We start from the raw sequence: 57671 nt of genomic DNA on the forward strand, positions 1-57671 counted from the left end.
GTGAGCCGCGACCCGGTAACGGATTCCAGCAGATCCAGAATCTGCTCGCGATCGTCAAAAGCGTACAAAAGCGGCGAGAACCCGCCAAGATCAAGCACAAAAGCTCCAAACCAGAGCAGATGGCTTGAAACCCGGTTCAGCTCATTGGTGATGACGCGGATGAATTCGGCGCGTTCCGGCACTTCAATGGAAGCGGCGCGCTCGACCAGGCAGGCATAACCGTGGTTGTAGGCCAGGGCATGCAGGTAATCCATGCGGCCCGTATTGGGCATAAACTGCGCCCAGGTGCGGTTTTCGGCCATTTTTTCGTGCATGCGGTGGATGTAGCCAAGCACAGGCTCGGCCTCCACTATATACTCGCCGTCCATGACCATCTTGACGCGCAAAACGCCGTGCGTAGCCGGATGCTGCGGGCCAAGGTTCAGAACAAACCGCTCGTCTGTGGGACTTTGGGCAAGATAGTTCATGCGCTATAGTCCTTGAGCAAGGGGTGGTATTCCGCGTCTTCGGGCAACAACAGGGGGATGAGGTAGGGGTGCCCGATAAAGACGATGCCAAAGAACTCGTGAATCTCGCGCTCGTGCCAGTGGGCTATGGGATAAATTTCGGCGATGGTGTGGATCTGCGGGTTGGAGCGCGGCGTGCGCACCCGCAAGCATACCCTGTGGCGGGCGGAATAGAGGTTGAAGTCGTATACTACTTCAAGCTCGTCTTCCTGCGGTATGGATTCCTGCACTGGGGTTTCAGGTGGGGCGGCCTGGCTGGTATCCGGGGCGTCCGCTGCACTGACAGCGGCGGCTTCGGCGGCCTTTTTGGCCTTGGCTTCGGCCTCCTTGCGCAGGGCTTCGCATTCGCCAAGCCAGTCAACCCCGGTCATTCCTTCAAGAAAGTACCCCGCTCCGTCCATGATGCCCACGGCGGCAAGCAGGGAGCTTTCCGGCAGCGCCACATCAAGATCATAGCCCACAGAGGCATGATCTGCAGCGCGAACACTGGCTCCGGGCTGGGCCGCCAACTGTGCGCCAAGGGTTTCTGCGTTCATGACGTATGCCCTCCTGCTTCCTTGCCCACCTTGTCATTGCCGACGGTGCCAACGGACGCGCCACCATCACCCGCAGCATCCCCGGCAGGTGCCGGGGGCGCTTGCGCCTCCTCCTGCATTCTGGCCGCCTGCGCCGCCGCAGGGCCGGGAAGCCCCGGGGGCGTCACCACGGGCCAGCGCCGGGTGCCTGTGAGCTTTTCTTCCAGCTTCAAGATGCCTTCAATCAGGGCTTCCGGCCTTGGCGGACAACCGGGAATGAACACATCCACAGGAAAAAGCTTGCCCACGCCCTCCACCACGCCGTACTGCCCTTCGTACACAAAAGGCCCGCCGGAAATGGCGCAATTGCCCATGGCGATGACCCACTTTGGCTCGGGCATCTGGTCGTAAAGAATCTGCACAGCCGGGGCCATCTTCTTGTTGATGGTGCCGGAAACGATCATCACATCGCTCTGCCGGGGCGACGGTCTGAACACCTCGGCCCCAAAGCGCGCCAGATCAAAGCGGGACGCGCCGGTCGCCATCATTTCAATGGCGCAGCAGGCAAGGCCGAATGTCATGGGCCAGAGCGAATTGGCCCGGCACATGTCCAGCAGCGAATCCAGCCGCGAAAAGTGGACTACCGATCCGAATATATTTTCCGTTGCCACTGGAACACTCCCTTTTTCCACGCGTACAGAATGACAAGGGACAAAATGCCCACGAACAGAAAAACTTCCGCGAACGTCAGGAAATCACTGATGGGAGAAGCCTTGTTGTAGATAACCGCAACAGGGAAGAGAAAGAGAATATCAACCGCAAAGGCGAGGAACAGCAGCGAGTACATGTAATATACCGCGCCGAATTTGATCCACGCATCGCCAATGGGGTCAATGCCGCACTCAACAATCTGGCGGGTTTTGCCCACAGTGTTGCGCGTAAGGCGGGGGGCAAGAAAAAAAACAATTACAAATGGCCCCAGAGCAAAGCTCATGCCGCCAAGGCAGAACGCCATTATGTAGACAATGTCAACAAGTTCGCTGCTAGACATAAATTTTTCCTTGTAATAGGAATAAAATTTACGAAAAGATATACTTGATCAATCCACAAACAATTAAATTAACAGTCGTTTGTGAATTTATAAATTAAGTTAAATACTACTCCCCCATAAACTTTGTGTCAATAATTGTTAAAAAAAATACATGCTTCTGTTCAAAAATGTACAATTAAAGGAATTTTTTATTCAATCATATTAGTGTATTAATCATTTATTTGGAATTGCGTACAATCACAAAAAGCGAAAAAAACAATTTTATTTTCATTGCTGGCGGTAATTAGTTCGAACAGCGTTTCTAAACATGCTGAAGTTATTTACTATTTCTATTTCGTGCTATTTTTTTAATAAAAATAGCACGAAAATTCATAAAAATTGCCGCTTGTCGCACAGGGCTAAATGGCGGTCAGGGCGTTGCCGCAGCAAAAAATGAACTCTGTAGGGGCAGTGGCTTGCGACTGCGGGCAACTGAGAAACCAAGGCTCCAGTGCAAATAAAAAATATCCCCCAGCCCAATCGAGGCTACATACAAAAAAAGGCGCATTAGGGTAACTCCAATGCGCCGAAGTCCGTTTAGCCTCCTGCAAAACCTTCAGAAAAACTTATCTCAAAATCGAAAGTCCCGCTGACCGCTTTCAATGGCGGCAAGGTATTCCACAGCCTTGTTGCGAACCTTGTCGCTGGGAATTTTTTTCAGTTCCTGCTCTATCATGGCAAGGCCCATCTGCCGGGTTTGCGGCGAGGCGTAGTCCTGCAAATATTCCTTGAGGGTCAGCAGAGCATTGGGGTGACAGCAGTTCAAAATCTGCTGGCTCTTGCACAGGCTCATAAAGCGGTCGCCGGTGCGGCCCTCGCGGTAACAGGCCGTGCAAAAACTCGGCACATGCCCCTGCTCCATGAGCCAGCGCACCACCTCGTCCAGCGTGCGGCGATCGCTCACATCAAACTGCGCGGAGTTGTCTTCTTCCGGCTCCGGCTCATAGTACCCGCCAACGCTGGTGCGTGAACCACCGCTGATCTGCGAAATGCCCAGCGGCAAAACCTTTTCACGCACGGCCTTGCTCTCGCGCGTGGAAACAATCATGCCAGTGTACGGCACAGACACGCGGATACAGGCGCAGATGCGGGCAAACGTATCGTCGCTGATGCCGTTGTCGAACACATCGGGGTTGATGTCGTCGGCGCGGCGAATGCGCGGCACGCTGATGGTGTGCGGGCCAACGCCCTGCACGGCTTCAAGGTGCTCTGCGTGCATGAGCAAGGCCGCAAATTCGTAGCGGTAGCCCTCAAGGCCAAAAAGAACCCCCAGGCCCACATCGTCAATGCCGCCCTGCATGGCACGGTCCATGGCCTCAGTGTGCCAGGCGTAGTCGTGCTTGGGCCCTGCCGGGTGCAGCTTTTCGTAACTCTGCTTGTGGTAGGTTTCCTGAAACAGAATGTACGTGCCGATGCCAGCATCCTTGAGCATTGCGTATTCTTCCACCGTGGTCGCCGCTATGTTCACATTTACCCGGCGGATGGCCCCGTTCTTGTGCTTGATGCTGTAAATGGTCTTGATGCACTCAAGTATATACTCAATGGGGTTCATGGTGGGGTGTTCGCCCGCCTCAAGCGCAAGACGCTTGTGCCCCATGTCCTGCAAGGCAATGACCTCGCGGGCTACTTCTTCCTGACTGAGTTTTTTGCGGGCGATGTTTTTATTCTGCGAATGATACGGGCAATACACGCAACTGTTGATGCAGTGGTTTGAGAGATACAGCGGCGCAAACATGACAATGCGGTTGCCGTAAAAGTCGTGCTTGATCTGATTGGCAAGCCTGTACACCTGTTCCACTTTCTCCGGCAGCTCGCAGGCAAGCAGCACCGAGGCCTCGCGGTGGGTCAGGCCTTTTTTTTGCGCAGCCTTGGCAATGATGGCGTCAATAAGTTCTGCATCGCGCGCGTGCTCGGTTGCATAGCTCAAGGTATCGAGCACTTCACTGTGGTCAATAAATTCATCTGCGCGCAACGACTGGGGATTGTACATAAAAAAACCTCCGGCAAGACCCATATTCTCAGGCGGTGCGGGCGGGTGACCAGCCATATTGGCATAGAGAACTCGACAGGCAGACTGTGAAAAAACATCCCGTGGGAATTGCTTTTTCGCAAAAAGAGAAAATACAGGCTGCAAACTTGACGTTTTTGCTGGCGGCAGGGCCCGCCACTGGATATCTCACCGAAATCAAATAATTATTTATAGGGCTGTGCACTACGTATGTGAACAGCCTGTGTGCGCTGTGTGCGGGCTACCTGATTGCCTGAATAAATGGCCAGGGGCAGCCCAGCATTCAAACTGGCCGACACGGGGGGCAAACCGTGTCGGCCGTGGGTCTGGCCCGAGGGGTCTTGGGGTCCCTCAGGTGGAAAAGGCCAGGGCTTTATTCGTACGGATAAGCGGTACCCTCAAACTCCTTGTGGCGAGGGTTGGGGTATTCGCCTGAAGCCGTAAGAGCCTTGAGGCCTTTTGATTTATCAAACCACTTGGTGTGGAGGTTTTCTTCTGACTTATGGCTCAGGGGTTTGCCGAGCCAGGAATCGTAAAGCGCTTTTACCTGCGTATTGTCCTGGCTGGCGCGCTTGGGAAAGGCCGAATCGGCACTGTACACGGCGGCAGAGCGGTCGCTCATGTAATCCTTGAAATCCTTGGCGGCGGCATAGGCCTTGTTGGCCATGCGAACCCCAAGCAGCAACCCGCCGGAAAGAATACACGCGCCTTTCAGAAATCCGCGTCTGGTAGTGGCAATGATAGACATGGGCGGCCTCCTCTAGGCTTTGGGCTGGGTGTTGGCAAGACGCTGCTTCAATCCGGCAAACAGGCTTGTGGCCTTGCGTTCCGCGCTTTGCAGCATATTGGGCATGATGGGCTGCCCGCCGCCGCACACGCACCCGCCGGGGCAGGCCATAAATTCAATGAAATGATACGGCGATTTGCCCGCCCGCACTTCATCGCACACCTGGGCAAAGCGTTTTGCGCCATGCACAACCGCCAGATGCAGTTCAATACCGTTGACGGTTACCGTATATTCCTTCAGGCCTTTGAGGCCGCGCACCTGCTTGAAATCCCACGATTCCGGCCGCTTGCCGGTTACGGCCTGATAGGCGTAACGCAAGGCCGCTTCCATAACACCGCCGGACACGCCGAATATGGTCGCGCCGCCGGTGGATTCGCCCATGAGGCTGTCGCGCTGGCCGTCGGGCAGCTTGTTAAAGTCTATGCCCGCCTGACGGATCATGTAGGCCAGTTCGCGCGTGGTCAGGGTGGCGTCGATGTCGCGCAGGTCATTCTGTGCATATTCCTGGCGCAGACCTTCGTACTTTTTGGCTACGCAGGGCATGATGGAAACGGTATACAGGCTCTTGGGGTCGTATTTGGCCTTTTCTGCGCCATAGGTTTTGGCAAGGCGGCCATTCATGGCCACAGGCGATTTACAGGATGAAAAATGCGGCAACAGGTCGGGATAGAAGGTTTCCGCATACTTTTGCCAGCCGGGACAGCAGGAGGTGAATTGCGGCAGATCGCGCTTTGCGCCGAGGCGCTCCACAAATTCCGAGGCTTCTTCCCAGATGGTCACGTCGGCGGCAAATTCCGTATCCCAGCAGTTGGAGAATCCAAGCTGCTTGAGGGCTGCCAGCATTTTGCCCGTGGTCACGCTGCCGGGGGCGAGGCCAAAGGCTTCGCCCAGAGCGTAGCGCACAGAAGGCGCAGGCATGGCAATGCATTTGACGCTTTTATCCTGCAATTTCTTTTGCAGCTCCGGCACCCAGGTCTGCACCTCATAGATGGCCATTTCCGGGCAATGGGTCAGGCACTGGGCGCAATTGATACATGGTTCGGGGTGGGCAATCTTGTGCGTGAGGCCGGTTTCGCCATAAATGGCGCCGCTGGGGCAGTATTCCTGGCAGGAATCGCAGCCGATGCATTTTTCGGGATCAATCTGCACAAAAAACATCTTGTCGCCGTCCGCACCCTGGGGGGGCACATTGAGCTCGTACGCGATGTGTTCCATTTCAATGCGCGGCATTACAGCCTCCTGGCGGGTAACAGGTTGATTTGTTCACAGCGGCGCGTTTGCGTCCGCCTATTGATTCTGCAAGTAAATTCGGGCCTAGGCCGATGCGTGAGGCGCGCCAGAAGTTGCACAGGGCAAAAGGCCAGAAACAACATCCTGTGCCGCTGGCTCCTGCCAGCGAGCAAGGGTGTGGCTGCGCCCCGCCCCTTCAATGGCCTTGCGCGCGCCAAGCATGTCCACACGATTCTTGTTGTCGTAAATGCAGTACTGACTGCCGTAAGCTGACGGCGTAAACGAGGGCATGAGCACATTTCCGCCCGCCAGCAGGCCGTTGCGTTGCCCGCCTTGCGCGTCCACCGTTGCCAGGGCCGTAGTGGCGGGAATGTTGGCCCAGGGCATGACAATGCGCATGACGGCCATCACACGCAGGGCGAGCTGCGCGCTGCCCGCAGGATACGCGCCAAGCGGCGTGTCGTGCTGCGGAATGAACGGCCCGGCCCCGCACATGGAAACCCCAAGCCTTCGGGCCAGAATAATGTCGTCCGCCAGCGTGTTCAGGCTCTGACCGGGCAGGCCCACCATAAAACCGGAGCCGATTTCGTAGCCAAGCCGCTGCAAAACACGCAGGCTGGCAATGCGCTCCGCCAGCACATGCCCAGGGTGCAGGGCCTCGTAGAGCAATGGATCGGCGGTTTCGTGCTTGAGCAGAAAACGCACTGCGCCGGCTTCTTTCCACAAGGCATATGCGGCGCGCTGATGCTCGCCCACGCTCAGGGTCACGGGCACGTTGAGCCCGCCGCGCAGGCAGTCAATCACATCGGCCAGCCACATGGGATCAATGGCGTATTCACCCGATTGCAGCACAATGGTGTCTGCACCCAAGGCAACGGCGCGCGTGGCGGCTGCCATGATCTCCGCCTTGGCAAGCGTGTACCGCCGCAGATTGCCGTTCTGGCAGCGCAAACCGCAGTAGCGGCAGTTGCGCCTGCACGAATTTGAAAATTCTATGAGGCCGCGAACATGCACGTGCGCGCCTTTTTCTTCTTCCAGCACACGGGCGGCACGTTCGCACACCGCCTCAAAGGGCTGTGCAAACAGGAGATCAAGTATTTCTTCGCGGCGCATGCTTTACCATCCAATCCTGTGCCATGAAAACCGCCACTGCCAGCCAAACCAGCACGTGTGCAGCCCGATATGTCCAATGTTCTAAGAAAATGTGTTACAAAATTTAAAAAAGTAACACCAAGCAAGCAAAAAACACCCACAAAAAGATTCCACCCGGCCGTGTTCGCCCACGCAAGCGTTGCCGCTATAGTCATGACAGCACGGCATGTGCGCACAGTGTTTTGAGCAGATTGCTCCCTAGTAACACTTTTGTCAATTACGTAACAACATTTTATTTAGCAAAAAGGAATCATCTTGCTCCACCTGAAATTTAACATTTGTTAATCAAGATAGTTAGCTTGCTTTGCCCACAACAGGATTTCAGACGCACTGCCCGCTCAGGCCTGTGAAACGGCGTCAAAAGCCGTCAGGGCAGCGGGAAAAGGCTCAAGAACCCTGCGCAGCACGCCCTGCACATGCGAGATAGCCAGCCCGTAGTTGGTCATGGGAATCCCCTGCTCATGGGCGCGCCCCAAACGCGCAAGCATGCTCTGCCGATTGAAGGTGCAGGCTCCGCAGTGGATTATGAGCCTGTAGGGGCTGAGATCGTCGGGGAAATCCCGCCCCGCCAGATTATCTACGCGGATGTCGCCCCCGGCGTATTGCCTGAGCCAGCGCGGTATCTTGACCCGCCCGATGTCATCCGCAGAAGGATGATGCCCGCAGGCCTCGGACACCAGCACGGCATCGCCGGGCTGCAACTGGTCTATGGCAGCCGCGCCCCTTGCAAAAGCCGCCAGATCGCCTTTGAATCGGGCCATAAGAATGGAAAATGTGGTCAGCGGGATATCTGGCGGCGTGTCTGCCACAGCCTTGAGCACAATCTGCGAATCGCAGACCACGAGAGCGGGTTTTTTGTTCAGCCGGGCCAGCGCAGAGGCCAGTTCCCGCTCTTTCACCACCATGCAGGAGGCGTCGCTGTCGAGAATATCGCGTATGGCCTGCACCTGCGGCAGTATGAGCCGCCCCTTGGGTGCGCCAAGGTCGATGGGAACCACCAGCACCGCCAACTCGCCCGCTGGCAGCAGGTCGCCCAGCAGGCGCGGCTCTGCAAACCAGTGTTCCGGCGCAAGGGCTGCCAGAGCTTCACGCACCTGCCCCATGCCCCTGCCTGTCATGGCGGATACGCTCATCCAGCGGATACCTTCCTTATCCAGCCCGCCAAGCTGCCCGGCAGAAGGGGCCGCCAGATCGCACTTGCCAAAAACCACACCAAAAGGAATTTTGCGCTCACGCAACTGGCCTACAAAAAAAACTTCATACTCGCCCCACTGCCCCGGCTCTACGGCCAGCAGGGCAACATCCGTGCGCTCAAGGGCCTTGAGCGTGCGCTCCTTGCGCAGCTCGCCCAGCGCGCCCACATCGTCAATGCCCGCAGTGTCAATAAATACCACAGGCCCTAGGGGAGCCAGTTCCAGCGTTTTTTCCACCGGGTCGGTGGTTGTGCCGGGCGTGTCGGAAACAATGGAAACCTGCTGCCCCGCCAGTGCGTTGAGCAGGGAAGACTTGCCAACATTGCGCCGACCATAGATGCCTATGTGCAGGCGCAGACTTTTGGGTGTTTCATTCATGCCAGAAGCTCCGGTTGCGTAAATTACCCGCCTGTCCCCCTACCTGTGTCCAAGCGCGGTTGCGGCCTCTGCACTGAGCAGGTTGTCCACATCCTCCGCCTTCATCAGGCCTCTTTCCAGCACCACGGCGCGCACGCTCTGCCCTGTTTTGTGCGCCTGGGCGGCTATTTCGCCCGCAAGCGCATAGCCAAGCACCGGCACAAGTGCTGTAACCGTGGCAAATGACCTGCCAAGATGCCGGGCGCAGGCGGCTTCGTCAGCCTCAAGGCCCAGCACGCAATTTTCGGCCAGCATGGTATTGGCCTGCGCCAGCAGATGCATGCTGCCAAGCAGGCAATCCGCCAGAAGCGGCATGAATGCGTTGAGCTCCAGTTGGCCCAGAAATGCGGCCTGGGTCACGGCGCTGTCATCGGCCATGACCCGCAGGGCGGCCTGTGATGCGGCCTCGCAGATTACGGGGTTGACCTTGCCCGGCATGATGCTTGACCCAGCCTGCCTTGCTGGCAGTTTAAGCTCGCCTATCCCCGCCGAAGGGCCAGATGAAAGCAAGCGCAAATCTGCGCAAATTTTAAATAAATTTACTGCATGAGCTTTAAGAATGCCGGAAACTTCAACCAGTGGATCAACATTCTGCGTGGCGTCCATCAGATTTTCTGCCCGCGAGAGGCCCAGCCCCGTGACCTCGCGCAGCTTTTCGATCACCAGAAAAATGTATTTGCGGGGGGCGGTTATGCCCGTACCCACCGCCGTGCCGCCAAGGTTGACCACGCGCAGCCGCTCCGCGCACTTGAACACGCGCCAGCGGTCGCGCGAGAGGCACTCCGCCCAGGCAGAACACTCCATGCCAAGAGTTACGGGCACGGCATCCTGCAACTGGGTGCGGCCCACCTTGAGAATATGGCGAAAGGCCAGTTCCTTTTCCTGAAAGGCAGATTGCAGGGCGGCAATGGCCTGTTCCAGATCCTTGAGCAGAAACAGGGCGGCAACCCTCACCGCAGTTGGGTACACATCGTTGGTGGACTGGTGAAGGTTCACATGACGCAGGGGGTCTATGCGGGCGTAAGAGCCAAGGCTGCCCCCAAGCAGTTCTTCGGCCCGGTTGGCGAGTACCTCGTTCATATTCATGTTGGTGGACGTTCCCGCGCCGCCTTGCAGGGCATCCACCACAAAGGCATGAGCCAGACCCCCCTGGGCAACCTCGCGGCAGGCATCGGCAATGGCCTGCGCCTCGGGCTGCGGCAGATAGCTAAGCTCCGCGTTGGCGCGGCAGCAGGCCAGCTTGACGAGAGCCATTGTTCGCACAAGCTCGGGCCTGACGGCCCGGCCCGAAAGTGGGAAATTTGCCAGCGCACGGGCCGTATGTACGCCCCAGTATGCCGACAGTGGGACATCCACTGCGCCCAGTGCGTCCGATTCCTGCCTGTATGAACTGCGCACTAGGCTGTGCAACGCCCGGCTGCACGCCGGAGTTGACGGAGTGTGCCTTGCCACTGCTCATCAGTCACCCCTCCCTGCAACGGGCATTTCCCTCCGCCGCAGCTTCAAACAAAGCCCGCCGGCTGGCTGCTACTTGATCGCCCGCAGGGCAAACATGGGCACAGGATTGTAGGTTTCATCGCGGTGGGCGTAGATGCGCGCGCTCAGGCCGTGGTCGCACCAGCAGTCTGAAAAACCGGAGTTGCGCAGGGTCTGCACGTCCCATACCGGGCGGGATTCGGAACTGAGCGGCAACTGGCGGCGAATGTTTTCGCATTCACGCATCATGTCGTCATTTATGCCCACATGCTGATCCGCCAGATCCAGAAAAGAAACCGAGCCGTAGTCAGCGTCAAAATTCAAGAGCACCCCGCCGGGCCGCAGCACGCGGTTCCACTCCCGGTACGCGGCAGCGGCATCCTGAAGCGTCCAGGTGAGGTTGCGCGAAATCACAGCGTCAAAACTTGCGGATTCAAACTCAAGGCAACAGGCGTCCATGCGCTGAAAGGCCACATCGCACCCGGCTTGCCGGGCAAGGGCCGCGCCTTCGTCCAGCATGGCCTGGGTCATGTCCACGCCGCAGACGCAATGTCCCTGCTCTGCCAGCAGTATGGCGAAAAATCCGGCCCCTGTACCCACATCAAGGATGCGCAATGGCCTTGCCTCTGGCAGATGGGGCATGATTTCCGCCAGCCACAGGGATTTTTTCTCACAGGCAAGCTCATGACGCCGTATTTCGCCATAGCTTTCGGCCCGGCGCGACCAGTAGTTTTCTATGCGGCCCGTGAGCGTCGGGCCGGGGACGGGCAGGGCATCCGAGGTGACGCAGGCTGTATCTGCGGCGTAGCGGTTCATAACTGCTCCTTTACTTTTAACGTCTTGATGCGGCTTATCCATTCCAGGCCGAACGAAACAGAATCGCCGAACTCACCAGTTTTTGCGCATAGGGGTGCGAAACGCCAGCCAGCCCTGTGCCTGCGGCCTGTTCCACAATGCGGCCCTGATGCATAAAAAGAATATCATCGCACAGATAGGTCACGGCCTGGAGGTCGTGCGCTATGAAAAAATAGGTCATATTTCCCTTGAGCTCGCTCAGCAGGTCAAGAATGCGGGTCTGCACCGAAACGTCCAGTGAGCTTATGGCCTCGTCAAAAACCACAAAGCGGGGATCCGTGGCGATGGCGCGGGCAATGCACACCCGCTGCAACTGGCCGCCGCTGACCTCGTGGGGCAAGCGGTCTGCAAGGTTTGCGGCAAGGCCCACGCGGTCCATGAGCGCAAGCACTGCCCTGTCCGACCCAGCACCTCTGCCGCAGGCCAGCAAAGGCTCACGGATGATGCCGCGGATGGTGTAGGCCGGATTGACCGAGGTTGTGTAATCCTGAAAAACCACGCTCATGCGGCCAGGATTGCGCCGCAGCCACTGGCCCACACTCTGCCCTTCTAGCAATACCGTGCCGCTGCTTGGGCGCTCCAGCCCGAGAACAATGCGGCTCAGCGTGCTTTTGCCGCTGCCGCTCTCGCCCACCAGCCCCACGGTCGCGCCCACTGGTATGTGAAAACTCACGTCATGCAGAACAGATTTGGGCTGGGGATTCCACAATCCGCCCTTGCCATAGCTTTTGCAGATATTTCTTACCTCAAGCATGGGCGCGCTCCAGCATGGCTTCAAAACCCCGCGTCAGCGCAAGCCTCGTGCGGATGAGATACTGCGTATATTCGTGCTGCGGCGCGTTAAACACGGTTTCCGCAGGGCCGTATTCCACGCAGCTGCCATCCTTCATCACAAGCACGGCATCTGCCAGACGCTGCACCACGCCCAGATCGTGCGAAACAAAGATCATGGCGGTATTGCACTGTGCCCGCAGTTCCAGAAACCGTTGCACGACCTCAAACTGCGTTTCCGCATCCAGTGCCGTGGTGGGTTCGTCGGCAACGATGACCTGCGGCTCAAGGGCCAATGCCAGAGCAATCATGCAGCGTTGCAGCATGCCGCCCGAAAGCTCGTGCGGGTAGCTGCGCAAAACTTCCTGCGGTGCGTCAAGGCGCACACGTCCGAACATGGTTACGGCCAGATCCTCTGCCTGCCCGGCGGTGTACGCCCCATGCGCAGTCAGGGTTTCCCTAAACTGCGCCCCCATGGTGTACAGGGGGTCAAAGGCTGTCATGGGCTGTTGCAGCACCATGGCAATCTTGCTGCCCCGGAGCTGGCGCATCTGCTCCGCCGGGGCATGCACAAGATCAATACCGTTAAAAACAGCCGTGCCCTCGCCCGCAAGCGTAGGCGGCAACAGGCCCATGATGCTGCGGCAGGTCAGGGTTTTGCCGCTGCCGCTTTCGCCCACAATGCCAAGGCAGGCCCCGGCGGCAAGCGTAAAGTCCACGCCGTGCACAAGCTCCTGCCCGTTTGCGCGCTGCACCACGCGCAGATTGCGCACATCAAGTACATGGGGCACATGGGGCGCGGCGGCGCAGGACTGCTCCTGCTTTTGGCAACCTGTATTGAACGCGCTCACAGGCTCACCCCCTGCAGGGTGGTATGGGCGGGGTCAAGGGCATCGCGCAGGCTGTCGCCCAAAAAGTTGAAGGCCGCCACAACCAGCAGGATTGTCAGCCCTGCGGGCAGCATCTGCTGCGGGTACATGGACATGATGTCCTTGGCGTCGCTGAGCATGGCTCCCCACTCCGCCGTGGGCGGCTGCACGCCGAGGCCCAGAAAGGACAAAGCTGAAACCGACAGGATCACCGCCCCGGTATCGAGCGTTGCCAGCACAATGATTTCGCCCAGCGCGCCGGGCAGCAGGTGCCTGCGGAAGATGTGCAACATGCCGCAGCCCGCCACGCGGGCAAAGCGCACATAGTTGACGTCCGTATACTGCATGACCACAGAGCGAACCATGCGCGTGTACCAGGGCCACTTGGCGATCACGCTGGCAATGACCACATTGCCAAGCCCCGGCCCAAGCATGCCCACAATGGCCAGGATGAGCACCTCGCTGGGAAAGGACATCATCACGTCGCAAAAGCGCATGATGGTTTCGTCAACCTTGCCGCGACAGAAACCGGCCACAATGCCCAATCCGCTGCCAATAACAAGGGTTATGCCCATGGTGAGCAGCGAAAAGCCCAGGGTGGCGCGCCCGCCCCAGATGAGCCGGGACAGCACGTCCCTGCCGAGCTGGTCCGTGCCAAGGGGATGCGCCAGCGACCATGCCGCAAATTTGTTTCTCACATCAATGGCCGTGGGATCCCACGGAGCCGCCAGGGGCGCGCACAGGGCAAGCGCCGCCACGGCAAGCAGAAAACACAGGCAGACCATGCCCACAGGGTCGTTGCGCAGCCGCAGCCATACCCTCATGCCTGCCCCCTTGCCCGCAGGCGCGGATCAATGGCCGCGCACAATATGTCCACCAGCAGGTTGCAGCCCACAAACATCACGGCCATCAGCAGCACATAGGCCTGAATGACGGGGAAATCGCGGTTAAAAATGGCGGTAACGCACAGCCAGCCGAGGCCGGGCCAGGCAAAGATGGTTTCTACCACAAAGGTCCCGGCCATGAGCTTTGGCAACGACATGCCAAGCCCGGTCAGGGTGGATTGCAGGGAATTGCGAAAGATATGCCGCCAGATCATGCCCCGCGTGAGGCCCCTCGCCCGCGCATAGAGCACGGAATTCTTCTGCTTGTTCTGCACCATGCTGTTGCGCAAAAGCCGCGCATAGGTGGAAATGTAGGACAAGGAGAGCGTCACTGCGGGCAGAATGACCGAGCTTGCGCCCTGCATGCCGCTGGTTGGCAACCAGTTGAGCTTGACGGAAAAGAGCCACATGAGCAGCAGCCCGGCCCAGAAACCGGGCGTGGCCGTGCCAAGAAAAATAAAACCGCGCAGCAGGTAATCCACGGTGCGTCCCTCGTACATGGCGCACGCAAAAGCCATAGCCACGCTGCACACCGCCATGAACAGGGTTGCCGTCAGCGCCAGCCACAAGGTGGGGGGCAGCGCCCGGGCCAGTTCCTGCGCAACAGGCTTGTTGTCCACATAGCGCCTGCCCAGATCTCCCTGAGCAACAGCGCACATCCAGTCCGCATAGCGCGTCAGAAAAGGCTTGTTGAGACCAAGCTGCTCACGCGTGAGCGCCAGCACTTCATCCGTGGGCACTATTTCATTGACGCGGACGGCCACCTCGGCCGGATCGCTGGGGCTGAGCTGGATGATGACGAATGAAACAAAGGAAATCCCCAGCAAAAGCGGGATTGTCAGCAAAAGGCGGCGTAGAATGTATGCTTTCATATATGTGGAGCATGGGGCGCGGCCTCACGCTGTGCAAAGCCGCGCCCCTGAACTGTGCCTGCTTGCTAGCGGGCGGATGTGTTCTCGAAATACATTTTTTCAAAAGGGACTTCGTACTGCGACACGCCAAATCCTACGCCCTGCAAGGCTTTGGAATGCACTGCCTTGGTGCGCGAGTACGAAATGGGAATATATACGCCCTCGTCATGCACGTAGGTCAGAATTTCCTTGTACATGGCCTTGCGGGTGGCTTCATTCGGCTCGATCATGAGCTGGGTGATGGTTTTATCCAGCCATTCCTTGCGTTCCATGCCCACCTGCGCCTGATAATCGCCGTGCGCGGGGATGCGCCAGGATGAAAGGTAGGACTGCGGGTCGTAGGGGGTTCCCCACGAAAGCGAGTACTGCAGCTCAAAATCGCCAGTGCGCTGACGGTCAAGAAATGCCTGCTTTTCCTCGCCGATGATCTTCATTTCTATGCCGACCTTTTTCAGATCGCTCTGCACGTATTCGGCAAGGGTGCGCTCCTGCGCGTTCTGCGAATTGTAATACAGGCGCACTATGGCCTTTTGCCCGTCCTTGGCGCGCAGACCATCGGGGCCAAGCTTCCATCCAGCGGCCGCAAGCATGGTTGCGGCTTTGGCCGGATCATAGCCGCGCGCGGGCAGGCCAAGGTCGCAATAGGGCACAGTGGACGAAATAAGCGTGTCGGCCACACTTTCCGTGCCGTTCAGCACACCGTCCACAATGGCCTGCTTGTTGACCGCGTATTGCAGGGCCATACGCACGGCGCGGTCTTTGGTCACGGGTTGGTGCGCGTTGAGCAGGATAGCGCGCGAGGCGATGGGCTTGCTGATAAGGGTGGCGTACTTGCCTTCTTTTTGCAGCGCGTTAAAGGCGTCCATGTTCAGCATGTCGCCGTCTGCGCCAAAAACCAGATCAATTTCTCCCTTTTGCAGGGCGAGCATGATGGTCTGGTGGTCAGGCATGACGCGCCAGCGCACGGCCTGCAGTCTGGGTTGCGCGCCCCAGTAGTTCTTGTTGGCCGTAAACAGCGCGTACTGCTTGTCCTTGTGTTCGGTCAGCACCCAGGGGCCAGTGCCCACATAGCCGGAAACACCGTCCTTGGTCTGACCGTTGATAAAGCAGTTGGGCGAAATCATGCGGAAGGGCCGCACAAGCCCCAGCTCCACCAGGGTGGGATAATATGGATGCTTGAGCACAAGCCTGTAGGTGTGCGTGTCCACAACTTCGTTGCGCTCGATTTCGTTAACCATATCAAGCCATGCGTGGCGCGGCTTGTTGGCAACAATGGCGTCCATGTTCAGCTTGACGGCGGCGGCGTCAAAGGGTGCGCCGTCTGTGAAGGCCACGCCCTTGCGCAAATGGAATGTGTACACGCGTCCATCGGACGAAATTTCCCAGCTTTCGGCAAGACAGGGCTTCACTCCCTCGGGGGTATTCACCACCAGCGGTTCAAACACCATATTCTGGGCGGCCATTTCCCCGGAGTAGAGATGGGGATTGATGATGCGGATGTCCTTGGTGCTGGCGTAGACCATTTCGGTACGCTGCGCCTGGGCAGTGGATTTTTCATCATTCTGGCAGGCGGATATGTTCAGGCAGCAGATCAGGGCCGCCAGTACAAAACCGATTTTTCGCATATCGCGCTCCATGCGGCGAGGCAGATTTAGGGGTTGACAGTAGTAGCACTTTTTCTGCAAAGATAACATCGCCGTTGCAAGCAAATTCAGTAGCACGAACTGACAAAACGTGTCCATATGAATTCTTACGTCACTATCGGGGGAACGATGCGGAAAAAAGTTTTATCGCTTCTGGCTGCCGCAGCCTTGCTGCCTGGCCTTGCCGCCACTGCGCAGGCTGTGGACTTCAAGACCAAGGGCGTCTGGATAATGAATTTTGAATATGGCGGCGGCGGCAATTTTATGGAACGGGGGCGCTCCACCAATGGGACGCAGGGCAACCGCACCACGGGTTGGGGCCGTTATAATGAAGACCAGTTCGAGGCCAAGTCGCGTGTGCGCCTTCAGCTTGACGCCGTGGCATCAGAAGCGCTTTCCGGCACCGTGTATTTTGAGATTGGCCGCCAGTACTGGGGGCAGGCCAGCAACAAGTCCGGCGCGGCTCTGGGGGCAGACGGCAACAACGTCATCAAGATCAAGCACAGCTACCTTGACTGGACCATGCCGCAAACCGACGTAAAGATCCGCATGGGCATACAGCGCATCTTTTTGCCAGACTACGTGACCGAAGCCTCGCAGGCCTTTGACGCCGACACCGCAGGCATAACGGTTTCCGTGCCGGTAAACGAAAACCTCTCGCTCACAGGATTCTGGGCGCGCGCCTACAACGACAACTGGGCCGGAACCGGAAATTCCCCGCAGAGCTATCTGGACAACTTTGATCTTTTCGGCCTTACCGCTCCCCTGCGTTTTGAAGGCGTCAACATCACCCCCTGGGGCCTTGTGGGCGCGTTTGGCAGCAATACCTTTCGCAAGAACAATGATTTTTACGGCAAAAACAACGATGGCGCGGGCGCGCTGGGCGTAGCCCCTGCTACGTATGCCCTCAATGACGGCAAGGTCGGGCGGCAGATCGCCAATGCCTACTCCACCATTTTCTGGGCAGGCCTGACAGGCGAAGCCGTGGCCTGGAATCCCTTCCGGCTGGCGTGGAGCTTCAACTACGGGCAGTCGGACACTGGCGTTGAAACCCTGAACCGCAAGGGCTGGTACGGCTCCCTGCTGGCAGAATACAGTATGGATTGGGGTGTTCCCGGTATCTACGGCTGGTATACGAGCGGCGACGACGGCAACGTGAAAAACGGCTCCGAGCGCATGCCCACCATTGAAGCCAACAACGAAAGCACCAACGGGCTGGACAGTTTCGGCACGCTCGGCACCCTCACCCTTGGGCGCGATACCCTGCTTGGCTCCACCTTTGTGGGAACCTGGGGCGTGGGCGCGCGCGTGAAAGACGTGAGCTTTCTGGACAAGCTCAAGCACACCTTCCACGCCAACCTGCTTGGCGGCACCAACAGCCCCACCATGGCCAAGTACATCAAGGGGCAGAAAGATGTGGACGGGCAAACCCTGTTCCGCCCCGATGTAACCCCCGGCAGCATGGGCGATTTCAACACGGCCAACTACTACGGCCTGTACCTGACCTCGCGCGACTACGCTGCGGAATTTGGCGTCACCTCCACCTACCAGATGTACGACAACTTCAAGATTGTGGTGGAAGCCAACTACATTGCCCTGTGGCTTGACCAGTCCAAGGATGTCTGGGGCGGGTACACCACCACAAGCGGCGCGCGTATGGGCGGCGTCACCACCCAGGACGCCTGGAACGTCAACATGAGCTTTATCTACAAATTCTAAACGCCACGCGCCAAGCAAATTCCCCCGAGTCCGGCGGGGAGGCTGATCTAGCAGCTTCCCTGCCGGGTACAATCCCCCCTCTTTTGCCAGCATACCACACGGGCATTCTTGCAGATATTCATGGTATCACCAGCTTGACTGTATCGCAGACAAACTATAGTTTGTGTTACATTTTTTAAAAAAATAACATAAATCAACAAGCTGGGCGGCATCCTTGCGCCCTCTTGCTGTATTCGTCGCCCGCACGGTAACACTTTTTTATATTACATAACACACTCAAAAGGTTGTGCAGCAATCCCCTGCGAAAAGCCCACGCGCACCCCGCGCGACAGGTATAAGAAGGAGGAAGACGTGTAATGAACAAGGTTTCAGCAATTGTGGCGGCTGCCGTGCTTGCAGGCCACTGTCTTTGCGTTCAGCCGGGCTGGGCGGCAGAGACTCCACCCGAAACAGGAGGGCAGGAGGCCCCTGCCTCAAAGGCAGACCTCACGCAGGGCAGCCTTACAGCGTATGACCTGCCCGCCGTAACCACTTTCGGCGTGGCCGATCAGGCTCCAACTGTTCCAGTGCAGACGCGGTTTGGCACCCAGTACAACGTGGTGACTGAAGAGCAGATCCGCCTACAGAACTCTCTTGATTTTTATGACGCCCTGCGCAACGTGCCGGGCGTCATGTATCAGAAAAAGAACATCATCGGCGGGCAAACCAGCGCGAGCCTTTATGTGCGCGGGCGCGGCGCAAGCCATCCAAGCCCTGACATCAATATCTTTTTTGATGACGTGCCGCGCAGCGGCGTGCTGTACGGGCAGGCCCTGGCCGACGGCATCCCGGTCTACGCCCTCGGCGGTATGGAAATTTACAAATACCCCCAGCCGTCGCGCTTTGGCACCGGTTATGCCATGCTGAACTTTATTCCCAAATACATGACCAAGGAAGGTTATGAGCTGCGCATTGGCGCAGAGGGAGGCAGCTTTGGCACTGTGGCCGAAAACGTTGGCATGGGCGCAAAAAAAGACAATGTGGATATTTATGCCGCGCAAAGCCTTGTCAGCACGCTGGGGCACAAGGATCACACAGCGGCCTACCAGGCGAGCTACTACGGCAACATGGGCATAGGCCTGTCTGACAACTGGTCGTTGCGCATGATGGCCAACCGGGTGGATGCACAGACTCAGGTTCCCAACAATCCCATTACCAATACCCGCACCACAGACCGCTACGATACACAGACAAGCCTTGCCACGTTGAGCCTCATCAACAAGTACAACAACGCCAATGGTTACCTCAAAGGCTATTACAACGACACGCTGTTTTATCTGCGCGGCGAAAATTCCAACACAACCACATCGGTGCAAACCAACAATCTGTACGGATTGCGAGGCCGCGAAACCTATTCCATCTGGGAAGGCAGCGAGATAGTCAACGGCTTTGATCTTGATATCAGCGACCTGCGCAACGACCAGCGGACGTATTCCACAGATTCCACAACATCGTGGGAATTTCCGCAGCACAGGATGTTTTCGCCCTACGCTGCCGTCAGCCAGATGTTTGGCAGCAAGGAAAGCTTTCACGTTACGCCTTCCGCTGGTCTGCGCCTGTACACAAGCAACCTCTTTGAAGACAAAACCGCTCCGCAGGCTGGCCTTGTGCTTGGCTACAACAACACCAATCTTGGCCTCAACTACGCGCGGGGCGTCAACTATCCAAGCCCTGTTATCCTCCAGGGCCTGCTGACCAACAAAACATCATTGCCTTCCGGCCTGGACACCAAGGATATTCGCCCTGAAGTGGTGGACCACTATGAAATGTCGCTCAGCCACACCCAGCCGGGGCTGTTCACGGCAAGCGCCACTGTCTTTCACGATGACGGCCGCGACAGACTGCGCGCCTATATGTACGGGAACGCCAACCCCACCAGCGACTTTTTCACTTCGTCCGCGTCTGAATACAAAATTGACGGGCTTGAACTTGCTGGCAGCGTCACGCCCACAGACAACCTTGAGCTCTTTGTGGGCGCAACCTGGCTGAAAACATGGGCCAAGGGCGACGACGGCGAAACTACAAGCAAAATGCCCTACACGCCTGCCTTTGCCCTGCAAACCGGCTTCAAGTGGAAGTTCTTTGATAACTTCCAGCTCAGCGGCGATTACCAGTACCTCAAGGATGTTTACGCAGCCAACTGGATGCGGACGACAAGCCCCAAAGCGCCTTCCAGCAACGTGACCACGCTGAATGAAAGAAATCGCCTGCCCGACATCAACGTGTTTAACGCAAGGCTGGACTATACTTTCAGTTACGATGACATGCACATTGAAGAAGGCAAGGTTTTTGTGGCGGTAAACAACATCTTCAATACGCCCTATGCTTACAGTATGGAGCTTTCCGGCAACAACCGGGGGCTTTACAACATGCCCGGCACAAGCGTCATGGTTGGTTTTGACCTCAAGTTCTAACCAGTATTGCGCCGCCTTGCGTGCAGGGCGGCGCTTTTTCAGGAGGCAGCATGAGCAAAAACTCTGCACAACACGCTGAAAGAGAAGAATTTTTCAACGCGCACGCCACCGGATGGGAAGCCCGCAACTATCCGCCGGAAAAACTCAGGCAGGTTGACCACTTGGTTCAGGGGCTGCCCCTGGCGCATGCCCGTGTTATTCTGGATGTGGGCTGCGGCGAAGGTGTGCTGCAGCCTTTTTTGCAAAAACATGCCCAGACCGATGCGGCATTCCTGGCGCTCGACCCTTCCGCAGCAATGCTCAAATGTCTTTCCGCGCGCTTTCCTCATGTGCATACATATCAGGCGGCGGCAGAATGCATGCCCCTGCCGGACGCCAGCGTGGACATGGTTATCTGTTTTTCCGCCTTTCCGCACGTGGCGGACAAAAAAGCCGCGGCTCGCGAGTTTTATCGCGTTCTGCGCCCCGCTGGCCGGGCCTATGTGCTGCACATAGATGGCCGTGAAAAACTCAATCAGCTTCATGACAGCCACCATGCCGTTGAGGGCGATCATCTGCCCTGCCCCACGGGCATGCGCATCATCTTTTCCGAGGCTGGCTTTACGAACATTGAGGCCAGTGAAGGGCCAGACCACTTCCACTTTTGCGCTATAAAATAGCTGGGATACGCCATGAAAAAATTTTCCGCCCTTCTGTGGCTTGCCCTGGTTCTCATTCCCCTTTCCGCAACTGCGGCGGAACCGCTGCGCGTTGTGGCCGGAACTTCGCTTATTTCGGATATTGTTGCCGACCTGACAGAAGGTAAAAGCGAAACGCTCACCCTGATCCAGGGTTCAAGTTGCCCTGGTCATGAGAATGCCAGCACCGGGGATTATGTTTTTGCCGCCAAGGCAAAGCTGCTGCTCGTCCACCCGTTTCAGCGCCATCTGCAGCAGGTCGATGCCATGCTCCAGGCTGTGGGCAACCCTCTGCTTGCTATTGTTGAAGTAAGCCCGCGTGGCAGCTGGCTCATACCCGATATACAAAAGCAGGCTGTGCGGGAAATTGCGGCGGCGCTTGAAGGCGCGGCCCCTGAGCTTGCGCCGGTTATCAGGCGGAGGATGCTGCAACGGCTGCAAAAGATTGACGCCATTGCTGCAGAATGCCGCTCGGCGCTTGCTGCCACGCAGGGATTGCCTGTTATCGCAGCATACATGCAGGCAGAATTTGTAAAATGGGCGGGCTTTGACGTGATCCGCTCCTTTGGCAGGGCTGAAGACGTTAATGCGCGCGGGCTGGCTGAAATTTTGAGCGCAGTCAAAGACAGCCCAGTGGCGGGTGTGGTGGATAATTATCAGAGCGGGCCGGACGCGGGGCTACCGCTGGCGCTGGAGCTTGGGGTGACGCATGTGGTGCTTTCCAATTTTCCCGGCTCCAGCAACGACGCGCCGGACTATTTCAGCCTGTTGCGCCGTAACGTGGCGCAATTGCAAACCATAAAGGCAAAGCCGTGACCCCGTGCCTGGCCGAACTGCGCAACGTCAGCGTTCACTACGGCAAGCGATGCATCCTGAACGGCATAAACCTGCGCATCGAAAAGGGTGATTTCTGGACGCTCATCGGCCCTAACGGCGCAGGCAAGTCCACTCTGATGGGCCTTTTTAACGGGCTTACGCCACACAATGGCGGCACCGTGTATTTCAAAGGTAAAAGTGTAAGCCCAGACATGCTGGGCGAGGTACGCCGTCAGGTGGCGCATGTTTTTCAGGCTACCGACCTTGATCCCAAAATGCCGCTTTCTGTCTTCGCCTCCGTGCTCAGCGGCACCTATGGGCGGCTGGGACTTTTTCGCTGGCCGGGAAAGAAAGAAAAAAATCTTGCCATGCAATCACTTGAAGTCGTTGGCCTTGCGCACCTGGCCCAGCGGCCTATCGGGCATCTTTCTGGAGGCGAAAGGCAGCGGGTGGCGCTTGCCCGCGCCCTGGCGCAGGAGCCGGAACTGCTGCTGCTTGACGAACCCACAGCCGCGCTTGACTGGCGCGCGCAGCGGGATATCTGCAATGCTGTTGCCACACTGCGTGAAGCATTCAACCTCACTGTCGTCATGGTTACGCATGACCTCAACGCTGTGTTTGCGCTGGCTCAAAAGGTTGCCATGCTGCGGGCTGGCGGCATGCTCTGGCAGGGCGACGTGCAGGATGCCGTCAATGCTGAGCTCTTGAGCAGACTGTACGATGTGCCCATTCAGGTAGCGCACAGCGGCGAGCGCATGGCGGCCTTGTTTTAATCAGGGCGGCCCGGTACGACAAATTACTGCGGGTGAAATATGGATGACTTTTTTCAGTACGCTTTTTTGCAAAGGGCCTTGCTTATGGCCTTGCTTGGCGGTTCTGTCTGCGGGGCAATGGGCGTCTTTGTGGTGTTGTGGCGCATGAGTCTGGTGGGGATGTGCGTTTCGCACGCCGCCTTTGCCGGGGCGCTGCTTGCCCTATGGCTTGGCGCGCCGCCGCTGGCTGGTGGGCTTGCAGCCAGCCTTGGGGCTGCCTCTGCTGTGGGGCCGCTTGCTGAAAAACCCGGATTCAGCCTTGATACCGCCATGGGTGTTGTCTTTGCGGTGGTGATGAGCCTGGCCATGCTGGCTTTGGGCCTCATGCCCGGCGCACGGACAGAAGGCCTCAGCCTCATATGGGGGAGCCTGCTCACGGTAACACGCTTTGACCTGCAACTCATGGCCGCAACGGCCTTGCTTCTGTTTGGCTTTGTTTTTCTGTTTTTCAAGGAGATCGAGGCAATCATGGGGCAAAGGCATGCGGCGGTAGCTGCGGGGATTCCCGTCAAGGGCATCTACTATGCCTGCCTCATTTTGATGGGGCTGGTGGTGGCTTGTGCCCTCAAGGCCATCGGCGGCTTATTGATCTATGCGCTTATTGTTACACCAGCAGCCACGGCATTGCAGATCACCTATCGCCTGAGCCGCATGTTTCTGCTGGCCGCCCTGTTCGGCGCGGTGGCTTCCGTTGCGGGCCTGTGGCTTTCATTCCATTGGGCTGTGCCGCCGGGGGCCGTTATTGTGCTGGTTTCTTCCGCCATACTTGTTGCAGCCATGATCTTTTCGCCCAAGAAGACATGCCGGAGCGAACAGACATCTCCTGTCGAGAGAGCAATCAGGCCTGATCACTAAAGCCCCTTGAGCACAAAGAGCATGGGAATACGCACCACACAGGGGATAGCTTTACCCTCCCGCTGGGCAGGCTTGAACGATGACGACTGCACACAGGCCAGCGCCGCATCGGCAAAATCTTCATGATCAGCCTGCAACACGCGGGCGCGGAGCAGCTTGCCCTGCATATCAAGATAGGCTTCCACAACCGCCTTTCCTTCAAGGTTACGGCGTTGGGCAGCGCGGGGGTACCGCAATGGAGCCTGCCGTAAAAATCGTGGCCCGCCCTGAGCATTCCAGGGCATAACCTGCGGGTGGGGGGAACCATCCCCCTGCACAGCGCCCGTGGCCTGCTCCAAAGGGCCAGAGCCGCTGCTGGCAGAGCCTTGACCGCCATCACCGCCAGATTGAACTGGCAGGCCGGTTTGGGCAGACTGCCCCGAGGCTGTGGTTACCTGCTGGGGCTTTGGCTGGGCCGATTGCTCCTGCCTGTATTGCGAGGGCTGCGCCTTGTGGTTGCCAGCGGGCCTTTCTGCCTGCTTCGGCTTGACAGAATGCTTTTTTACAGGAACAGCCGCCTCAGCCACCGTTTGCTCGGCTTTTGCTGCTGTTTCTGTCATTGGCGGCGTAACTGAGACATCCTCAGTCATGCCGCCCGCAGCCTGTGCCTGCAGCCCCACCTCTCCTGCCAATGAACTCCCCACACCTGCCAGACTGACCATCACTGCCCCGCCAGACTGAACCGGAAGATACCGGGGCAAGGCGTAGGCCCCTGCAAGCAGGCATGCCGCGAGCACAGCGTGCAGAATGGCGGAATACCCCAACCAGCGGACAAACAAACGTTTGCTGCGCCGAGGCGGCGGGTAATCAAACGGCAACACGGGAACCTCCGGGACAGTACAGGTCAGGAAGATATAAAATTTGACTGCAATTCTGGCCCAAATTGTGAACACGAACTTCTAAATCATAACACGAAGAGTAGTAGTACAAAAAAAATAAATATGCCACTACCACCCCTTGCGCCATACCTCCCAATCCAAACCAGCTCGGGCTATTCGAAAATTATATTTTTTTATACTTAAAAATAAGAGTGTTAATGTATTAAAAATAAATTGATAGCGATAAACACTATATCTTACTTATTATTACCCAGCTATCTACTATCACTAACTGACTAACCAAATGCGAAATAGAAAACTATAACTATTTAAAATATAATAATATATTCAATTTATATTAAATTATTTAATACTAACAGCAACTTGATTGATACTCTCTCAACAACGTTATTGTCTTTTGCTTTAATTATGCTACTACAAACGTTAAATCCTTTGGAAATATCGCAATACAGTTATTACATGCAATTATTAGCTTGCTATATAGATGCCATAGAACGCAAGCGCATCACCCGCAAATTGAGTAAGACAACCGTTTTAAGGAGGAAGCCACCATGCTTGCCGATCTCAAGATTGCCCGAAAACTCAGTCTTCTGCTCGTATTGCCCATGGCGACTTTTCTCTTCGTTGTTTCTGCGGAAAACATTCAACGCTGGAAGACGATAGACCACCTTAAAGCCATAGAACGCTCGCTGGTTGTCAGCCTCTCTGCTGGTGAACTTATCCACGAGCTGCAAAAAGAGCGTGGTTACACGGCTGGATTCCTGGGCAGCAAGGGCAAAAGGTTTTCTTCTGAACTGGCGGAACAGACAGATAAATCCAATTCAGCCTATAAAAACTTTACTGCTGTACTTGCTGGCGCGGATAGTCTGGAAAATGACTCTCTTGCCAGAATATTTGCTGCATCCACCCAAAACTTTACAGACCTTTCTACAACCAGAAGCGCTGCCAGGGACGCCCGCATTGATGCCCTTCAGGCCATTGCAGCGTACAATATCAGTATCAATGAACTGATCGCTGCGATTTCTGAACTGAACGCCCGCGCCGACCTTGCCTTCACATCAATCATTCAGCTTTTGCACGGCAAGGAGATTGCCGGGCAGGAGCGTGCCACGCTCAACGCCGCCTTTTCTGCCGGAACCTTCAGCAAACAGCTCTACCGCGACTGGCTCTACAGGGTCAGCTCACAAAACACCTATCTGAGTTCGTTTGCGGAACTGGGCGGCAAGGCAGCGCTAAACCTGCTGCAAAGCAAAATGCAATCTGTTGATGAAGAAGTGACGCGATTCCGCGATACTGCCTACGCCAACCTTGAAAAATCCAGCCTGGAGGCTGATCCGCAGCAATGGTTTGCAGCGTCCACGCGCCGCATCGACAAGCTGATGGAAGTGGAAAAAGCTTGGGGAGATCAATTGCTTGGAAACGCTCGCGAAGAAGTGCGTCTGGCCCAGAGGAGCCTCTTGATCGCTGTTTCTGCCGCGCTTCTGGTGGCCTTTTTCACCATTCTGCTGGGTTGGAGAATCTGCATCACTATTGGAAGGCCAGTGCGCAGCACCCTGCGCTACGCCCAAGGCATCACGCACGGGGATTTTGATTCGGTTCTGACAGTCAAACAGAATGACGAGATCGGCGGCCTTGCCGATGTGCTGCGCGAAATGGTCACCCGCCTGAAAGAACAGATTCAGACGGCCCAACAACAGCATGCCCTTGCTGATGAACGCGGCAACCTGGCGGAACAGTGCAGAATAACAGCCGAGCAGGCAGAAAAAGAAGCAACTACAAGAGCCAGCACCCTTGCAACGGCTGTAGACAAAATTCACGGCGTTGTGGAATCGCTTAATCTCGCCCTCAACAACCTTGAGGAACAGGTGCGCATTTCTACGCAAGGCGCAACCAGCCAGTCCAACAGGCTTGATACCACAACCAGCGCCATGCAGGAAATGAGCACCACTGTCATTGAAGTTGCAAAAAATGCTGCGGATGCCGCCCAAACGGCAGATAATTCACACACCAAGGCAAGCGAAGGCTCCACAGTTGTTGAAAATGTCATCTCTGCAATCGCTCAGGTGCAAGAGCAGTCCAACAAGATGAAGGTCGATATGGGCCTGCTCGGTCAGCAGGCCGAGGGCATTGGGCAAGTCCTGGATGTCATCAGTGATATTGCCGACCAGACCAACCTTTTGGCGCTCAATGCTGCCATTGAGGCTGCGCGCGCAGGCGATGCAGGCCGGGGTTTTGCCGTGGTTGCGGACGAAGTGCGCAAGCTGGCCGAAAAAACCATGACAGCGACCAAGGAGGTGGGAGAAGCCATCCATGCGGTTCAGGGCGGAACACGCAAACATATCTCGCACGTGGAGCAGTCCGCTGCAACCATTGAGCAGGTCACGGTTCTGGCCCGGCAGTCTGGCGAAGCATTGCAGGCTCTTGTGCAACTGGCAAACGCCTCTACCATTCAGGCCCAATCCATCGCCACAGCTTCCGAAGAACAGTCCGCCTCCAGCGAAACCATCCACAGCAGCCTTGAAGATATCAATCAGCTTGCCCTTAACACCGCAAACGCCATGGATCAGGCGACCTCAGTTCTCAACGAACTGCGCACGCAGACCGACATTCTGGTCGGCGTTATGGCGGATTTAAAAAGTACCGGCATCAAGAAATCTGTTTTGATGTAAGGAGGTCAGCCAGGGTACATTTGAAATCTTGTACTTTCAACAGTATACAGGCGCAAGGAGTACTGATATCTATTAACTGTGTCGTTTATCCATCAACCACCCTGCAACCATGTTCTTCTCGAGGTACTTATGGCTCATCTCGAAACTACTGAACAAGCCTTGCGTAATCGTGGTGTCAGCCGTCGAGATTTCATGAAATTCTGTGCGCTCACAGCCGTTGCCATGGGCCTTGGCCCCGGAGCGGATCTGGCAATCGCACAGGCATTGTCAACCAAACCGCGTGTCCCCGTGCTCTGGATTAACGGTCTTTCCTGTTCCTGCTGCACTGAATCTTTTTTGCGCACAGCCCATCCGCTGGCGACAGATATTGTGCTCTCGATGATCACAATGGACTATCAGGACACCATCATGGCCGCCGCTGGCGATCAGGCCAATGCCGCCTATGAAGAGGCCATCAAGAAGTACAGGGGCCAGTATATTCTTGCTGTTGAAGGCAACGTGCCACTCAACGGTCAGGGCATGTACTGCATTGATGCTGGCAAGCCCTTCTACGAAAAGCTCAAGGAAGGCGTGGAGCATGCCAAGGCCCTTGTGGCCTGGGGAACCTGCGCCTCATGGGGCTGCGTGCAGGCGGCTCACCCCAACCCCACGGGCGCTACCCCGCTGCACAAACTCTTTCCCAACAAACCGCAGATCAAGGTTCCCGGCTGCCCGGCCATCCCTGAGGTCATGAGTTCAATCCTGACCTACATTATCACTTACGACCGCCTTCCCACCCTCGATTCGCAGGGCAGGCCGGAAATGTTTTACGGCAAGCGCGTGCACGACCACTGCTACCGCAGGGCCCATTTTGACGCGGGTGAATATGTGGAATCGTGGGACGATGCGGGCGCGCGCGCTGGCCTGTGCCTGTACAAGATGGGCTGCAAAGGCCCCACCACCTACAACGCCTGCCCTTCCACACGCTGGAACAACGGTGTCTCCTTTCCCATTCAGTCCGGGCATGGCTGCATAGGCTGCTCGGAACAGAACTTCTGGGATCAGGGCTCGTTTTATGACCGCATCACCACCATTCCGCATCTCGGCACCAACGCAACGGCTGAAACCGTGGGCGTTGCCGCTGTGGCGGGCGTGGCTGCGGGTGTTGCCGTGCACGGCGTTGCCAGTATGGTGCGCCACGCAGGTAGCAAGAACACCAAGAACTCCTCCGACACCGACTCCAAAAACTGAGGAAATACCCCATGGCATACGAATACACTACATCTCAGGGTTATGCCGTTAAGGACTCGGGCCGCCGCGTGGTTGTAGACCCCGTTACCCGTATTGAAGGGCACCTGCGTTGCGAGGTGAACCTTGACGACAGCAACGTCATCACCAATGCGGTTTCGTGCGGCACCATTTTCAGAGGTATTGAAATCATCCTCAAAGGCCGCGACCCGCGCGACGCCTGGGCCTTTGTTGAACGCATCTGCGGCGTTTGCACGGGTACGCATGCCCTTTCCTCCGTGCATGCGGTGGAGGATGCGCTTGGTATAGAAATTCCTGACAACGCCAATATTATCCGCAATATCATGCACCTGTGCCTCATGTACCATGACCATCTGGTGCATCTGTACCATCTTGCGGGCCTTGACTGGGTGGACGTTGTGTCTGCCGCCAAGGCTGATCCCAAGGCAACGTCGGAGCTTTCGCACAAGCTCACCCCCTGGCCCAATTCCTCGCCGGGCTACTTCAAATCCATCAAGGATCGCCTCAACCGCGTGATTGAATCGGGCCAACTGGGCATTTTCACCAACGGCTACTGGGGGCACCCTGCCTACAAGCTGCCGCCCGAAGCCAACCTGCTGGTGGTGGCCCATTATCTGGAAGCCCTGGATTTCCAGAAAGACATGGTGCAGATCCACACCATCTTTGGCGGCAAAAATCCGCACCCCAACTGGCTGGTGGGCGGCGTGCCCTGCTCGTTGAACCTCGACGCGCACGGCGCTGCCGACGTTATCAATCAGGAACGTCTGGAACTGGTGTTGCAACTTATTGAGCGTTGCCGTGATTTTGCCCAACAGGTTGTCATACCCGACACCCTTGCGCTGGCGGCCTTCTATAAAGACTGGCTGAACATAGGCGGCGGGCTTTCCAAGCTTTCCGTGCTTGCTTACGGCGCTATCCCCGACATCGCCAATGACTACTCTGAAAAAAGCCTGCTGCTGCCCCCTGGGGCCATCATCAACGGCAACTTCAACGAAGTGCTGCCCGTTGACCTGCGCAATCCTGACGAAATTCAAGAAAGCGTGTCCCACTCCTGGTACAAGCCGTACCCCGGCGGCAAAACCGGTCTGCACCCCTTTGACGGCATGACCGAACCCAACTACGCCCCCGGCCCCAATATCAAGGGCACGCCCACTGACCTCAAGCAGGTGGACGAGCGCGACAGGTATTCGTGGATCAAAACTCCGCTCTGGCGTGGGCATCAGATGGAAGTGGGCCCCCTGGCGCGCCTGCTGGTGGGCTATGCCAGGAAGGACACCGAGATCAAGGGCCTCATTGATGAATTCCTTGGTCAGGCCAAGGCGCCGGTTTCTGTGCTGCAATCCACCCTTGGCCGCATTGCGGCCCGCTCGCTGGAACTGGCATGGTCTGCCGACAAAATGCGCTACTTCTACGACAAGCTTGTGGCCAACCTCAAAAACGGCAACCGCGCAACAGCCAACACCAAGCTGTGGAAGCCTGAAAGCTGGCCCACCGGCACCCTGCGCGGCGTTGGCTTTACGGAAGCTCCGCGCGGCGCTCTCGGGCACTGGGTCACCATCAAGGACAGGAAGATCGAGAACTACCAGTGCGTTGTTCCCACCACCTGGAACGGTGCGCCCCGCAGCCCCGATGGACAGCTCAGCGCCTACGAGGCCTCGCTCATGGGTACCAAGATGGCGGTTCCCAACCAGCCCCTTGAAATCCTGCGCACCCTGCACAGCTTTGACCCCTGCCTGGCCTGCTCCACGCACATCATCGGGCCGGACGGATCAGAGCTCATATCGGTGCGGACAGACAACTGCTTCTAGCGTTCGGGCAATCCGAGACGCGGAATACAAGCCTTCCGCCGGGAGAACGTCATGAGCGAACAACATCTGCTGCCGCAACTGCCTATGGGCAAGAGCATATACGTTTATCAACTGCCCATTCGCATCTGGCATTGGGTTATGGTTGCCTGTGTCATTGTGCTTATTGTCACTGGCTACATTATCGGCAAACCCTGGCTTTCCGTCACTGGTGAGCCGTACGAAACCTTTTACATGGGCTACACCCGTATGGCCCACTTTATTGCGGGCTTTGTGCTGATCATTTCAACAGTGCTGCGTTACATATACGGCCTTGTGTGGGGCAACCGCTATTCGCGCGAGCTTATCATAGTGCCGGTGTGGAGCAAGGACTGGTGGAACGACCTGTGGCAGGACGTGCGCTGGTACCTGTTCCTGAACAAGGAATGCGCCGCGCATGTGGGGCATAATCCGCTGGCGCAGCTGGGCATGGGCACGGGCATGATCTTCATGCTTGTCATCATGCTTACGGGCCTTGGCATGTACGCGCAGGACAGCCACGTGCCGTTTATCCACTTCTTCACCTTTGTGCAGGACTGGATAAACAACTGGTTTGGCGGCAACGGGCAAATGACCCGCAGCTTGCACCGATTGGGCATGCTGCTGCTCATTACCTTTGTGACCGTGCACCTGTACATGGTCATACGCGAAGAAATCATGGGCAAGACCACCCTGGTTTCATCCATGTTTAGCGGATTCCGCGAACGCCGCAAGCCATAACCTGAGGTAGCCTGAGAGTAGCGTGAGGCGGCCCATCCGGGCCGCCAAACAGATATAACAAAACACGCCAGCGTGGTTGCGCCGCCAAAGGCGGCACTACTGCCGCAAAGGTGCACGGAAATCTCATGGAACAGATCGTCATTCTTGGTCTTGGCAATATTCTGTACGGCGATGAAGGCGTTGGCGTACTTTTGGCGCAACGGCTTTACGCCCATTGGGATTTTCCTGAAAACGTGGAAGTTGTGGACGGCGGCACCCAGGGGCAGACCTTGCTGACCTTTGTGGAACGGGCCGACAAACTGCTGGTGCTGGATGCGGTTGATTTTGGGCTGGAACCGGGCGAGCTGGTGCTGCGCGACAACGTGCCGGCATACCTGACAGCGCAAAAGATCGGCCCGCACCAGAACAGCTTTTCGGAAGTGATGGGCCTTGCCGCCCTGCGCGGCACAGCCCCGGAGCACTGCGCCCTCATTGGCGTGCAACCGGCGGCCATGACGCTGGCAGCTCCTCTGTCCACTCCGGTCAGCGAAAGTTTTGAAGCAGCCCAAAGCATGGCGCTGGATGTACTGCGGCAATGGGGCATTGACCCTCAGTTGCGGGCGCAGCCGCGCCACCTTTCCGCAGCGGTGCTCGACAGTCTTGTTCAGGGTTGCGTGTAGGGCACCCAAAAAACAGCAGGTCGAGGGGCAGCGAGCATGCAACAAAAGGCTTGCCTGACTGCAAGGCAAAACGTGCCCTGACAAATCTGTAGCAACCTGTTCTTATCAACCAGAAGACACGCGGGCAAAATTAACGCAAGCCCGCGTGTCTTTTATTTTTTACCTGCAAGGGGTATGGTCTGCGCCATCACAAATGCGGAGGACATATGGCCCGGATCAACATATATACGCAGCAGATCACGGTTGGGCAGGATGATATCGACATGCAGCACCGCGTCAGCAACCTGCGCTATGTGGCCTGGATGCAGGATGTGGCTGTTGCGCATTCCGCCGTTTGCGGCTGGCCTATGGAGAGGTACGACAGCATTGGCCAGGGCTGGGTGGTGCGCCAGCACACCATCACTTACAAGCGCCCGGCCTTTCTGGGTGATGTGATTACAGCCGCCACATGGATTGCATCCTACGCTTCGCGCCGCAGCCTGCGCCGCTATGCCTTCTGGAATGCAAAGGAAAAAGCCCTCCTTGCCGAGGCGGAAACCCAGTGGGTCTTCATTGATATGACCAGCGGCAAACCTGTCAGTGTGCCGGACGAGCTGCAGGATTCTTTTCCCATAGTAGACGAAGACGCGCCGGGCGTTTTCCGGCGCTTGTGCGTGTAGCCTTCCCATAAATACAGCAAAAGGCCGTGGAGTTTCGAACTCCACGGCCTTTTTGTTGAGTCGTAATCAGCTTATTTAAAGAGTTCCTTTTCCTGCACCTTGCGGTCAATGCGGTCTTCAACCTCAACGCCCTTGGGCGCGGTAAAGGTGAAGTCAGATTCCTTCAACGAGGTGTCGGGCTTGAACTGCGTAAAGTGCACGTCGTTGGAATTGCCGTAAAAGTCAATGATGCTGGCCCTGCGGATATAGCCGGTGGAAGGCTCGACCCACAGAAGCGCCTCAACCATCTGCGGGGCTGGTTCCTTGGGGTAAAGGTGCAGCTTGGCGAGGCCGTTTTCCTGCCCGGCTTCCTTGACGTCAAAATCCTTGGTCAGCGCGGCTTGCCCGGTGATGACCTGAATGATGGTGCGCGAATCGCGCACAAGTTCCAGAGGGTAGCGGTAGGCAATTTCTTCATCCGCAAGATAATCCCAAATTTCCTTATGCGTGACCACAAGGGTTTCTTCATGGGGTTTATCTGTCTGCCAGCGGATGAGCAGGGGCTTCTGGAACAGCAGGTTGCCCTGCCGTTTCTCCACCGAGCCGCTTTCCTTGTGGGTCAGCGTTTGCTCAAACGTGGCGGAAAACGTGCGCAGCTTTTCATACCGCGCCTGGATGGTCGCCGCTATATCCGCAGCCTGCGCGGCAGAAGCCACAAGAAGAACAAGCCCGGCTGCCAGGGCCAGCATGCCATTTATGCGCATAACACCTCCACGGCTAAAGCCGCCAGTTGTGCTGTTTGATTTATTTGACCACAGCGCGCGGCTTGCTGCCGTCTGCCGGGCCGATGATACCGTCGTGCTCGAGCTGTTCAACCAGACGCGCGGCGCGGTTAAAACCGATCTTGAAGCGGCGCTGCACCAGCGATATGGATGCGCGCCCCTGCTCGCTCACAAAGGCCTGCACCTCGCCGTACAGGGGATCCTGCGCGGCATCGCCGCCACCGCCGCTACCGCCGCCGCTCACAGAGTCCAGCCCCCACTGGGCAAAGTCCACCTTGTAGGAGGGGCTGAGCTGCCGCTTCCAGTAGGCCACTACGCCCTGCACTTCTTCATCGCTGAGGAAGGGGCCGTGCAGACGCTGCAAGCGCCCCCCGCTGGGCTTGAAGAGCATGTCGCCACGACCAAGCAGATGCTCCGCACCCACCTGGTCAAGGATGGTGCGCGAATCGTGCTTGGACGTAACCTGAAAGGATATGCGGCACGGAAAGTTCGCCTTGATAAGCCCTGTCACCACGTCCACACTGGGGCGCTGGGTGGCAAGGATCATGTGAATACCGGCGGCGCGGGCCAGCTGCGCAAGGCGCACAATGCTGGTTTCCACCTCGCGGGCAGCGGTCATCATGAGGTCTGCCAGTTCGTCAATAACAATGACAAGATAAGGCAGAGGTTCAAGGTCGGCAAAATCCGGGGGCAGATCATTCTTGCAGGCGGCCAGCTTCTGATTGAATCCGGCCACATTGCGCACGCCAAGGCGCGCCATTGCTTCGTAACGGCGATCCATCTCGTGCACGGCCCAGTCAAGGGCGTTCTTGGCCTCATTCATTTCCGTGACCACAGGATGCACCAGATGCGGTTCATCCGCATACACGGCCATTTCAATGCGCTTGGGGTCAACCAGCAGCAACTGCATATCCTTGGGCTGGGTGCGGTACAACAGGCTGATAAGAATGCCGTTAAGGCAGACGCTCTTGCCCGCGCCCGTAGCGCCAGCCACAAGCAGATGCGGCATACGCGTGAGATCGGCCATGATGGGCTTGCCCGAAATGTCCTTGCCAAGAATCATGGTCAGAGGGCCACAACCCTTGCGGAAAGGCTCAGAAGCGGCAAGTTCCCTGAAGTTCACGGTTTCGCGGTTGTCGTTGGGTATTTCAATACCCACCGTGTCCGTACCGGGAATGGGTGCCTGGATGCGCACGGCAACGGCCTTGAGGGCCAGCGCCAGGTCATCGCTGAGGTTGGCGATGCGGCTCACACGGATGCCGGGGGCCGGGCGCACCTCATACATGGTGACCACAGGCCCAGGCGTGACATGCACAAGCTCGCTCTGGATGTCAAAATCCTTGAGGCAGGCAATAAGGGCCTTGCCACGTGCCTCGCGGTCTTCCTTATTGTTGTTGCCCGGCACTTTGACAGGCGGGGCCAACAGTTCAAGCCCCGGCAGCGGAATAGCGGCCTTGCGGCCTGTCATGCCAGAAAGCAGCCCGGTCAGACCGCCCTGCTTTTTGGGGGCTTCGGCAGCAGTGGCGGCAGCACTTGCAGCCTTGCCGCCAGCATTCGGGGCAGAAGCGGCAGGCGAAGCAGCATGCACCGTGTCATCCTGAGCCAAATCATGGGCCGCATCATGCGCAGGATCATGGGCCGGGGCAGTGCCCCCCCTCTCGTCAGCATAGGCCGCGCCAGCAGAAACAGCGGGAGAAATGGGCATGCCGTTGATGTCTACCGCCACGGCAAAGGGATCATCAGCATCCACTTGTGCTGCCGGGCGGGGTGCCGCTGGCTCATTTGCCTGCGGTCGGGCCGCTTTGGTCTTTTGTTCTTCAAAAACATCTGGCAGCGAGTCAGCCGTGGGCTGAATATTGCCAAGGCGGTCGCGCCAGCGCTTCCAGAATTCCATGGACGGCAGGCGCAGATCAAGCAGCGACCAACGCCGCTTGCCGTCTTCGCTTTCCGGTTGGCTTTCTGCAACAACAGGCCCGGTTGCGTTGCCAGCACGGGCGGCAAGCCGCGCCTGCGCCCAGTGCAGCACACGCGCCGCCACATTGAACCATGAGATATTGCCCGCAAGCTGCATGCCCACAAGCGCCACAAATATCCACACCAGGGCAGAACCGCCCGGGCTCAGATATCGGCTGGCATTGAGGTGCAGGGCATTGCCCACCATGCCGCCGCCCCACATGTCGCCAAGGGTGATATCCGAGGCGGAGCCTATGACAAGCAGGCAGACGGTGAGCAAAAAGAAGCCAAGCCAGCGCGACCAGTGCAGACTGTACGAAGGAGAAACGTAGGCCGCCCCCAGCGCACCGAAAACCAGTGGGCAGAGATAGGCGGCCACGCCAAACACATCGTTAAGAAAACCCGCAGTGTACGCGCCGAAAAGACCAGCCTTGTTCTTTACCTTGACAACACCGCTGACCACATGGTTAAGGCTGGGATCGTTGGCGTCAAAACTGAGCAGGCTGAGCAAAAGCAACAGCGCCCAGAAGATAAGAAAAAGGCCAAGAAGCTCGCGGCTGAATTTATGGGCGTCCGTAGGGCTACCCTCCCGAACCGGTCATCATTCCCGGCCCAGGTATTCCTTGGTGCGCGTGTCAACCTTGATGCGATCGCCTTCGTTGACAAAAATGGGCACCTGAACCGAAATACCGGTTTCAAGCTTGGCAGCCTTGGTGACGTTGCTGACAGTGTCACCCTTGGCGCCGGGCTCGGTTTCAACAACCGCAAGCACGAGGCTCAGCGGGATGTCGATATCAAGGGGGCTGCCCTTGTACAGCAGCACGCGGCATTCCTGACCGTCCTTGAGAAAGCCTTCCTTGCCATCAGTGGTGGTGATGTGCATCTGGAGCTGTTCGTAGGTGGTCATATCCATGAAGATAAGGTCGTCGTCCTGACGATACAGAAACTGCATGTCGCGGGTTTCCAGATCGGGCTTGTTGACCTTTTCGCCGGAGCGGAAGGTTATATCCTGCATGCGGCCAGTAAGGATGTTGCGCAGCTTGGTACGAACCATAGCGCCACCCTTGCCGGGCTTGAAATGCTGAAAATCAACGATTTCGTAAGGGGTGCCTTCGACTTCGATCTTCAGACCCTTGCGAAAGTCTGTGGTAGAATACATTTGTCCTCCTAACATGTCGCCGCAAAATGGCGCAAACGGGCGTAAGGCCGATCATTTGCCAACTGCGGCAAGAGCGGCTACCTTAATACGGAAGTTGGCTGAAAATGTCAGCCCTGAATTGAAAATATTTGCTGAAAGATGCTTGCTTGTCAAGACACAAAGTTAAAGTATCACATGAGGTTTACTATGAATCCCGTTCTTACTCTTGAAACTACAGCCTATACTCTTGAGCAGCTCATATCACTGCCCGAGGCGCAGATAGCCCTTGCGGGGCGCTCCAATGTGGGTAAATCGTCGCTTATCAACGCGCTGGCTGGCCGCAAAAAACTGGCAAAAGTCAGCTCCACCCCCGGCAAAACCCGCTCGGTGAATTATTACCGCGTGACACCCCATGACTTTTATCTCGTTGACCTGCCGGGCTACGGCTATGCCCGCGCAAGCCATACAGAACGCGAAAAATGGGCGCGCCTGCTTGAACGGTACCTTGTGGAATGCGCAAGCCTCAAGGCCTTGGCCCTGCTGCTCGACAGCCGCCTTGAACCCCAGAAGCTCGACAAAAATCTGGCTTCCTTTGCCCGTACCAACGGCCTGAATATTGTGCCCGTGCTGACCAAGGCAGACAAGTGCAGCCAGCGTGAGCGCGCTAACCGCCAGAATGAATGGCAGGAGCTGCTCGGCACCCGCCCCATCGTCACGTCTTCCAGCAACCGTTACGGCATTGATAACCTCTGGCGCGCGCTCGTTGAAACAGCGGTTCCCCAGCGCGTTACTCCCGACACGCTCAATGCCGCTGACGCGGAAGCTGAGTCACAGAGCGGCACTACTCCTGAGCAGGAGCCGCAGGAGCAGGCTTAAAGCCAGAATTGGTCACAGCAGGAATATCTGTCGGCTCCGCTTTTTTCAAAGCCCGCGTACAGAGCGGAATCTCCCCAAAAGCAAAAGGATTACGGCGCTGATCACAACAGCGCCGTAATCAGGGCTAATACCGGACCCAGCTGCACTCAAACGGACTGTGCGCAGCGAGTTTTAAATCCGCATGCCGCCAAGTACGCTAAGGCTGTTATGCCGCTGGGGTATTTGACACAACCGCCGGTTCCATGTGGATGCTCAGACGCCCCAGTTGAGGCACAGCGGCACGAATGCGCTTTTCAAGGCGCGTGCAGACGTTGTGCGCCTCTTCCACAGACAGCCCCACACTCACATTACAGTGGAATGAAATGCAGACCCCCTGCTCCGGCAGCACATAGGTAGAAAACTTGTGCGGCATGGCCGCCAGAGGCTCATTTTCCACCGCGGCCTTGATTTCACGCCAGGCCATCTCTGAAAAAGGCACAGAAACCGAAGCGCCCGGCTCCAGCGCAGCGCTTGGGGCCTTGGGTTCCATGTGGCTGACAATTTCAACACCCGGCAAGGCCTCCCGCAGCGTGTCCTCAAAAGCCTTGACCCGCGCGTACGCCCGGTCAAAGGGCATCTGTCCCGGCAGCTCAACGTGCAGCTCAATATGGCAGGTGCTGTCAGCGCTCAAGATATGCACGTCATGAACCGCAAGGCCATGCTCAGATGCGGCAACCTGCACCAGGGCAAAGGGGTTGTTTTCATCAATGCGGCACGATTTGCGGGGTTCAACGTGCACGGTCACGTCCGCACCGGGCAGAACGCCTGCAACGGCTTCCTCAGCCTCATGCGCGAAGCGGTGCCCATCGCTGACCTTCAAGCCCGGCGCTACGCCCACAGTCAAATCCACAAAACTCTGGGGTCCACTGGTGCGCACACGCACCCGCCTGACCTCGGAAATGCCCGCGATCTTTCGCACGGCTACCACAATGGCTTCGCTCGCCTGTGATGAAGCAGAATCCATCAGCATATTCACGGCATCCGAGGCCATATGCATGCTCGCCCGAAAAATAATCGCAGCCACTAGCAGGGCCGCCACCGTATCTGCCTGCGAAAGCACGCGGCTTATGGGCGCAGGCAGTTGCAGGGCCTGCGCAAGCCATACAGCCAGCACGCCCACAAGCACCACGGCAGAAGAAAGAATATCTGTGGAAAAATGCAGGGCATCAGCCTCTAGAGCCTGACTGTTGAAATTTTTGGCCACCCGCCGCAAAACGCGTACCCGGTTGATGTCAACAGCCATGGAAATAGCCATGACGCCAACACCCCAGAGCGAAGGCACAACAGGACTTGAGCCTGAAGCGAGGCGCTGAACGCCCTCATAAACAACCCACGCGCAGGTAGCGAACAAAAGCACCGTCTGTGCAAGAGCCGAGAGGTTTTCGGCCTTGCCATGCCCGTAAGGATGCCGAGAATCAGCAGGCTTGGCTGAAATTCTCACCGCAGCAAGGGTGAGCGCTGCCGCCAGCAGATCAAGCCCGCTGTGCAAGGCTTCAGACAATATGCCAAGGCTGTTGGTATACAAGCCGACCGCAAGCTTGATGCTGGTAAGCCCCAATGCCGCGAGCAGCGACAACATGGCTGCGCGACTTTTTTCGCTGGCGCCGTTATCCATAACGTTCATAGTACGGTTCCTACAGAAGGATTAATATACGGAATTTGAGAGGTTGGCGCGCGAAAGGCGCTGATTGCAAGCGTAGTCAGAAAAGTGCAGGGGGTTATGTGTCACAAACCGGCTGTTTTTTGCAAAACAGCCGGTTTGTATTAATCTGACAACCTTCAGGAATAACAGTTACGGATTGTTACAGCCAAGTAAACCACCGCTTCCAGCTGCCTTCACGCTTTTCGCGAACTTCCTGCGACTGCGCTTCACGGTAATTGTGATAAGCAGCGAGGCTCTTTTCCTTGGCATGATCGGCAACTTCAGGCACATCCTTGAAGTTTTTCATAATGTATTCATAACGATGCCAGGCCGGGCCGTACTTTTTCATGTGCCAGAACACGTCGGCAATATACAGTTCGTGTTCTGCCATGAGCTGACGGCACGTGCGCATGTGTTCTTCCGCGCTCTTGGAATAGGGAGAGTCGGGGAAGGTCTGGCGCAAGCGGTCAAAGTAGTCGTAAGCTTCCTTGAGTTCTGTGGTGGCCCTGTCGATGGAGCGGAACTGCTTCATGAGCGACATGCCTGTCTGGTACAGAACATAGGGAATAGCTTCGTGGCGAGGATGCAGCGACTCGAAATCCTTGTAGGTTTCGGCAGCAAGCTCATATTCCTCGTCAAGGAAGTAGGCATCTGCAAGCGACAGTTCCGCATCAACCGTGTACGGGCTGAAGGGATACGTATCGCGAAGTTTGTTGTACAGCTCCACGGCGCGCACGTAGTTTTTCTCACTCATGGCGTCGTTGGCGGCTTCAAAAACCTCCTGGGCGGTGTCTTCCGCCGGCGGCAGATAGATCATATCAATGATGCCGCAACCGGAAACCGCAAACATGCTTATGACAAGCAAAATGGAGCGAAGCAGTTTTTTATGCATGGAGCTGTTCCAAAAATACAAACGCCGCCTGCGCGGCAGTTGCGCCGTCACCGGCGGCAGTGATTACCTGACGACAAAGTTTGGAGCGAATATCACCGGCGGCAAAAACGCCCGGAATGCTGGTACGCATTTCCGTATCGGTGATAATGAAACCTTGTGCGTCACGTACGACCTCTGCGGGCAAAAAGCCGGTGGAGGGTTCATATCCCACGTAGACGAAAAGCCCGTCTACGGGCAAATGGCGTTCCTCTCCGGTCTTCAGTTCCTTAACCGTCAGACCTGTCAGCTCGTTTTCACCGTGCAAACGGCTCACAACGCTGCTGCGCAGGATCTCGATCTTGTCGCCATAGGCGTCAAGCTTATCCTGATAAATCTTGTGCCCGCGGAATTCATCGCGGCGATGGATAAGATAGAGCTTTCCCACAATCTTTGCAAGATAAAGCGACTCTTCCAACGCCGAATTACCACCGCCTACAACCGCCACGGTCTGATTGCGAAAGAAATTGCCGTCGCAGATGGCGCAATAGGAAACGCCATGGCCGCGCAGCCGATCTTCGCCCTCAAGCCCAAGCGGCTTGTGGTGCGCTCCGGAACAGACAATGACCGTCTTGCCGATGTAATCCACGCCGCCAGCGCGCACAGCAAAACGCCCAGCCGAACCGGTTACGGATTCAACAGAGGCAGCTTTCCGGTCAACATCAAGGCCGGTCAGGTGCGCTTCAAAAAGATCCGCCAGCTCGTAACCCTTGATGCCCTTGGGAAAACCGGGATAGTTTTCCATGGCCTCAGTTTGCAGAATCTGACCCCCCGCTGCCAGTTGCTCGGGCATAAGCACCGAGCAACCGGAGCGGGCCAGATACATTGCTGCCGTAATGCCAGCGGGGCCGCTGCCTATGACTACGGCATCATATTCTTTCATGCCAGAGCCTTTGTATCGATAAGGTCTTTCAGGGCAGCCTTGGTCACAGCACCTGTGATCTGCTCTACCGTTTCACCCTTTTTGAAAAGGACAAGAGTCGGGATAGCGCGGATGCCAAACTTGGTGGGCGTGGCCGGATTTTCGTCCACGTTCATTTTTACGACACGCACCTTGCCGTCATACTCAGTGGCCAGTTCGTCAATGATGGGGCCAACAGCGCGGCAAGGACCGCACCAGGGAGCCCAAAAATCGAGCAGAACCGGAAGATCGGACTTGAGCACAACGCTTTCAAAGGTGGCGTCAGTGACCTGTTCAGCCATAACTATCTCCTTACGTTGCTTTGTATCGCTCCACGGCCACTATTGGCCTGTGACGCGAACAGAAGCGCATTTAAAGTGTATGCTTCTGTATTGACTAAGAGTAGATACCAATGTGCTCTCTGTCAAGACAATCTCTTGTTTTGCAGGGTCTCTTGACACTTTCAGCACAAGCTGCACAACATGTCATCGGGTATGATTTTGCCGCGGGGTATGGTCTCCATACGCAGATCATGGCTGAAACCCCTTGCGCCCAAGAGCCAGCCAGCATGGGCAATCATTGCAGCATTATCGGTACACAACAGGGGGCCGGGAATATAAGCCTGGCCTCCCCTGCCTTGCATGAGCTGTTCAATTCGTTCACGCAGCAGTGAATTGCAGGCAACCCCACCCGCCATCAGCAGTGTTGTAACACCGGGGTTGCGGTCAAGCGCCCGAGCCATCTTGGCGCACAAGGTATCCACAACAGCCAGGTTGAATGAAGCGCAATAATCCTTGAGCGCTTGCGGCGCATGGGCAATGTCTGTAAGCGGACGAGGCCATTCCTGCCCCGCCAACTGATGCGCGGCAAGCCCGGTGGCGGCTGTTTTGAGGCCGCTGAAGCTGAAATCCAGATTGTCATTATCAAGATAAGGCCGGGGAAACATGGCTGGAGTGGCGTGCCCTGCCCTGGCCAGAGCATCCATAAGCTTGCCGCCAGGATAAGCCAGACCCAGAAATTTGCCAACCTTGTCAAACGCTTCACCAGCAGCGTCATCAAGGGTGCGCCCAAGGAGGCGGCAATCCCAGGGCGATTCAAGCCTGTAGATGTGCGTATGCCCGCCCGACACCAGCAGACCAAGGGCCGGAAAATGCAATTCCTGCTCCAGCCCTACTGCCAGAAGGTGCGCATGCAGATGGTTAACCCCAAGAAAGGGTTTGCCAAGACCAAGAGCCAAGCCTTTGGCAAAGGCAACGCCCACCAGCAGACTGCCAAGCAACCCTGGGCCACGCGCCGCTGCCACAAGATCAATATCAGAATTGGTCTTGCCGCTGCGCCGCATCAGTTCGTCAAACAGCGCGCCCACAAAGCGGTAATGCTCGCGCGATGCCAGTTCCGGCACCACACCGCCAAACAGGGCATGCACATCGGCTTGGCTTGCAAGCACGGCATCCACAAGACGCCCGTCTTCAACCAGCGCCAATGCGGTTTCGTCGCAAGAACTTTCAATTCCCAAACACAACATGCGGTTCGCCATTTACGGTCAGAGGCCGGTACAACAAGGCAGCCGCCGCAAACACGCGGGGGCTGCCGCAAAAACTATCTGCCCGCGTGACGGGCGTAGATTTTTTCCACAGCCTCAACATCCAGCTTCGAGCCGATGTACAGGGGGGTGCGCGCATGGAGCTTGTCCGGCACCCTCTCAAGTATGCGGCCATGCCCGTCGCTCGCCTTGCCGCCAGCCTGTTCTGCAAGAAAAGCCAGAGGGTTGGCCTCGCACATCAGACGCAACTTGCCATTGGGCTTGTTGGCATCGGGCGGGTACATGTAGATACCGCCGTTGATGAGCGTGCGGTGAAAGTCAGCCACCAGCGCGCCAACATAACGCGAAGAATAGGGCTTGCCGTCCGAAGTTTCGCAACCGTGGAACCAGTTGACGGCATCACGGGCTGGCGCATCCCATTTCTTCCAGTTGCCTTCGTTGACCGAATAAATATGGCCCTGCTCGGGAATGCGCATATCAGGGTGAGACAGCAAAAATTCGCCCACACCAGGATCAAGAGTAAAACCGTGCACGCCCTGCCCTGTGCTGAGAACCAGCATGGTGGAAGGGCCATACAGAATATACCCAGCGGCTACCTGCTTGATGCCGGGTTGCAGCACTTCATCCAGCGTAACCTCGCCGGCATGGCCTTCGGGCCTGCGCAGAATGGAAAATATGGTGCCGACATTGATGTTCACATCAATATTTGTCGAGCCGTCAAGAGGATCAAATATAAGAATATAGTCTCCGCGCGGAAAATCCTTGCTCACGCGTACAAGTTCAGCTTCTTCTTCCGACCCCATTGCGCAGAGAGCGCCGCAACGCTCCATGCGATACAGCAGGATGCGGTTGGCGATGGAATCCATCTTCTGCACATCTTCACCCTGCACATTCACTTCGCCCGTGCCGCCGAGAATATCAAGCAGGCCAGCCTTGGCGATACGACGGGAAATGCTTTTTCCCGAAAGGATCAGGTCGTACAGAAGACCAGTAAACTGGCCCGTTGCCTGGGGGCTACGCTTTTGATGCAGCAGCAGGTGTTCCGTAACCGTGATGTCAGCCATTGGGGGCTCCTTACAACATCCAGAAAATTGAGAGGAACAATTGAGCCTTTACACCTGAAAAGGAAAAAACGCCAAGTTAGCAAAAAAACTTTACGAATCTTCCGCCGCAACAAAATTGCATGGCAATACTGCTTGCCAGCATGCGGACTTTTCAGGTTGCACATCTTCCAAAATACTTGCGCCGCCTCGGGGCGGCGCAAGTTTAATCCAGAATGCGTCAGTTCCGTGGCCCGAAGGGGCTTGGCCGCCCACCCGGCAGTGCCGCTGGCTCTTCGCCAGCTGGGGCTGCGGAATCAGGCTTGGCTGTTGCCGGGGCAGCAGCTGGCGCCGCAGCCGGGGCGTCGGTCTTGCCGCTGCCTACGCTACCGGTGTCGGCAGGCTTTGCAGCGTCATCGCCGTCCTTGGGGCCAAAGGGGCTGGGACGACCGCCAGGCAAGGTTGCGGCATCTTCATCAGGCGCTATGCCAAGGCCGACAGGCGGCTTTTCCTTGCTCTTGGGTGCAGACGCGCGGGGTGCGCGGTCAACAGAGGCATTTTCACCTGCAAGCTGACGTTCCTGCACCTTGCGGCGTTCGGCATTTTTACGCTTGAGCAGCATGCTGTCCTTGCTGCCGGGCTGAATGTCCGCCCCGCCAGCGGGCTTGGCAGAAGGCTGATCAGCAGTGGCGGTGGCCTGTTCAGGCGTAACGTCCACGTTCAGGCCTTCCTCAAAGCGGTTTTTATTCTTGCGCACTTCGTGAGGCGGCGGGGTAAGTTTGGGGCGATCCTTGGGGAAGAACGCGAGCCCCTGCTCCACACTGCCATTGCCCTGCGGGAAATTGCCCGACTCGGCCACGGCAAAGATCAGAGGCACATTACCCAGGAAGCGCACGTTATAATAGAAGGTGCCGTTCACGTTGGTGCAGGTGCCGGAAGTGCTCTTGGCGGTCACTTCGTCCCAGTTCACGCCAGCAAGCGGGGTCGAGGCGAAATCATACTTTCCGGGCCAGAGCAAAGCCTGGGGCGAAAGAATGACCACGTCCTGCGGCGTCTGGGAGTATTGCATGAGCGAACGCATGTCGAAGTTGGCAACAACAACACCGAGGAATTCCGTTCCGTCATAGAGCGGAGAAGCAAGCAGAACTTCAGGCCCAAAGGACGAATTCTGCACATCGGCGCGCAGGGCGCGCGTGCTCTGTTTTTTGTCTTCATAAAGCAGCGGAATGAAATCCAGCGGCTTCATGGGATTGGCAGGTTCCTGACCCAAAATGGTGCCGTCGTACTTCACCCCGGCAAAACCACTGACCCAGGGAAAGGAGGTAAGGAAGGAAGAAAGCCACTCGCGCGTCGGCGGTTTATCGGCATTGAGCATGGTCCGCTCAAGACGGGTCAGCTCTACGTCAATACCCATCATGCTGTGCGTGAGGGAAAGCGCCTGGGGCGAAAGATTGCCCTTTTCTTCAAAATCCACGGTGGCCGGGGGGCTCACATAGGTGTTCCACAACGACTTTGTGGATTTCCAGACGTTCTTGGTGGGCTGGTATGAACTGCAACCCGTTACAAGAGATGCAGCAAATGCCAGCAAAAAGAAATAACGCACATATGATTTCAACACAGTGTTCTCCCTCATTAACTGTGCGCCCTGGCTTCGACACGTTCAGCCAAAGCTTCAAGCATGCTTATCAGCTTGTCCTTGCCGCTGGCATGTTCTGCCGTTGCAGCGGGTTGGACAGGATCTACCGTCTGGGCGTTGCCCAGTCGCGCAGTCAACGTAGTAATGCGCTGACGCAAATCAGCGCTTTCTTCCGGATGTACCGCTGCGGCAGCAAGCTCATGGTAAATATCAAGTGCGCCCTTGATGTCACCCTGTTCTGCCAGCACTTCGGCCATAGAGCGGGTACGCAGCGAAAAACGCTCCTCCCCTTCATCTGCATCGTCTACAACAACTGCTTCGGACTGCGTGACCGGGGCAGCATATGCGGCATACGCATCTGCTCCGCGAGCCAGCATGGAAGGAGTGCCGTCTTCCAATTCTGCTGGCAGCGCCTCATCGTCCGCCATGGCAAGATCAGGATCAAAATCAATGGGTTCGTGAGCGTCAACGTCATCAATGTGAACATCAGCATCAAGCTGGGCATCCGCGTCATGCGTGGAGGTTGCCAGGACGGGAGCGGCAACGAGTTGCTCAGCCGCTTCTGCCACGGGCGCTGCGTCCCCAGTCACCGCCGGGCGTGCAGGCGTTGAAGCTGCTGCAAATGTCGCCTCATGTACGGACGGGCCAGCAGCAGGGCTAGCGGCCTCGGAACGCGCCTGCGAACTGGCCTCAGCGCCAGCAGCGGCTCCAGCTCCAGACAGGGAGGCCAGCCCCTGGTTGATGACTTCGTGCAATGATACCGGACCCTTTGAAAAATTGAGGGCCAGAAAACGCAGCACGGCAGCAGTATCAGGCGCATCGCCAGCAGCATTGATGCAGGCGGCCCATGCCTGCCAAAAGCCTGCATAGGTAGAAAACATTTTTGTCAGCCTGCCCACCTGCTTTTCGCAGGCTTCGAGCCGATTGGCGGTGTGCAGCAGCTCTATGAGAAAAAGCCTGGCTTCAAGAAATTCCTCGTGCCGGGCAAGCCCCTGCTCCAGAATTTCAACGGCTTCATCCGTACGACCAGCTTCGGAAAGCAGACGTGCCAGAGGAAAAAAGACCTTGGAATTGGGCTCAAGCTCCAGGACTTCTTTATACCATTCAATTTTTTCCGTCATGGTTTCTGCTCCCGCCCCGTTTTCGCCATATCGCCAAAAAGATAGAGCACCTCATTATCGCGAATATAGTGGAGGCGCTGACGAATGACTTTTTCCATATACTGGCTGTCGGACTGCAAAAGGCGAATTTCACGGCTCAGAGAGAGGTTTTCCGCATCAAGGCCTGCAATCTGCTTTTCAAGTTCGGCGTACTGGTGCTTGAGTTCACGGTATTCAATAAGGCCAGTGGGCCCCCAGACCATGCGGGCAAAAAACACCACATTGACCAGGCCCAGCACAACCAGAATGAAGGTACGCCAAAACATTATTGCAGCAGCCGTTGAGGTTGAGAACCGTTACCCGCTGAAAGACGCAGTTCGGCCAAAAAGGTGGCCGTGGCTTTTTCAAGCCGCGTAACGTCTTCTTCCGCAAGGTTCATCTGGTCTACCTGATGCAGATAATCCTTGAGGGTGTTCAGTTCCTGATCAAAGTGACGGCCCCAGACCCCGGCGCGCATGTCGGGCTCCAGCTCCAGAATGGTCTGGATGCAGTTTTTCAGGCGGATCTGCAACGTACTCATGCGTTGTTCCCGTTAGCCTGCCTGTTTACGCGTATTGCGGTAAAAATCATAGCAATAGTTGGCCCCTGAAACAACGGCCAGCACCAGCGCTATATAGAGCAGCACAAGGCCAAGCAACCGCAGATCCATACCCCATAAAGGATAATGCAGGGCAAGGGGCACAATGGCAAAAATCTGGAGCACGGTCTTGGCCTTGCCGAACTTGTCGGCGGCAAGCACGATGCCCTCGTCAATGGCAATGGCGCGCAGGCCTGTGACCACAAGCTCGCGGCATACAATAATGATAACCACCCAGGCGGGCGCCCAGTCCAGCTTCACAAACATGATCAGCACCGAGCAGATCAGTACTTTGTCGGCCAGCGGGTCCAAAAACTTGCCCATGCTGGTAACCATATTGGAGCGGCGGGCAATATAACCGTCAGCCCAGTCGGTAAGGGAGGCAAAAATAAAGGCCAGAGTAGCCAAAATGCAGGTCATCGGGCCTTCAAAATAGAGCAGCAAAACAACCAGAGGGGTCATTAAAATGCGTAACAGTGTAATTTTATTAGCAAGATTAAGCATTCTTCCTCTCAGGCGCTCCGTGCGAATTTTTTAAAGCGTTACCACAAAAGAACACGGGAGAAAAGGAGAAAAAAGCTCCCCCGGCGACCGTGCACCAGCCGCCAGGGAAGCCTGCATTCTATCGGGTCAAGCCCGCAGGGGCGCAACTAGCTGCGCGAGCTGGCAAGGGCTTCCAGGCTGCCGTCAGCGGCAGTGGCAATAGAATCTGCCAGGCTAAGAAAGGCTTCCTTGGCTGCGCTTTCCGCATCAAGGTACACCACAGGAATGCCTTTGTCAGCCGCAACCACGGTTGTGGGATCCAGCGGGACCGCGCCGAGGAACTTGAGCCCGTAGCGCTTGGCCAGATCTTCGCCGCCGCCCTTCTTGAACAGGTCAATTTCCTGATGGCAGTGCGGGCACACAAGGCCGCTCATGTTTTCCACCACGCCAAGCACGTTGGAGTTGGTGTACTGCAAAAAGTTGATGGCCTTGCGCACATCTGCCAGCGAAATTTCCTGCGGAGTGGTCACAACCACGCACAGGGCATCGGGAATGGACTGCATGACGGTCATGTGCTCATCTCCCGTTCCTGGAGGGGAGTCAATGAGCAGAAAGTCCAGGTCGCCCCACTTCACGTCCGCAATAAACTGCCGGATAGCCGAAGTTTTTTTGGGACCGCGCCACAGAATGGCCTGATCCTTGTCTTGCAGGAACGTATCCATTGAAATGACGGAGAGGTTCTCGTCATAGGCCGCAGGAATCATGAGCTGGGTGGCTTCGTCAATCTCAACCGTGCTGGTAAGGCCGAGCAGATTGGGTACACTCGGGCCATGCATGTCCACATCAAGAATGCCGACTTTGAACCCGCGCCGCGCCAGAGCCGCTGCGGTGTTGACGGTCACGGAGCTTTTGCCCACGCCGCCCTTGCCGCTCATGACAAATATTTTGTGGCGTATATGGCCCAAGCGGTCAGCGATTACGCGGTCCTGCTTGGCCATAGGGTCATTGCACTCTCCGTTGCCGCCATTGCTCTTTGCACTGGAGCAAGAGGACGCAGAAGAACAGGATGAACAGGATCCCATGACATCTCCTTCAATTGTGGCGGACGGTTACGGCGGCGTATCTACCAGCCGTGATCGCCCACCAGATCTACAAAAACTACCGGCCCCAGGTCTTCGGAGCTGACGCGCCCCTGTTCTTTGCACACGCGCACAAGGCGCTGCGTGCGGGGCTTTGACCCTACAGGGATAAGCATGATGCCGCCCTCGTCAAGCTGATCAACAAGGGGGCGCGGCACTTCCGGCCCGCCGGCAGTAACGATGATGCGGTCAAATGGCGCGGCTTCGGGCATGCCAAGCGTGCCGTCACGCCGCTGCATGTGGATACCCCTAAGTCCCAGTTGCCGCAAGAGGCCTGAAGTAATCTGATACAGCTCGCGCATGCGCTCAACGGTAAAGACCGTGCAGCCCATGGTGGCAAGCACTGCTGCCTGATAGCCGGAGCCGGTGCCGACCTCAAGCACGCGCATCCCACGCTGCACTTCAAGCAGCTGGGTCATCAGGGCAACAATATAGGGCTGGGAAATGGTCTGCCCGTAGCCGATGGGCAAGGGCGTGTCTTCATAGGCCTGGGCGCGCAGCGCCTCCTGCACAAAAAGATGGCGCGGCACAGCAAACATGGCCCCCAGCACCGCCGGATCGCTGATTCCGCGCGCTTCAAGCTGCTCGCGCACCATCCTGCGCCGCAGACGTTTTGGGTCCACGGACGGAGAAGGCTCGCGGGGCGTGCCCCCAGCCGCAGAATATTTGCTGTACTGCATACTGCGGAAGTGAAAACAGATTTTTCCTGCCAAGTCAATGCGCCAACGGGGGGGCTTGCAGAGATATCAAGACAAGTTCCAGACTTTCCCTTGAAACTTGCCATTCTTTATGCAACCCTTCGGGAAGCGAGAATGAGGAGTCGGCAATGCGTAAAAGAAGTTTGTTTTCATCGGTACTAGGTATTATAGTGGTCGCCATTCTGGTTTTGGGCGGCTACACTTTTTTTAAAGATCTTGACGGCCCTACTGTTGACGTCACGCCAAATACAGGCAGGGTCTCGCCTGCCAGCGTGCTCAAAGTACGCATGAAGGATCCTTCGGGCATCCGTTCCATTTCTGTGGGCGTGCGCAAGAACAACGTCCTCAACGTGATCTACAGCAAGCACTTTGACCAGTACATTCCTGAACGCGAGGTGGAAGTCCCCATGAAGGACGCCAACCTGCGCGAAGGTGCTTTTGAGCTTGAAATCCGCGCTACGGACGGCTCGCTTGCCGGATTCGGCCAAGGCAACACCCGCACGGTTCAACTGCCCATGCGCCTCGATACGCAGCCCCCGCGCATTTCTGTCAAAACCCTGCCCCCCAACGTTCGCAGGGGCGGCACCGCTGTAGTGCGTTACACCATTGATGAAGATGTGAGCAGCAGCGGCGTTCTGGTGGCGGGCTACTTTGTGCCCGGCTACATGCAAAAAGACGGCAGCTACCTCTGCTTTTTCCCTTTCCCGTACACAATGACCGCCAGAGACTACAAGAACAGCGTTGAGATCACGGCCACAGACCTTGCGGGCAACGTCACCAAGAGCCATCTCACGGTCATGTCTTTTGAAAGAACGTTCAAAAGCGACAGCATTGAAGTGACGGACAACTTCCTGATGGCGGTTGAAAGCAAGCTGCGCGATCTGGCCCCCGATGCAGCAAACCCGCTGGAGTGCTACCTGTATATCAACAATCAGGTGCGCGCCGCCAATGTGCAGGCTTTGCGCGAAATTGGACGGGACACTGCCGCGGCCATGCTGTGGAGCGGCGTTTTTGAGCGTTTGCCACGCTCTGCCCCGCGCGCCGGATTTGGCGACCACCGTTTCTTCAACTATCAGGGCAAGCCCGTGGGCGAATCCTATCATCTGGGATTTGACCTTGCCTCGGTGCGCAATGCCGAGGTGCCCGCCGCCAACAGCGGCCGAGTGGTCTTCTGCGGCAACCTTGGCATCTACGGCAACCTCATTGTCATTGACCATGGCCTTGGCCTCATGTCCATTTACTCCCACCTCAACGATCAGGTTGTAAAAGTGGGCGATGTGGTTCAGAGAGGCCAGCTTATTGGCCATACCGGCAGCACAGGCCTTGCCTTTGGCGATCACCTGCACTTTGGCATTCTGGTGGGCGGCGTGGAAGTGACCCCCCTTGAGTGGCTTGACCCCAAGTGGATCAAGGACAACGTCACTGGGCGAATTGATGCCTCCATGACGCAACAGTAGTTGTGCAGCAAAATATAATTTAGCGTTTCAATATCCCTTTTTACTCCCGCTGATAAAATTGCGGCCTGCTGATTTTAAACCATTCCAAGAGTGGATGGTTTAAAATCAGCAGGCCGCAATTTTTTTATAAAAAGGGGCTTGAATTCTTTTCACGTTCAAGTGTAGCGTGAATTCATGAAAGAAAGTAAATAATTTCTGCTTCAGCGTTATGAAGACATCAGGCCCAAATCACATAAACCTGTTTCATGTGAGGACTTGTACGTGTCTCCACCACTCTTTTATCTCGGCCTTGATATTGGCTCCACCACAGTAAAACTGGCGCTGCTGAACGGCGACGGCTCTGTTGCCGAAACCCGCTACAGCCGTCACGGCACGGCAGTTCGCGCCACCATGTCAGCCCTGCTTGCCGAAGTCTCCCGGCTCTACCCCTCAGCCACCGTGCGCTGCGCCATGACCGGCTCCGGCGCTCTTGATCTCAGCAATCAGCTCTCCATCCCCTTTGTTCAGGAACTGCTGGCAACAGCCCGCGCCATTTCCTATACTGCGCCGGATACTTCCGTGGCTGTGGAACTGGGCGGCGAAGACGCCAAGCTGCTCTATCTGGGGCAGGATGTGGAACTGCGCATGAACGAATCGTGCGCGGGCGGCACCGGGGCCTTCATCGACCAGATGGCCCGTCTGCTCAGCACGGATGCGGGCGGCCTCAATGATCTGGCGGCAAGGCATTCCACGCTCTACCCCATCGCCTCACGCTGCGGCGTGTTCGCCAAAACGGATATTGTGCCACTGCTCAACGGCGGCGTCCCGCGTGAAGATATCGCGGCCTCCATTTTTCAGGCGGTGGTGGAGCAAACCATCGGCGGGCTGGCCTGCGGCAGACCCATTACCGGCAAGGTAGCCTTTTTGGGCGGGCCGTTGCACTTTCTGCCCGAACTCAAAAATCTGTTCATCAAAAATCTTGATCTTGCGGAGGCGCACATCGCGCACCTGCCGCATGCCCAGTGCACAGCAGCCATTGGCGCTGCGCGTTGCGCCGTGTCGCTTGAAGAAACTGAAGATACCGCAGAACCGCTCCATCTGGCCGATCTTGCCCGCCGCGCCAGCGGCCTTACGCACACGGGCAAGGTTGCCATGGAAAAGGTTCTTCCCGCCATGTTTGCCGACAGCGCAGAATACGCGCGCTTCTGCCAGCGCCACGCAACAGCCAACGTGCTGCCCTCCGCAGATATCCGGCAGGCCCGGGGGCCACTGTTCCTTGGGCTGGATCTGGGCTCAACCACGGTCAAGGCCGTGCTGGTAGACAGCGAACAGCGCATCCTTGATTCCTGCTACGCCTCCAACGGGGGCAATCCGTTGCAGACCCTGCTCCCCCCTCTGGCAGACATGCTTGAGCGTATCCCTGACGGGGCATGGCTTGCCGCATCCGGGGCTACGGGCTACGGCGCGCATCTGGCGGAATCCGCCCTTGGCGTGGATACCGTGCTGGTGGAAACCCTGGCCCACTTCAAGGCGGCCACGCGCCTTGTGCCGGAGGTCAGCTATGTCATAGACATAGGCGGCCAGGACATGAAATGCCTCAAGGTGGATAACGGCGTTATCAGCGACGTGAGCCTCAACGAGGCATGTTCCGCTGGCTGCGGGGCTTTTCTTGAGAGCTTTGCCCGGGGCCTTGGCCTGAGCATGCAGGAATTTGTGGATATTTCCCTGTACGCCGCGCATCCGGCCGATCTTGGCTCGCGTTGCACGGTTTTTATGAATTCGCGCGTCACGCAGGCCCAGAAAGACGGCTTGCAGATTGCCGACATTGCGGCGGGACTTTGCTATTCTGTTGTGCGCAATGCGCTGGACAAGGTGCTGCGCATCAAGAATGTGGCAGAACTGGGCGAGCATGTGGTTGTGCAGGGCGGCTCCTTCCTCAATGACGCCCTGCTCTGCGCCATGGAGCGCACTCTTGGGCGGCATGTGCACCGCCCTGCGGCTTCCGGCCTTATGGGCGCATACGGGGCGGCCCTTGAATCTCTGGAAAAGGCGGAATGCGTCAGTGTGCGCTCTTCCATCACTGCCCCGCTTATCCGTGGTTTGGCCATGCGTACGCGCAGCTTTCGCTGCCGCGACTGCGGCAACAACTGCCTGCTCACAGAAACGCGCTTTTCCCACGGTTCGCGTCACATCGCGGGCAACAGGTGTGACAGGTTCAGCGAGGCGCACCGTGGCGCAACCGTCACGGCTCCCAACCTTGTGGCCTGGAAAAACCAGCGCCTGTTCCGCTACGAACCGCTGCCCCTTGAATCCGCGCCGCGCGGCAGGTTGGGTATCCCCAGAGTTCTAAACGTCTACGCGCACTATCCCTTCTGGTTCACACTCTTTACCTCGCTGGGCTTCCGGGTTGAAGTGTCGCCGCCGACCAGCCGCGCCCTGTTTGCGGCTGGCCTGTCGTCCGTGCCCTCCCAGAGCGTATGCTACCCGGCCAAGCTGGCGCACGGCCATGTGCTGGCCCTGCTTGAAAGCGGCATCAAGAGCATTTTCTTCCCCTGCATACCGCGCGAGGCGCAGGAATTTGCCGAGATGTGCGATTCCTTCTCCTGCCCGGTGGCCTGCGGCTACCCGCAGGTGGTGCGCGAGAATCTGCCGGAACTCAAGGATGCCGGGGCCGTCATGCACTCGCCCTTTGTAAACCTCACGCACACGGCATCGCTGGTGCGCAACCTCTGCCGCGAATTCAACCTGCCAAGGGGCGAGGTACGCTCCGCAGTGCGGGCGGCGCGGCACGAGCAGGCGTACTACCTGAGAGAGCTGCGCGCCGAGGCGGAACACATCTATGCCGAAACCCTGCGCAACAAGGGAGTTCTGGTGGTTCTGGCTGGCCGTCCCTACCATGCTGACCCGCAGGTGCACCACGGCCTGCCCGACTTCATCGCCTCGCTGGGGGCTGCGGTCATTAGCGAGGACGCCATGCCCCGCAACTGGACAGGGCACCGCATGTCCTTTCCCCTGAGGGCGCGCAATCAATGGACATACGCCGCCCGCCTCTACCGGGCGGGATTGTGGGCCTGCGAGGCAGACCATGGCAACGCGCGGGTGGAACTCGTGCAACTGACTTCCTTTGGCTGCGGCATAGACGCCATCACCGCCGACCAGATGCGCGAACTCATGCGCGCCCACGGCAAGCTGTATACCCTCATCAAGATGGACGAGGGCAATGCCCTGGCCTCTGCACGTATTCGTATCCGCTCGCTGCTGGCAGTGAGCCGCAACAAGGCTGGAAACAGCACCGCAACCGCCGTTTCCCACGCGCCGCCGGTGTTCAGCAAACGTGATGCGGCCACGCATACCATTCTTGTGCCGCAAATGGCCCCGCTGCATTTTCCGCTCATGACCCAGGCCATCGCGGGCAGCGGGCACACCGTCCAGTTGCTGCCCACGGTGAGCACAGAAGCCGTGAGTCTGGGGCAGGCCTATGTAAACAACGATGCCTGCTACCCGGCCATCGTGGCTATCGGTCAGCTATTGCAGGCTCTGCGCGATGGCGGGCTTGATCCACGCCGCACGGCACTGCTGCTTTCGCAGACCTGCGGCCCCTGCCGGGCCAGCAACTATCCGGCCCTGCTGCGCAAGGCGCTTATGGAATACGGCTACGACCCGGTACCCGTGCTCACGCTCAATGCCTCGGGGTCAGAGAGCCAGCCCGGCCTGCGGCCAGACCGCGCCCTGCTCTGGCGCATGCTGCTTGGCATGCTTGCCGGCGACATGCTGCAAAGGCTTTCGCTGTTTACGGGCACCTACGAATGCCATGCAGGGCAAACCGAAGACAGGGTGCAGCACTGGCTGCAAACCCTGATCCCGGTAGTGCGCAAAGGCGATGAAACCGCTCTGCGGCAACTGCTGCCCCGCCTGGTGCAGGATTTTGCCTCCATCCGCACGGCTCTGGCCCCCAAGCCGCGGGTGGCTGTTGTGGGCGAAATTCTGCTGACCTACCATGCAGACGCCAACAATCACATTGTCGAACAGATCAGACAGGAAGGCGGCGAACCGCTCTTGCCGGACTTTGCCAACTTCATGCTCTACTGCCTGCGGGATGCCGTGTACGACTGGCGGTATCAGGGCGGCAGCGCATGGGCTGCGCTGGGCAATGCCCTTGTGATGCGCCGCATTGAAGGTGTGCGCCGCTACATGCGCGGCGCGCTCAACACCTCGCCCCTGAGCGCCCACGTCATGCCTGTGGCGCATATTGACGATCTGGCCAGGCTAGGCGAAAGCGTCATGTCCCTTGGCAACAGCGCTGGCGAGGGCTGGCTGCTGCCCGCAGAAATGCTGGAGTTTCTCGAACACGGCACAAACAACATACTCTGCCTGCAACCCTTTGGCTGCCTGCCGAACCACGTGGTGGGGCGCGGCGCGTTCAAGGCCGTGCGCCGTCAGCGCTCGGAGGCCAACATAATGGCGCTGGATTACGACCCCGGCAGCAGTGAAGCCAATCAGCTCAACCGCATACGGCTTTTCATGGCTATCGCCAGAGAGAAGGAAAAGGAAAGGGAAGAAGCCGCCCGGCATGCCCGGCACACCTATACGGGCACAATGGGAAGCGACAGAGCTTACTGGCAGCAATAGGCCGCAAAAAAAACCGCCCGCTGGAATTATCCCGGCGGGCGGTTTTATGCTACCTGCACAAAATCACATCATGCCCAGCAAACTATCTGAAGCATAAGGGAACAAAATGGCCTGCTCCAGATACGCTGAAAAAGACTACTCTTCGCGGGGGGGCAGTTCCCGGCCGCCTTCTTCAAGGCGTTGCAGGAACTTGTCGCGGCATTCGTAGCTACAGAAACGGTGAACTTTTTCACCGTCACGCACGGAAATAGAGCCATCAACGGCCACATACGCGCCGCATTCGGGGTCTTTGACCATTTCGCCAGCGGCAACCTTACGCTCCATTTCAGCAGCGCTTTCCTGCTTGTTTTCCTTTTTCTTCTTGTTCAGATCATTGGCAAAAAGGCGATATAGGGCGTAGCCCGCCAAAATCAGAATAAGCCACTTTACCATTTGTTATGCTCCTTAATCCCGTGGCACGGGTCGCGTAAGGCTGGAGTGCAGCCCTTTCAGGCATATTAAAGCCGTTGGAAACAGTATCACAGAGGGCGGCACCAGTCACTGAAAAATTCTGTCCCCTTCCACGCGGCATACTGTACGCGCCAACCAATCCCTTACGGGCAGGCCGTCTACAACGATCAGGGGCGCAATATCAAGCAATGGCCGCATGACGAAAGCCCGCACCGTCAGCCGTGGATGCGGCACAAGGCAATGAGGATCGGTGCTCCGCTCCTGCCCAAAAAGCAGCAGGTCAACATCAATCACACGCGGCCCAAAACGCAGTACGGGGTCAGGACTGCGCACCCGCCCAAGCCTGGCTTCTATGTCCAGCAGGGCGTCCACAAGGCTGCAAGGCCGCCAGCTATCACCGGGAAAAAGTTCAACAACCTGGTTAAGAAACCAGGGTTGCTCCGTGTATTCCTGCGGTTCTGTCCGGTAGACGGGGGATACTGCGCCGATGCCCATTTCCGGCAGTTCCGCAAGGGCGTCCAGCGCTGCTGCAAGTTTTTCTGCCGCGTTGTCGCAGTTGGAGCCAAGGCTCACGTAGGCCCGCAGCTTTGTTTGATCTGCCATCAGGTTTCCTTCAGATAGGTTCAGCCCGCTTTTTAGCAAGGTTTGCAGCATATCTTTTTTCGCGGAAAGGATAAAGCCCACCGCATGCAACGCATCCGGGCGGTTTTGATTGCAAAAGGCTTGCTCCGTTGCGGTAAGGCGGCTAGCATGGGCGCATGGCACATCCACGCACCAAAGCCCCTGCCCTGGCAACCCTTTTACCCCTGTGGCGGGATTTTTTGCTGGCCCAGCGCGGCCTTTCGCCCAATACGGTTGAAGCCTACGGGCAGGATATTGAGAGTTTTTTTCTGTATCGGCAGGAGCTGGCCCAGGGCGCGGCGGAAGAATCCCTGCCCGACCCCGATGAGCAGGAGATTTTTCTGTATCTTGCCTGGCTGCGCGCGCGGCAGAACACGGGGCGCACCCTTGCACGGCGACTTTCCGCCCTGCGGGCTTTTTTCGCCTTTGCCGTTGATGAAGGCAGACTGCGTAAAAACCCCGCTGAATTGCTGGAAAACCCCAAGTTGCCCCAGCACCTGCCGGAGGTGCTGACCAGAGACGAAGTGGAATCCCTGCTTGCCCAGCCAGACCTGCGCGACAAAAGCGGCAGGCGCGACCGCTGCATGCTTGAGCTTCTGTACGCGGCAGGCTTGCGCGTTTCTGAGCTGTGCACCATGTGCGTGCCGGATCTTGACCTGCAACGTGGCCTTGTGCGCGTTTTTGGCAAGGGCTCCAAGGAAAGGCTGGTGCCCCTGCACGACCTGATGCAGCAAATGCTGGCAGACTATATCAGCGCATGCAGGCCTCTTTTTGCGCCCACAGGCAACCAGCTTTTCGTCAACCGATCGGGCCGCGCCCTGACGCGCCAGTACGTGTGGAAAATGGTTAAAAAATATGCGCTTGAGGCTGGCATCCGCCGCGCCATTTCGCCACATACGTTCAGGCATTCCTTTGCCACGCACCTGCTCGAGGGCGGCGCTGACCTGCGCGCCGTGCAGATGCTGCTTGGCCATGCCGACATAAGCGCCACAGAAATTTATACCCATGTGCAGGCCGAACGCCTGCGCGGCATACACCATCAATTCCACCCCCGGAGCCGCCAGTGATCCCCGCGCCGGAAACGACCCCACAGGCGGCGTCCGCTTCTGTGGCCACTACGTTGCAGCATCCAGCCGGAACAACGCTCATCACCTGCCACGCAAGTGCAGATTTTGACGCCTTTGCAGCCATGCTGGCGGCCCGATTTCTTTACTCCCCGCATGTGCTGCTCTTTCCCGGCACGCAGGAACGCGGCCTGCAAAAACTCATTGCCGGGCTGGATACGGCGGCGCTGGGCATTGTGGAAACTCCTGCAATTCCGTGGGATTCCATAACCCGCCTTGTGGTTGTGGATACCCGTCAGCGTGGCCGCATAAGCCATGTGGCCCAACTGCTCGACCGTGATGACGTAACCGTGGAACTGTGGGATCACCACCCGGATTCCACGGACGACATCACAAGCCCGCACACGCACATGGCGCACATCGGCTCTGTCACAAGCCTCATTGTGCAGGCCATTTCGCAGCGGGGCCTCAGCCTCAGCGCGGACGATGCCACCCTGCTGGGTCTTGGCATTTATGGCGATACCGGCTCTTTCACCTACTCTTCAACCACGCAGGCCGATTTTATGGCGGCGGCATGGCTGCTCGGGCAGGGCATGGATGTGAACCGCATCGACGCTCTGGCAGCCCACGAGCTCACGAGC

50 protein-coding genes and 2 pseudogenes (2 of these 52 only partly in view) are annotated in these 57671 nt (G+C 57.3%); 17 read left to right on the top strand and 35 right to left on the bottom strand.

Features of this window, described 5'->3' with window-relative positions; genetic code table 11:
* From NE637_RS01405 to nikA, 16 genes and pseudogenes are all read right to left on the bottom strand, one after another.
* Positions 1-467 carry the 5' portion of an NADH-quinone oxidoreductase subunit D gene (locus NE637_RS01405; RefSeq protein WP_192111827.1) on the bottom strand. The gene continues 652 nt to the left of window position 1, outside the view, so the window shows 467 of its 1119 coding nt (coding positions 1-467); it begins with the start codon at positions 465-467; its stop codon lies off the left edge, out of view.
* Entirely contained in the window at positions 464-1042 is a 579-nt protein-coding gene (locus NE637_RS01410; protein WP_227118385.1) for an NADH-quinone oxidoreductase subunit C, read from the bottom strand. The genes NE637_RS01405 and NE637_RS01410 overlap by 4 nt, the downstream gene beginning before the upstream one ends.
* A 167-nt stretch (positions 1043-1209) precedes the next feature.
* Positions 1210-1677 (bottom strand): annotated as a pseudogene (locus NE637_RS01415) (NADH-quinone oxidoreductase subunit B); the annotation flags it as partial.
* Entirely contained in the window at positions 1662-2072 is a 411-nt protein-coding gene (locus tag NE637_RS01420; protein WP_192111829.1) for an NADH-quinone oxidoreductase subunit A, read from the bottom strand. The gene NE637_RS01420 and the pseudogene NE637_RS01415, both read right to left, overlap by 16 nt.
* Positions 2073-2682: 610 nt before the next feature.
* Entirely contained in the window at positions 2683-4101 is a 1419-nt protein-coding gene (hydG, locus tag NE637_RS01425; RefSeq protein ID WP_215647593.1) for a [FeFe] hydrogenase H-cluster radical SAM maturase HydG, read from the bottom strand.
* Positions 4102-4492: 391 nt separating this feature from the next.
* On the bottom strand, positions 4493-4867 hold the full coding sequence (locus tag NE637_RS01430; protein ID WP_022658755.1) for an iron hydrogenase small subunit: 375 nt from the start codon (positions 4865-4867) through the stop codon (positions 4493-4495).
* A gap of 12 nt (positions 4868-4879) precedes the next feature.
* Entirely contained in the window at positions 4880-6136 is a 1257-nt protein-coding gene (locus NE637_RS01435; protein WP_022658754.1) for a [FeFe] hydrogenase, group A, read from the bottom strand.
* An 84-nt stretch (positions 6137-6220) separates the two neighbouring features.
* Positions 6221-7249 (bottom strand): [FeFe] hydrogenase H-cluster radical SAM maturase HydE, encoded by a 1029-nt coding sequence (gene hydE / locus NE637_RS01440; protein WP_227118386.1) that lies wholly within the window; start codon positions 7247-7249, stop codon positions 6221-6223.
* A gap of 377 nt (positions 7250-7626) precedes the next feature.
* Positions 7627-8859 (bottom strand): [FeFe] hydrogenase H-cluster maturation GTPase HydF, encoded by a 1233-nt coding sequence (gene hydF, locus NE637_RS01445; RefSeq protein ID WP_227118387.1) that lies wholly within the window; start codon positions 8857-8859, stop codon positions 7627-7629.
* Between the two features lie 39 nt (positions 8860-8898).
* Positions 8899-10350, bottom strand: a complete 1452-nt coding sequence (locus NE637_RS01450; protein WP_371740760.1) for an aspartate ammonia-lyase — start codon at positions 10348-10350, stop codon at positions 8899-8901.
* Between the two features lie 75 nt (positions 10351-10425).
* Positions 10426-11190, bottom strand: coding sequence for a class I SAM-dependent methyltransferase (locus NE637_RS01455; protein ID WP_227118389.1), 765 nt, complete (start codon positions 11188-11190; stop codon positions 10426-10428).
* A 34-nt stretch (positions 11191-11224) separates the two neighbouring features.
* Positions 11225-11983: an ABC transporter ATP-binding protein gene (locus tag NE637_RS01460; RefSeq protein ID WP_256267559.1), complete on the bottom strand. Its 759-nt coding sequence runs from the start codon at positions 11981-11983 to the stop codon at positions 11225-11227.
* Positions 11976-12851 (bottom strand): ABC transporter ATP-binding protein, encoded by an 876-nt coding sequence (locus tag NE637_RS01465; RefSeq protein ID WP_227118391.1) that lies wholly within the window; start codon positions 12849-12851, stop codon positions 11976-11978. The genes NE637_RS01460 and NE637_RS01465 overlap by 8 nt, the downstream gene beginning before the upstream one ends.
* On the bottom strand, positions 12848-13693 hold the full coding sequence (opp1C, locus tag NE637_RS01470; protein WP_227118392.1) for a nickel/cobalt ABC transporter permease: 846 nt from the start codon (positions 13691-13693) through the stop codon (positions 12848-12850). Before opp1C ends, NE637_RS01465 begins: the two co-directional genes overlap by 4 nt.
* Positions 13690-14625, bottom strand: a complete 936-nt coding sequence (opp1B, locus tag NE637_RS01475; RefSeq protein WP_227118393.1) for a nickel/cobalt ABC transporter permease — start codon at positions 14623-14625, stop codon at positions 13690-13692. The genes opp1C and opp1B overlap by 4 nt, the downstream gene beginning before the upstream one ends.
* Before the next feature lie 65 nt (positions 14626-14690).
* The gene (gene nikA / locus NE637_RS01480; protein ID WP_227118394.1) at positions 14691-16289 is read right to left on the bottom strand and encodes a nickel ABC transporter substrate-binding protein; all 1599 of its coding nucleotides are present in this window, start codon (positions 16287-16289) and stop codon (positions 14691-14693) included.
* 147 nt (positions 16290-16436) lie between these two features.
* Here nikA and NE637_RS01485 point away from each other — a divergent pair, with 147 nt between their 5' ends.
* The 6 genes from NE637_RS01485 (at position 16437) to NE637_RS01510 (ending at position 23639) form a co-directional block, all read left to right on the top strand.
* A complete protein-coding gene (locus tag NE637_RS01485) occupies positions 16437-18026 on the top strand; it encodes an outer membrane homotrimeric porin (protein ID WP_227118395.1) in 1590 nt (529 codons plus the stop codon).
* A 356-nt stretch (positions 18027-18382) separates the two neighbouring features.
* Positions 18383-20479: a TonB-dependent receptor gene (locus NE637_RS01490; RefSeq protein ID WP_227118396.1), complete on the top strand. Its 2097-nt coding sequence runs from the start codon at positions 18383-18385 to the stop codon at positions 20477-20479.
* Positions 20480-20529: 50 nt separating this feature from the next.
* On the top strand, positions 20530-21138 hold the full coding sequence (locus NE637_RS01495) for a class I SAM-dependent methyltransferase (RefSeq protein ID WP_227118397.1): 609 nt from the start codon (positions 20530-20532) through the stop codon (positions 21136-21138).
* 12 nt (positions 21139-21150) lie between these two features.
* The gene (locus NE637_RS01500; RefSeq protein ID WP_227118398.1) at positions 21151-21972 is read left to right on the top strand and encodes a metal ABC transporter substrate-binding protein; all 822 of its coding nucleotides are present in this window, start codon (positions 21151-21153) and stop codon (positions 21970-21972) included.
* On the top strand, positions 21969-22745 hold the full coding sequence (locus NE637_RS01505; RefSeq protein ID WP_227118399.1) for an ABC transporter ATP-binding protein: 777 nt from the start codon (positions 21969-21971) through the stop codon (positions 22743-22745). The genes NE637_RS01500 and NE637_RS01505 overlap by 4 nt, the downstream gene beginning before the upstream one ends.
* Before the next feature lie 39 nt (positions 22746-22784).
* A complete protein-coding gene (locus NE637_RS01510; protein ID WP_227118400.1) occupies positions 22785-23639 on the top strand; it encodes a metal ABC transporter permease in 855 nt (284 codons plus the stop codon).
* Here NE637_RS01510 and NE637_RS01515 read toward each other — a convergent pair.
* Positions 23636-24499: an energy transducer TonB gene (locus NE637_RS01515; RefSeq protein ID WP_227118401.1), complete on the bottom strand. Its 864-nt coding sequence runs from the start codon at positions 24497-24499 to the stop codon at positions 23636-23638. The two genes, NE637_RS01510 and NE637_RS01515, sit on opposite strands and share 4 nt — an antisense overlap.
* A gap of 569 nt (positions 24500-25068) precedes the next feature.
* Here NE637_RS01515 and NE637_RS01520 point away from each other — a divergent pair.
* From NE637_RS01520 to NE637_RS01545, 6 genes are all read left to right on the top strand, one after another.
* Positions 25069-27186 carry a methyl-accepting chemotaxis protein gene (locus NE637_RS01520; protein WP_256267560.1) on the top strand — a complete coding sequence of 706 codons (2118 nt, stop codon included), beginning with the start codon at positions 25069-25071 and terminating at the stop codon, positions 27184-27186.
* Positions 27187-27315: 129 nt separating this feature from the next.
* Complete coding sequence (locus NE637_RS01525) at positions 27316-28416, top strand: hydrogenase small subunit (RefSeq protein WP_275161332.1); 1101 nt, start codon at positions 27316-27318, stop codon at positions 28414-28416.
* A gap of 11 nt (positions 28417-28427) precedes the next feature.
* Entirely contained in the window at positions 28428-30242 is a 1815-nt protein-coding gene (locus NE637_RS01530) for a nickel-dependent hydrogenase large subunit (protein WP_192111848.1), read from the top strand.
* Positions 30243-30293: 51 nt separating this feature from the next.
* Entirely contained in the window at positions 30294-30998 is a 705-nt protein-coding gene (gene cybH / locus NE637_RS01535) for a Ni/Fe-hydrogenase, b-type cytochrome subunit (RefSeq protein ID WP_192111849.1), read from the top strand.
* A gap of 125 nt (positions 30999-31123) precedes the next feature.
* Positions 31124-31657: a HyaD/HybD family hydrogenase maturation endopeptidase gene (gene hybD / locus NE637_RS01540; RefSeq protein ID WP_227117858.1), complete on the top strand. Its 534-nt coding sequence runs from the start codon at positions 31124-31126 to the stop codon at positions 31655-31657.
* Positions 31658-31863: 206 nt separating this feature from the next.
* The gene (locus NE637_RS01545) at positions 31864-32316 is read left to right on the top strand and encodes an acyl-CoA thioesterase (protein ID WP_227117860.1); all 453 of its coding nucleotides are present in this window, start codon (positions 31864-31866) and stop codon (positions 32314-32316) included.
* Positions 32317-32387: 71 nt separating this feature from the next.
* On the opposite strand, the gene lolA is transcribed toward NE637_RS01545, so the two are convergent.
* The 3 genes and pseudogenes from lolA to efp form a co-directional block, all read right to left on the bottom strand.
* Entirely contained in the window at positions 32388-33059 is a 672-nt protein-coding gene (lolA, locus tag NE637_RS01550; RefSeq protein ID WP_227117862.1) for an outer membrane lipoprotein periplasmic chaperone LolA, read from the bottom strand.
* A 40-nt stretch (positions 33060-33099) separates the two neighbouring features.
* Positions 33100-35625, bottom strand: a pseudogene (locus tag NE637_RS01555) (DNA translocase FtsK); the annotation flags it as partial.
* Between the two features lie 6 nt (positions 35626-35631).
* Positions 35632-36189: an elongation factor P gene (efp, locus tag NE637_RS01560; RefSeq protein WP_022658729.1), complete on the bottom strand. Its 558-nt coding sequence runs from the start codon at positions 36187-36189 to the stop codon at positions 35632-35634.
* A 186-nt stretch (positions 36190-36375) separates the two neighbouring features.
* On the opposite strand from efp, the gene yihA reads away from it, so the two are divergent.
* Positions 36376-37044, top strand: a complete 669-nt coding sequence (yihA, locus tag NE637_RS01565) for a ribosome biogenesis GTP-binding protein YihA/YsxC (protein WP_192111851.1) — start codon at positions 36376-36378, stop codon at positions 37042-37044.
* A gap of 205 nt (positions 37045-37249) precedes the next feature.
* On the opposite strand, the gene NE637_RS01570 is transcribed toward yihA, so the two are convergent.
* From NE637_RS01570 to NE637_RS01630, 13 genes are all read right to left on the bottom strand, one after another.
* Entirely contained in the window at positions 37250-38707 is a 1458-nt protein-coding gene (locus NE637_RS01570) for a cation diffusion facilitator family transporter (protein WP_227117864.1), read from the bottom strand.
* Between the two features lie 178 nt (positions 38708-38885).
* A complete protein-coding gene (locus tag NE637_RS01575; RefSeq protein ID WP_192111853.1) occupies positions 38886-39617 on the bottom strand; it encodes an outer membrane protein assembly factor BamD in 732 nt (243 codons plus the stop codon).
* A complete protein-coding gene (gene trxB / locus NE637_RS01580; protein ID WP_022658724.1) occupies positions 39610-40536 on the bottom strand; it encodes a thioredoxin-disulfide reductase in 927 nt (308 codons plus the stop codon). Before trxB ends, NE637_RS01575 begins: the two co-directional genes overlap by 8 nt.
* On the bottom strand, positions 40533-40856 hold the full coding sequence (gene trxA / locus NE637_RS01585) for a thioredoxin (RefSeq protein WP_192111854.1): 324 nt from the start codon (positions 40854-40856) through the stop codon (positions 40533-40535). The genes trxB and trxA overlap by 4 nt, the downstream gene beginning before the upstream one ends.
* Before the next feature lie 161 nt (positions 40857-41017).
* On the bottom strand, positions 41018-42079 hold the full coding sequence (tsaD, locus tag NE637_RS01590; protein ID WP_192111855.1) for a tRNA (adenosine(37)-N6)-threonylcarbamoyltransferase complex transferase subunit TsaD: 1062 nt from the start codon (positions 42077-42079) through the stop codon (positions 41018-41020).
* A gap of 74 nt (positions 42080-42153) precedes the next feature.
* Positions 42154-43161 carry a class 1 fructose-bisphosphatase gene (fbp, locus tag NE637_RS01595; RefSeq protein WP_227117866.1) on the bottom strand — a complete coding sequence of 336 codons (1008 nt, stop codon included), beginning with the start codon at positions 43159-43161 and terminating at the stop codon, positions 42154-42156.
* A gap of 217 nt (positions 43162-43378) precedes the next feature.
* Positions 43379-44755 carry a hypothetical protein gene (locus NE637_RS01600; RefSeq protein WP_227117868.1) on the bottom strand — a complete coding sequence of 459 codons (1377 nt, stop codon included), beginning with the start codon at positions 44753-44755 and terminating at the stop codon, positions 43379-43381.
* 14 nt (positions 44756-44769) lie between these two features.
* Positions 44770-45894, bottom strand: a complete 1125-nt coding sequence (locus NE637_RS01605; RefSeq protein WP_192111858.1) for a tetratricopeptide repeat protein — start codon at positions 45892-45894, stop codon at positions 44770-44772.
* Positions 45891-46199: an FtsB family cell division protein gene (locus tag NE637_RS01610; protein ID WP_225529809.1), complete on the bottom strand. Its 309-nt coding sequence runs from the start codon at positions 46197-46199 to the stop codon at positions 45891-45893. The genes NE637_RS01605 and NE637_RS01610 overlap by 4 nt, the downstream gene beginning before the upstream one ends.
* Entirely contained in the window at positions 46199-46453 is a 255-nt protein-coding gene (locus NE637_RS01615; RefSeq protein WP_022658717.1) for a hypothetical protein, read from the bottom strand. Before NE637_RS01615 ends, NE637_RS01610 begins: the two co-directional genes overlap by 1 nt.
* A 12-nt stretch (positions 46454-46465) precedes the next feature.
* Positions 46466-47014 (bottom strand): CDP-diacylglycerol--glycerol-3-phosphate 3-phosphatidyltransferase, encoded by a 549-nt coding sequence (pgsA, locus tag NE637_RS01620; protein WP_192111859.1) that lies wholly within the window; start codon positions 47012-47014, stop codon positions 46466-46468.
* Between the two features lie 146 nt (positions 47015-47160).
* Positions 47161-48075, bottom strand: coding sequence for an Mrp/NBP35 family ATP-binding protein (locus NE637_RS01625; protein WP_227117870.1), 915 nt, complete (start codon positions 48073-48075; stop codon positions 47161-47163).
* A gap of 41 nt (positions 48076-48116) precedes the next feature.
* A complete protein-coding gene (locus NE637_RS01630; RefSeq protein ID WP_027180804.1) occupies positions 48117-48728 on the bottom strand; it encodes a protein-L-isoaspartate(D-aspartate) O-methyltransferase in 612 nt (203 codons plus the stop codon).
* A gap of 230 nt (positions 48729-48958) precedes the next feature.
* Between NE637_RS01630 and NE637_RS01635 the strand changes: the two genes are divergently transcribed.
* Both NE637_RS01635 and NE637_RS01640 read left to right on the top strand, forming a co-directional pair.
* A complete protein-coding gene (locus tag NE637_RS01635) occupies positions 48959-50287 on the top strand; it encodes a M23 family metallopeptidase (RefSeq protein ID WP_192111861.1) in 1329 nt (442 codons plus the stop codon).
* A 261-nt stretch (positions 50288-50548) separates the two neighbouring features.
* Positions 50549-54895 (top strand): acyl-CoA dehydratase activase, encoded by a 4347-nt coding sequence (locus tag NE637_RS01640; RefSeq protein ID WP_227117872.1) that lies wholly within the window; start codon positions 50549-50551, stop codon positions 54893-54895.
* Positions 54896-55030: 135 nt separating this feature from the next.
* Here the strand turns inward: NE637_RS01640 and NE637_RS01645 are convergent, their stop codons facing one another.
* Together NE637_RS01645 and folK are read right to left on the bottom strand one after the other, a co-directional pair.
* Positions 55031-55327, bottom strand: a complete 297-nt coding sequence (locus NE637_RS01645) for a TRASH domain-containing protein (RefSeq protein ID WP_022658711.1) — start codon at positions 55325-55327, stop codon at positions 55031-55033.
* Between the two features lie 105 nt (positions 55328-55432).
* The gene (folK, locus tag NE637_RS01650) at positions 55433-55948 is read right to left on the bottom strand and encodes a 2-amino-4-hydroxy-6-hydroxymethyldihydropteridine diphosphokinase (RefSeq protein ID WP_027180803.1); all 516 of its coding nucleotides are present in this window, start codon (positions 55946-55948) and stop codon (positions 55433-55435) included.
* A gap of 155 nt (positions 55949-56103) precedes the next feature.
* Here folK and xerD point away from each other — a divergent pair, with 155 nt between their 5' ends.
* Together xerD and NE637_RS01660 are read left to right on the top strand one after the other, a co-directional pair.
* Positions 56104-57033 carry a site-specific tyrosine recombinase XerD gene (xerD, locus tag NE637_RS01655; protein ID WP_227117874.1) on the top strand — a complete coding sequence of 310 codons (930 nt, stop codon included), beginning with the start codon at positions 56104-56106 and terminating at the stop codon, positions 57031-57033.
* Between the two features lie 41 nt (positions 57034-57074).
* Positions 57075-57671, top strand: partial view of a CBS domain-containing protein gene (locus tag NE637_RS01660; RefSeq protein ID WP_227117977.1) — the 5' portion only. Its footprint extends 2148 nt past the window's final position; 597 of the gene's 2745 nt are visible here — the first part of the coding sequence; it begins with the start codon at positions 57075-57077; its stop codon lies beyond the right edge, outside the window.

Origin of the sequence: Desulfovibrio desulfuricans (assembly GCF_024460775.1) — a bacterium.
Classification (GTDB): domain Bacteria; phylum Desulfobacterota; class Desulfovibrionia; order Desulfovibrionales; family Desulfovibrionaceae; genus Desulfovibrio; species Desulfovibrio desulfuricans_E.

What these genes read in the sequence shown, in the direction of transcription:
- fbp (WP_227117866.1), bottom strand. Translation starts at nt 43,161, where the DNA reads ATGGCTGACATCACGGTTACGGAACACCTGCTGCTGCATCAAAAGCGT.
- trxA (WP_192111854.1), bottom strand. Translation starts at nt 40,856, where the DNA reads ATGGCTGAACAGGTCACTGACGCCACCTTTGAAAGCGTTGTGCTCAAG.
- NE637_RS01485 (WP_227118395.1), top strand. Translation starts at nt 16,437, where the DNA reads ATGCGGAAAAAAGTTTTATCGCTTCTGGCTGCCGCAGCCTTGCTGCCT.
- NE637_RS01520 (WP_256267560.1), top strand. Translation starts at nt 25,069, where the DNA reads ATGCTTGCCGATCTCAAGATTGCCCGAAAACTCAGTCTTCTGCTCGTA.
- trxB (WP_022658724.1), bottom strand. Translation starts at nt 40,536, where the DNA reads ATGAAAGAATATGATGCCGTAGTCATAGGCAGCGGCCCCGCTGGCATT.
- lolA (WP_227117862.1), bottom strand. Translation starts at nt 33,059, where the DNA reads ATGCGCATAAATGGCATGCTGGCCCTGGCAGCCGGGCTTGTTCTTCTT.
- NE637_RS01460 (WP_256267559.1), bottom strand. Translation starts at nt 11,983, where the DNA reads ATGCTTGAGGTAAGAAATATCTGCAAAAGCTATGGCAAGGGCGGATTG.
- NE637_RS01435 (WP_022658754.1), bottom strand. Translation starts at nt 6,136, where the DNA reads ATGCCGCGCATTGAAATGGAACACATCGCGTACGAGCTCAATGTGCCC.
- NE637_RS01430 (WP_022658755.1), bottom strand. Translation starts at nt 4,867, where the DNA reads ATGTCTATCATTGCCACTACCAGACGCGGATTTCTGAAAGGCGCGTGT.
- hydE (WP_227118386.1), bottom strand. Translation starts at nt 7,249, where the DNA reads ATGCGCCGCGAAGAAATACTTGATCTCCTGTTTGCACAGCCCTTTGAG.
- efp (WP_022658729.1), bottom strand. Translation starts at nt 36,189, where the DNA reads ATGTATTCTACCACAGACTTTCGCAAGGGTCTGAAGATCGAAGTCGAA.
- NE637_RS01625 (WP_227117870.1), bottom strand. Translation starts at nt 48,075, where the DNA reads ATGGGATCCTGTTCATCCTGTTCTTCTGCGTCCTCTTGCTCCAGTGCA.
- NE637_RS01455 (WP_227118389.1), bottom strand. Translation starts at nt 11,190, where the DNA reads ATGAACCGCTACGCCGCAGATACAGCCTGCGTCACCTCGGATGCCCTG.
- hydF (WP_227118387.1), bottom strand. Translation starts at nt 8,859, where the DNA reads ATGAATGAAACACCCAAAAGTCTGCGCCTGCACATAGGCATCTATGGT.
- NE637_RS01610 (WP_225529809.1), bottom strand. Translation starts at nt 46,199, where the DNA reads ATGTTTTGGCGTACCTTCATTCTGGTTGTGCTGGGCCTGGTCAATGTG.
- NE637_RS01420 (WP_192111829.1), bottom strand. Translation starts at nt 2,072, where the DNA reads ATGTCTAGCAGCGAACTTGTTGACATTGTCTACATAATGGCGTTCTGC.
- NE637_RS01500 (WP_227118398.1), top strand. Translation starts at nt 21,151, where the DNA reads ATGAAAAAATTTTCCGCCCTTCTGTGGCTTGCCCTGGTTCTCATTCCC.
- hybD (WP_227117858.1), top strand. Translation starts at nt 31,124, where the DNA reads ATGGAACAGATCGTCATTCTTGGTCTTGGCAATATTCTGTACGGCGAT.
- xerD (WP_227117874.1), top strand. Translation starts at nt 56,104, where the DNA reads ATGGCACATCCACGCACCAAAGCCCCTGCCCTGGCAACCCTTTTACCC.
- NE637_RS01575 (WP_192111853.1), bottom strand. Translation starts at nt 39,617, where the DNA reads ATGCATAAAAAACTGCTTCGCTCCATTTTGCTTGTCATAAGCATGTTT.
- tsaD (WP_192111855.1), bottom strand. Translation starts at nt 42,079, where the DNA reads ATGTTGTGTTTGGGAATTGAAAGTTCTTGCGACGAAACCGCATTGGCG.
- folK (WP_027180803.1), bottom strand. Translation starts at nt 55,948, where the DNA reads ATGGCAGATCAAACAAAGCTGCGGGCCTACGTGAGCCTTGGCTCCAAC.
- NE637_RS01490 (WP_227118396.1), top strand. Translation starts at nt 18,383, where the DNA reads ATGAACAAGGTTTCAGCAATTGTGGCGGCTGCCGTGCTTGCAGGCCAC.
- NE637_RS01615 (WP_022658717.1), bottom strand. Translation starts at nt 46,453, where the DNA reads ATGAGTACGTTGCAGATCCGCCTGAAAAACTGCATCCAGACCATTCTG.
- NE637_RS01525 (WP_275161332.1), top strand. Translation starts at nt 27,316, where the DNA reads ATGGCTCATCTCGAAACTACTGAACAAGCCTTGCGTAATCGTGGTGTC.
- NE637_RS01545 (WP_227117860.1), top strand. Translation starts at nt 31,864, where the DNA reads ATGGCCCGGATCAACATATATACGCAGCAGATCACGGTTGGGCAGGAT.
- NE637_RS01605 (WP_192111858.1), bottom strand. Translation starts at nt 45,894, where the DNA reads ATGACGGAAAAAATTGAATGGTATAAAGAAGTCCTGGAGCTTGAGCCC.
- NE637_RS01495 (WP_227118397.1), top strand. Translation starts at nt 20,530, where the DNA reads ATGAGCAAAAACTCTGCACAACACGCTGAAAGAGAAGAATTTTTCAAC.
- NE637_RS01635 (WP_192111861.1), top strand. Translation starts at nt 48,959, where the DNA reads ATGCGTAAAAGAAGTTTGTTTTCATCGGTACTAGGTATTATAGTGGTC.
- NE637_RS01645 (WP_022658711.1), bottom strand. Translation starts at nt 55,327, where the DNA reads ATGGTAAAGTGGCTTATTCTGATTTTGGCGGGCTACGCCCTATATCGC.
- NE637_RS01410 (WP_227118385.1), bottom strand. Translation starts at nt 1,042, where the DNA reads ATGAACGCAGAAACCCTTGGCGCACAGTTGGCGGCCCAGCCCGGAGCC.
- nikA (WP_227118394.1), bottom strand. Translation starts at nt 16,289, where the DNA reads ATGCGAAAAATCGGTTTTGTACTGGCGGCCCTGATCTGCTGCCTGAAC.
- yihA (WP_192111851.1), top strand. Translation starts at nt 36,376, where the DNA reads ATGAATCCCGTTCTTACTCTTGAAACTACAGCCTATACTCTTGAGCAG.
- NE637_RS01570 (WP_227117864.1), bottom strand. Translation starts at nt 38,707, where the DNA reads ATGAACGTTATGGATAACGGCGCCAGCGAAAAAAGTCGCGCAGCCATG.
- NE637_RS01630 (WP_027180804.1), bottom strand. Translation starts at nt 48,728, where the DNA reads ATGGTGCGCGAGCAGCTTGAAGCGCGCGGAATCAGCGATCCGGCGGTG.
- opp1B (WP_227118393.1), bottom strand. Translation starts at nt 14,625, where the DNA reads ATGAAAGCATACATTCTACGCCGCCTTTTGCTGACAATCCCGCTTTTG.
- hydG (WP_215647593.1), bottom strand. Translation starts at nt 4,101, where the DNA reads ATGTACAATCCCCAGTCGTTGCGCGCAGATGAATTTATTGACCACAGT.
- NE637_RS01530 (WP_192111848.1), top strand. Translation starts at nt 28,428, where the DNA reads ATGGCATACGAATACACTACATCTCAGGGTTATGCCGTTAAGGACTCG.
- opp1C (WP_227118392.1), bottom strand. Translation starts at nt 13,693, where the DNA reads ATGAGGGTATGGCTGCGGCTGCGCAACGACCCTGTGGGCATGGTCTGC.
- NE637_RS01510 (WP_227118400.1), top strand. Translation starts at nt 22,785, where the DNA reads ATGGATGACTTTTTTCAGTACGCTTTTTTGCAAAGGGCCTTGCTTATG.
- pgsA (WP_192111859.1), bottom strand. Translation starts at nt 47,014, where the DNA reads ATGCTTAATCTTGCTAATAAAATTACACTGTTACGCATTTTAATGACC.
- cybH (WP_192111849.1), top strand. Translation starts at nt 30,294, where the DNA reads ATGAGCGAACAACATCTGCTGCCGCAACTGCCTATGGGCAAGAGCATA.